48 protein-coding genes (1 of these 48 only partly in view) are annotated in these 56,775 nt (G+C 66.7%); 8 read left to right on the top strand and 40 right to left on the bottom strand.

All coding sequences use genetic code 11. The features are described 5' to 3' along the window. Positions 1-182: 182 nt before the first annotated feature. Together gabP and IB261_RS27515 are read right to left on the bottom strand one after the other, a co-directional pair. Positions 183-1,574 carry a GABA permease gene (gene gabP / locus IB261_RS27520; protein WP_081515427.1) on the bottom strand — a complete coding sequence of 464 codons (1,392 nt, stop codon included), beginning with the start codon at positions 1,572-1,574 and terminating at the stop codon, positions 183-185. A gap of 243 nt (positions 1,575-1,817) precedes the next feature. Next, complete coding sequence (locus IB261_RS27515) at positions 1,818-3,161, bottom strand: MFS transporter (RefSeq protein ID WP_225606209.1); 1,344 nt, start codon at positions 3,159-3,161, stop codon at positions 1,818-1,820. Between the two features lie 245 nt (positions 3,162-3,406). Between IB261_RS27515 and IB261_RS27510 the strand changes: the two genes are divergently transcribed. Continuing rightward, on the top strand, positions 3,407-4,300 hold the full coding sequence (locus IB261_RS27510; protein ID WP_081515428.1) for a LysR family transcriptional regulator: 894 nt from the start codon (positions 3,407-3,409) through the stop codon (positions 4,298-4,300). Between the two features lie 138 nt (positions 4,301-4,438). Here IB261_RS27510 and IB261_RS27505 read toward each other — a convergent pair whose 3' ends face one another. From IB261_RS27505 to IB261_RS27400, 22 genes are read right to left on the bottom strand one after another with little or no spacing between them, the layout of a single operon-like run. After that, entirely contained in the window at positions 4,439-4,879 is a 441-nt protein-coding gene (locus IB261_RS27505) for an excinuclease (RefSeq protein WP_081515429.1), read from the bottom strand. 27 nt (positions 4,880-4,906) lie between these two features. Then, the gene (locus IB261_RS27500; protein WP_081515430.1) at positions 4,907-5,305 is read right to left on the bottom strand and encodes a hypothetical protein; all 399 of its coding nucleotides are present in this window, start codon (positions 5,303-5,305) and stop codon (positions 4,907-4,909) included. 47 nt (positions 5,306-5,352) lie between these two features. After that, on the bottom strand, positions 5,353-6,579 hold the full coding sequence (locus IB261_RS27495; protein ID WP_192383694.1) for a beta-ketoacyl-ACP synthase: 1,227 nt from the start codon (positions 6,577-6,579) through the stop codon (positions 5,353-5,355). After that, positions 6,579-7,307 carry a 3-oxoacyl-ACP reductase FabG gene (fabG, locus tag IB261_RS27490; protein WP_081515432.1) on the bottom strand — a complete coding sequence of 243 codons (729 nt, stop codon included), beginning with the start codon at positions 7,305-7,307 and terminating at the stop codon, positions 6,579-6,581. Before fabG ends, IB261_RS27495 begins: the two co-directional genes overlap by 1 nt. Next, entirely contained in the window at positions 7,304-7,801 is a 498-nt protein-coding gene (locus IB261_RS27485; RefSeq protein WP_081515433.1) for a hotdog family protein, read from the bottom strand. Before IB261_RS27485 ends, fabG begins: the two co-directional genes overlap by 4 nt. Next, the gene (locus IB261_RS27480) at positions 7,798-9,021 is read right to left on the bottom strand and encodes a beta-ketoacyl-[acyl-carrier-protein] synthase family protein (protein WP_192383695.1); all 1,224 of its coding nucleotides are present in this window, start codon (positions 9,019-9,021) and stop codon (positions 7,798-7,800) included. The genes IB261_RS27485 and IB261_RS27480 overlap by 4 nt, the downstream gene beginning before the upstream one ends. Continuing rightward, positions 9,018-9,521 carry a hypothetical protein gene (locus IB261_RS27475; protein ID WP_081515435.1) on the bottom strand — a complete coding sequence of 168 codons (504 nt, stop codon included), beginning with the start codon at positions 9,519-9,521 and terminating at the stop codon, positions 9,018-9,020. Before IB261_RS27475 ends, IB261_RS27480 begins: the two co-directional genes overlap by 4 nt. A 2-nt stretch (positions 9,522-9,523) precedes the next feature. Beyond that, positions 9,524-10,246 carry a class I SAM-dependent methyltransferase gene (locus IB261_RS27470; protein WP_192210579.1) on the bottom strand — a complete coding sequence of 241 codons (723 nt, stop codon included), beginning with the start codon at positions 10,244-10,246 and terminating at the stop codon, positions 9,524-9,526. 16 nt (positions 10,247-10,262) lie between these two features. Then, entirely contained in the window at positions 10,263-11,501 is a 1,239-nt protein-coding gene (locus IB261_RS27465) for an NAD(P)/FAD-dependent oxidoreductase (protein ID WP_192383696.1), read from the bottom strand. After that, positions 11,488-12,681, bottom strand: a complete 1,194-nt coding sequence (locus tag IB261_RS27460) for a cation:proton antiporter (RefSeq protein ID WP_192383697.1) — start codon at positions 12,679-12,681, stop codon at positions 11,488-11,490. Before IB261_RS27460 ends, IB261_RS27465 begins: the two co-directional genes overlap by 14 nt. Next, positions 12,675-15,023 carry an MMPL family transporter gene (locus IB261_RS27455; RefSeq protein WP_192383698.1) on the bottom strand — a complete coding sequence of 783 codons (2,349 nt, stop codon included), beginning with the start codon at positions 15,021-15,023 and terminating at the stop codon, positions 12,675-12,677. The genes IB261_RS27460 and IB261_RS27455 overlap by 7 nt, the downstream gene beginning before the upstream one ends. Continuing rightward, a complete protein-coding gene (locus IB261_RS27450; protein WP_192383699.1) occupies positions 14,995-15,588 on the bottom strand; it encodes an outer membrane lipoprotein carrier protein LolA in 594 nt (197 codons plus the stop codon). Before IB261_RS27450 ends, IB261_RS27455 begins: the two co-directional genes overlap by 29 nt. Further along, on the bottom strand, positions 15,582-16,019 hold the full coding sequence (locus tag IB261_RS27445; RefSeq protein ID WP_151188542.1) for an acyl-CoA thioesterase: 438 nt from the start codon (positions 16,017-16,019) through the stop codon (positions 15,582-15,584). The genes IB261_RS27450 and IB261_RS27445 overlap by 7 nt, the downstream gene beginning before the upstream one ends. Next, positions 16,012-17,553 (bottom strand): HAL/PAL/TAL family ammonia-lyase, encoded by a 1,542-nt coding sequence (locus IB261_RS27440; RefSeq protein WP_192383700.1) that lies wholly within the window; start codon positions 17,551-17,553, stop codon positions 16,012-16,014. Before IB261_RS27440 ends, IB261_RS27445 begins: the two co-directional genes overlap by 8 nt. After that, a complete protein-coding gene (locus IB261_RS27435) occupies positions 17,537-18,415 on the bottom strand; it encodes a lysophospholipid acyltransferase family protein (RefSeq protein WP_225606210.1) in 879 nt (292 codons plus the stop codon). The genes IB261_RS27440 and IB261_RS27435 overlap by 17 nt, the downstream gene beginning before the upstream one ends. Before the next feature lie 47 nt (positions 18,416-18,462). Continuing rightward, positions 18,463-19,206 (bottom strand): glycosyltransferase family 2 protein, encoded by a 744-nt coding sequence (locus tag IB261_RS27430; RefSeq protein WP_192383701.1) that lies wholly within the window; start codon positions 19,204-19,206, stop codon positions 18,463-18,465. Next, positions 19,203-20,894, bottom strand: a complete 1,692-nt coding sequence (locus IB261_RS27425) for an ApeI family dehydratase (protein WP_192383702.1) — start codon at positions 20,892-20,894, stop codon at positions 19,203-19,205. Before IB261_RS27425 ends, IB261_RS27430 begins: the two co-directional genes overlap by 4 nt. After that, positions 20,891-21,436 carry a COG4648 family protein gene (locus IB261_RS27420; protein WP_192383703.1) on the bottom strand — a complete coding sequence of 182 codons (546 nt, stop codon included), beginning with the start codon at positions 21,434-21,436 and terminating at the stop codon, positions 20,891-20,893. Before IB261_RS27420 ends, IB261_RS27425 begins: the two co-directional genes overlap by 4 nt. Then, entirely contained in the window at positions 21,433-21,681 is a 249-nt protein-coding gene (locus IB261_RS27415; protein ID WP_081515447.1) for an acyl carrier protein, read from the bottom strand. The genes IB261_RS27420 and IB261_RS27415 overlap by 4 nt, the downstream gene beginning before the upstream one ends. An 11-nt stretch (positions 21,682-21,692) precedes the next feature. Then, positions 21,693-21,953: a phosphopantetheine-binding protein gene (locus tag IB261_RS27410; protein ID WP_045216036.1), complete on the bottom strand. Its 261-nt coding sequence runs from the start codon at positions 21,951-21,953 to the stop codon at positions 21,693-21,695. Beyond that, positions 21,928-22,740, bottom strand: a complete 813-nt coding sequence (locus IB261_RS27405; RefSeq protein ID WP_192383704.1) for a lysophospholipid acyltransferase family protein — start codon at positions 22,738-22,740, stop codon at positions 21,928-21,930. The genes IB261_RS27410 and IB261_RS27405 overlap by 26 nt, the downstream gene beginning before the upstream one ends. Beyond that, on the bottom strand, positions 22,716-23,432 hold the full coding sequence (locus IB261_RS27400) for a beta-ketoacyl synthase chain length factor (protein ID WP_192383705.1): 717 nt from the start codon (positions 23,430-23,432) through the stop codon (positions 22,716-22,718). Before IB261_RS27400 ends, IB261_RS27405 begins: the two co-directional genes overlap by 25 nt. 322 nt (positions 23,433-23,754) lie before the next feature. Here IB261_RS27400 and IB261_RS27395 point away from each other — a divergent pair, with 322 nt between their 5' ends. Further along, positions 23,755-24,522 carry a ParA family protein gene (locus tag IB261_RS27395; protein WP_138523465.1) on the top strand — a complete coding sequence of 256 codons (768 nt, stop codon included), beginning with the start codon at positions 23,755-23,757 and terminating at the stop codon, positions 24,520-24,522. A 4-nt stretch (positions 24,523-24,526) separates the two neighbouring features. On the opposite strand, the gene IB261_RS27390 is transcribed toward IB261_RS27395, so the two are convergent. The 12 genes from IB261_RS27390 to IB261_RS27335 form a co-directional block, all read right to left on the bottom strand. After that, positions 24,527-25,336 carry a universal stress protein gene (locus tag IB261_RS27390; protein WP_192383706.1) on the bottom strand — a complete coding sequence of 270 codons (810 nt, stop codon included), beginning with the start codon at positions 25,334-25,336 and terminating at the stop codon, positions 24,527-24,529. A gap of 77 nt (positions 25,337-25,413) precedes the next feature. Then, positions 25,414-25,857 carry a YiiD C-terminal domain-containing protein gene (locus tag IB261_RS27385; RefSeq protein WP_081515452.1) on the bottom strand — a complete coding sequence of 148 codons (444 nt, stop codon included), beginning with the start codon at positions 25,855-25,857 and terminating at the stop codon, positions 25,414-25,416. A gap of 95 nt (positions 25,858-25,952) precedes the next feature. Then, positions 25,953-26,387, bottom strand: a complete 435-nt coding sequence (trxC, locus tag IB261_RS27380; RefSeq protein ID WP_138213961.1) for a thioredoxin TrxC — start codon at positions 26,385-26,387, stop codon at positions 25,953-25,955. A 26-nt stretch (positions 26,388-26,413) separates the two neighbouring features. Beyond that, a complete protein-coding gene (locus tag IB261_RS27375) occupies positions 26,414-26,596 on the bottom strand; it encodes a hypothetical protein (RefSeq protein ID WP_081515454.1) in 183 nt (60 codons plus the stop codon). 93 nt (positions 26,597-26,689) lie between these two features. Next, entirely contained in the window at positions 26,690-27,010 is a 321-nt protein-coding gene (locus IB261_RS27370) for a hypothetical protein (RefSeq protein WP_081515455.1), read from the bottom strand. 576 nt (positions 27,011-27,586) lie between these two features. Beyond that, on the bottom strand, positions 27,587-29,371 hold the full coding sequence (locus IB261_RS27365; protein WP_427871393.1) for a methyl-accepting chemotaxis protein: 1,785 nt from the start codon (positions 29,369-29,371) through the stop codon (positions 27,587-27,589). A 533-nt stretch (positions 29,372-29,904) separates the two neighbouring features. Then, on the bottom strand, positions 29,905-31,182 hold the full coding sequence (locus IB261_RS27360) for a bifunctional O-acetylhomoserine aminocarboxypropyltransferase/cysteine synthase (RefSeq protein WP_151188533.1): 1,278 nt from the start codon (positions 31,180-31,182) through the stop codon (positions 29,905-29,907). 122 nt (positions 31,183-31,304) lie between these two features. Then, a complete protein-coding gene (gene selO, locus IB261_RS27355) occupies positions 31,305-32,765 on the bottom strand; it encodes a protein adenylyltransferase SelO (protein WP_192383708.1) in 1,461 nt (486 codons plus the stop codon). Positions 32,766-32,823: 58 nt separating this feature from the next. Next, a complete protein-coding gene (mscK, locus tag IB261_RS27350) occupies positions 32,824-36,189 on the bottom strand; it encodes a mechanosensitive channel MscK (protein WP_192383709.1) in 3,366 nt (1,121 codons plus the stop codon). 84 nt (positions 36,190-36,273) lie between these two features. After that, positions 36,274-38,016 carry a potassium/proton antiporter gene (locus IB261_RS27345; RefSeq protein ID WP_081515459.1) on the bottom strand — a complete coding sequence of 581 codons (1,743 nt, stop codon included), beginning with the start codon at positions 38,014-38,016 and terminating at the stop codon, positions 36,274-36,276. A gap of 100 nt (positions 38,017-38,116) precedes the next feature. Further along, the gene (locus IB261_RS27340) at positions 38,117-38,761 is read right to left on the bottom strand and encodes a hypothetical protein (RefSeq protein WP_192383710.1); all 645 of its coding nucleotides are present in this window, start codon (positions 38,759-38,761) and stop codon (positions 38,117-38,119) included. A 204-nt stretch (positions 38,762-38,965) separates the two neighbouring features. Next, positions 38,966-40,768, bottom strand: coding sequence for an acyl-CoA dehydrogenase (locus tag IB261_RS27335; RefSeq protein WP_192383711.1), 1,803 nt, complete (start codon positions 40,766-40,768; stop codon positions 38,966-38,968). A 178-nt stretch (positions 40,769-40,946) separates the two neighbouring features. Here IB261_RS27335 and IB261_RS27330 point away from each other — a divergent pair, with 178 nt between their 5' ends. After that, entirely contained in the window at positions 40,947-41,783 is an 837-nt protein-coding gene (locus IB261_RS27330; protein WP_151188530.1) for a 23S rRNA (adenine(2030)-N(6))-methyltransferase RlmJ, read from the top strand. A gap of 50 nt (positions 41,784-41,833) precedes the next feature. Here IB261_RS27330 and msrA read toward each other — a convergent pair whose 3' ends face one another. The 4 genes from msrA to aceE all read right to left on the bottom strand — a co-directional run bounded on the left by msrA (position 41,834) and on the right by aceE (position 49,874). After that, complete coding sequence (gene msrA, locus IB261_RS27325) at positions 41,834-42,481, bottom strand: peptide-methionine (S)-S-oxide reductase MsrA (RefSeq protein ID WP_081515464.1); 648 nt, start codon at positions 42,479-42,481, stop codon at positions 41,834-41,836. Positions 42,482-42,591: 110 nt separating this feature from the next. Beyond that, positions 42,592-45,291, bottom strand: a complete 2,700-nt coding sequence (locus IB261_RS27320; protein ID WP_081515465.1) for a putative bifunctional diguanylate cyclase/phosphodiesterase — start codon at positions 45,289-45,291, stop codon at positions 42,592-42,594. A gap of 279 nt (positions 45,292-45,570) precedes the next feature. Next, on the bottom strand, positions 45,571-47,214 hold the full coding sequence (aceF, locus tag IB261_RS27315; protein ID WP_192383712.1) for a dihydrolipoyllysine-residue acetyltransferase: 1,644 nt from the start codon (positions 47,212-47,214) through the stop codon (positions 45,571-45,573). Between the two features lie 11 nt (positions 47,215-47,225). Next, positions 47,226-49,874, bottom strand: a complete 2,649-nt coding sequence (gene aceE, locus IB261_RS27310; RefSeq protein ID WP_081515467.1) for a pyruvate dehydrogenase (acetyl-transferring), homodimeric type — start codon at positions 49,872-49,874, stop codon at positions 47,226-47,228. A gap of 244 nt (positions 49,875-50,118) precedes the next feature. On the opposite strand from aceE, the gene glnE reads away from it, so the two are divergent. The 5 genes from glnE to rfaP all read left to right on the top strand — a co-directional run. Continuing rightward, on the top strand, positions 50,119-53,064 hold the full coding sequence (gene glnE / locus IB261_RS27305) for a bifunctional [glutamate--ammonia ligase]-adenylyl-L-tyrosine phosphorylase/[glutamate--ammonia-ligase] adenylyltransferase (RefSeq protein WP_192383713.1): 2,946 nt from the start codon (positions 50,119-50,121) through the stop codon (positions 53,062-53,064). Positions 53,065-53,339: 275 nt separating this feature from the next. Next, a complete protein-coding gene (waaF, locus tag IB261_RS27300; protein WP_081515469.1) occupies positions 53,340-54,383 on the top strand; it encodes a lipopolysaccharide heptosyltransferase II in 1,044 nt (347 codons plus the stop codon). Further along, positions 54,380-55,453, top strand: coding sequence for a lipopolysaccharide heptosyltransferase I (waaC, locus tag IB261_RS27295; protein WP_081515470.1), 1,074 nt, complete (start codon positions 54,380-54,382; stop codon positions 55,451-55,453). The genes waaF and waaC overlap by 4 nt, the downstream gene beginning before the upstream one ends. Beyond that, the gene (locus IB261_RS27290) at positions 55,450-56,571 is read left to right on the top strand and encodes a glycosyltransferase family 4 protein (protein WP_192383714.1); all 1,122 of its coding nucleotides are present in this window, start codon (positions 55,450-55,452) and stop codon (positions 56,569-56,571) included. Before waaC ends, IB261_RS27290 begins: the two co-directional genes overlap by 4 nt. After that, on the top strand, positions 56,568-56,775 hold the beginning of the coding sequence (gene rfaP / locus IB261_RS27285; protein WP_192383715.1) for a lipopolysaccharide core heptose(I) kinase RfaP. The gene runs 599 nt beyond the window's last position; the window shows 208 of its 807 coding nt (coding positions 1-208); the start codon lies at positions 56,568-56,570; its stop codon lies off the right edge, out of view. The genes IB261_RS27290 and rfaP overlap by 4 nt, the downstream gene beginning before the upstream one ends.

Raw genomic sequence — 56,775 nt, 5'->3', positions numbered from 1 at the left:
CTGATGTTTCTCTGGAAGATCTTAAGAGCCGGAGCATTGGCTCTTCGTAGGAGCGAGGGGGACACCATCGTTATTGTTCGCGAACCGCAAGGCACGACGTTCCACGACGCAATGAAAAAAGCCCCGCTCTGCAGCGGGGCTTTTTCGTTCCCTCATGGAGCTTCAGGCCCCATCAGAGTGCATCACGCAGCGTCGCCCACCAGGCCGGCGGCGCGCTGGGACTTGCGGCGGTTGGACACCAGCAGGCCGGAGCAGACCACCACGACGGTCAGCAGGGTGGTGGCGACCACTTCCATGCGATGGTCCGGGCGGATCAGCATGATCACCAGGGCACCGACGATGAAGAGGATCACCGCCCAGGTCAGCCAGGGGAACAGCCACATCTTCAGCTTCAGCTGGTGGCCCTGGGCGAGCAGCTTCTTGCGCATGCGCAGCTGCGACATGGCGATCACCAGGTACACCAGCAGGGCGATGGCGCCGGAGCTGGCCAGCAGGAAGTTGAACACTTCGGCCGGGGCCAGGTAGTTGGCGAAGGTGCACAGGAAGGCCATGGCGGTGGACAGCAGCACGGCGTAGACCGGGGTGCGGCTGGCGCTGGTTACCTGGGCGATCTTCGGTGCGTCACCGCGCTTGCTCAGCGAGTACATCATGCGCGAAGCGGTGTAGAGCGCCGAGTTCAGGCAGCTGGTGACCGAGACCAGCACGATAATGTCGACGATCAGCTTGGCGTAGGGGATGTGCAGGTGTTCCAGCACGGTCTGGTAGGAGCCCATGCTCACCAGGCGCGGGTCGTTCCACGGCACCAGGCAGACCACGATCAGGATCGACAGCAGGTAGAACAGCGCGATACGCCAGATCACCGAGTTGGTGGCGCGGGTGATCTGCTGCTCCGGGTCCTTGGACTCGGTGGCGGCGATGGTGACGATTTCCGAACCCATGAAGGAGAACATGGTGGTCAGCAGCGCGGCGAGCACGGCGCCCCAGCCCTTGGGCAGGAAGCCTTCGCTGGTCAGGTGGCCGATGCCGGAGACTTCGCTGTTGGGCGAGAAGCCGAAGATGGCCGCGCAGCCCAGCACCAGGAAGGCAATGATCGAGACGACCTTGATCAGCGCCAGCCAGAACTCGAACTCACCGTAGTTCTTCACGCTGAACAGGTTGGTCACGGTCAGCGCGGAGGTGATCAGGAAGGCCAGTACCCAGATCGGCGCGCCGGGGAACCAGGCGTGGATGATCGCGGCGGCGGCGTTGGCTTCCAGCGGGATCACCAGGACCCAGAACCACCAGTACAGCCAGCCGATGGTGAAACCGGCCCAGTGACCGATGGCGCGGTCGGCGTAGGTGGAGAAGGAGCCGCTGTCGGGCTGCGCGACGGCCATTTCGGCCAGCATGCGCATCACCAGGACCACCAGCAGGCCGGCGACCAGATAGGAGACCATGACGGCCGGGCCAGCTTCGGCGATGGCGTGGCCGGAGCCTACGAACAGGCCCGCGCCAATGGCACCGGCGATCGAAAGCATCGTGACGTGACGATTTTGCAGGCCCTGGGAGAGCCCGGAAGAGGGGGTGCTGCTCATGCTTTACCTACAACTACGGAGGGAATTGCGTACTGCGGGAGTCGAGGTCCGTTTCAGGATTCCAACAAGTCGTTCAAGAAATTGAACGCAAGTATCGCGCCACATTCTGTTACGACTTAAGTTGTAGGTTGGGGCGTTTCGCTACGAGCCCCGTGGCAAAGGCATTGCTGAAAACGACATCCATGTCTTTGTACGACCGTTCCATGTCGTTTTCAGGCATGCAGATTGTTTTGTGTGTAGAAACTACCCAGCTTTGTTGAGTGCGGGCAGGTCGCGCGGTAACACCGGCAGGCGCGCCAGGTGCAGGGCCACCAGCAGGCCGATGCCCAGCAGACTGGCGATGAACAGGCCCACGCCGTTCCAGCCGTACTGGTGCCAGAAGAGGCCGCCAGCGGTGCCGGCGACGCTGGAGCCGGTGTAGTAGCAGAACAGGTACAGCGACGAGGCCTGGCCCTTGGCCTTCAGGGCGCGGCGGCCGATCCAGCTGCTGGCCACCGAGTGCGCGCCGAAGAAGCCGAAGGTGAACACCAGCAGGCCGACCAGCACCAGGGCCAGCGGTTGCAGCAGGGTGATCAGTACGCCACCGAGCATCAGCGCGATCATCGCCCAGAGCACCTTGCGCCGGCCCAGCTTGTCGGCCAGCGAGCCGACCCACGCCGAGCTGTAGATGCCCGACAGGTAGACCAGCGAGAGCACGCCGACGATGGCCTGGCTCAGGTGATAGGGCTCGGCCAGCAGGCGATAGCCGATGTAGTTGAACAGGGTGACGAAGGCACCCATCAGCAGGAACGCCTCGAGGAACAGCCAGGGCAGGCCGGCATCGCGGAAGTGCCCGGTGAAGCCCTCGATGAGCCGGCGCGGCTTGAGCGGCGCCGGGCGGAAGTTCTTCGATTCGGGCAGGATGCGCCAGAACAGCAGCGCCGCCGCCAGGGCGAGCACGCCCAGGGTGGCCAGCGCCACGTGCCAGTTCACGTAGTCCACCAGCACGCCGCTGATCAGCCGCCCGCTCATGCCGCCAATGGCGTTGCCGCCGATGTACAGCCCCATGGACAGCCCGATGTGCTGCGGGTGGATTTCCTCGGAGAGGTAGGTCATGCCCACCGCCGCCAGACCGCTGAGCGACAGGCCGAGCAGCGCGCGCATGGCCAGCACGCCGTGCCAGGTCGGCATCAGCGAGCTGCCGATGGTGAACAGGGCGGCGAGGACCAGCGAGGCGACCATGATCGACTTGCGCCCGATGGCGTCGGAGATCGGCCCGGTGACCAGCAGGCCGAAGGCCATGGTGATGGTGGAGATCGACAGTACCAGGCTGCTCTGCGCGGCGGTCAGGCTGAAGGCCCTGGACAGCACCGGCATCATCGGCTGCACGCAGTACAGCAGGGCGAAGGTGGCGAAGCCGCCGGAGAACAGCGCCAGCGATGTGCGCATGAATTCCGGGGTGCCTTTCTCGATGTAGGTTTCGATCTCTTCGACGGCGCGCACCACGTCGTCGTTGGCTTCACGCGCGCTCTCGCGCAGATCGGGCAGCACCTCCGCCGGATCGTTGGCGGCGGACGGTTCTTGTACGACAGACGGCTCGGCCGCCATGGAATGTTCTTCCCGCAAAGCCCGCAGGGCAGGTTGACTCACGACACACCTCTGGATGGAAAAGCTGGGGTAGATGACAGCAGAGGACCTGGAGTGGCGGAAAAGGGCCCGCGCGGCCAGGCAAGGAGCAGGTTGGTAGTCGTTATTGGGCTTGTGTGGAAAGGATAAGGAGCGGGCTTTATTATTTCCAATATATTAATCGACACATTTGAGTCGTTTTACGAATCGTTGATGGCGGAGGCTGGATGGAACTGCGACACCTGCGTTATTTCATCGCCGTGGCGGAAGAGCTGCACTTCGGCCGCGCCGCCGAGCAGCTGGGGATTTCCCAGCCGCCGCTGAGCCAGCAGATCCAGGCGCTGGAGGAGGAAATCGGCGCGCGGCTGCTGGAGCGTACCAACCGCCGCGTGGCGCTGACCGAGGCCGGCAAGCTGTTTCTCGACGAAGCGCGGCAGGTGTTGCAGCAGGTGGACCGTGCCGTCTTGCTGGCGCGGCGTGCGCACCAGGGCGAGATCGGCGAGCTGAAGGTTGGCTTCACCGCCTCGGCGCCGTTCACCTCCAGCATCCCGCGCGCCATCCTGGCATTCCGTCAGGCCTACCCGGACGTGCACCTGGACCTGCAGGAACTGAGCAGCGGGCAGGCGGTGCAGGCGCTGCTGGAAGAGCGCGTGCAAGTCGGCCTGATTCGTCCGATCCCGCTGCCGGAAACCCTGGAAGCCGTGGAGCTGTTCAGCGAGCCGCTGGTGGCCGTGTTGCGCGCCGATCATCCGCTGGCGCAGGCCAGCCAGGAGGGGCTGGAGTTCGCCTTGCTGGCGGACGAGCCGTTCGTGTTTTTCCCGCGCAGCTACGGCACGGGCCTCTACAGCCAGCTGATGGCGCTGTCGCGGCAGGCCGGCTTCAGCCCGCGCATCGCCCAGGAAGCGGGCGAGGCGATGACCATCATCGGCCTGGTGGCAGCGGGGCTCGGTGTGTCGATGCTGCCGGCGTCGTTCCGCCGGACGCGGGTGGATGGCGTGGTCTATCGCACCCTCAGCGATCCGGGCGCGACCAGTTCGGTGTGGCTGGTGCGGCGCCGCAACGAGACGTCCCGCCTGGCGCAGTCGTTTTTCGACCTGGTTACCCAGCAAATCCAGGCCTGACTCAGGCACATAGGCGGATAACGCCTGGGGCGTCATGCGCCCTACGGGGGGCCGGATAACGTAGGGCGCATAAAGCGGAACGCTTTATCCGCCGATACCCAAAGCCGGGCACGGCGGACAGCGCTGCGGGACAGCGGCTTATTTGGCGTAGTCGGCCTTCAGCGCCACGCCGGCGATGACTGCGCCGGCGTGGCACTCGAACTGCTTGGCGTCCTTGTACTCGTTGCGCTTGTAGTAGCTGACGATGTTGGTCACGGCGGTGGCGCCGGCCTTCTTCGCCGAGTCCTGCAGGGTGATCAGTGCTGATTGCAGTGCCCAGCGGCAGGCTTCCTCGTCGCTCTTGTTGAAGGCGTTGGTCTTCTTGTTGGTGATGGCGCCGGACTGGACCACGTTCAGCTTGTCACCCGCCGGGTTGCCCGCCAGGTAGAACTTCACGCTGCCGTCCAGACGACCGGCCTTCACCGCCTCGGCGACGACTTCGTCGAAGGGCAGGTGCAGGGTGGTGTCGCGAGCCTGGCTGATGCCGGGGATGGACGCGCAGAGCGCGAGGGCGAACAGCCCGAGGGTCTTGCGTTGCATGGATCGACTCCTTGTCGATGAGGGGGATCAGTTGCTCGGCGGGGCGAGGTGCAGGTTCTGCAGGATCTTGTTGTTGAGGATGGCGACCCACTTGTTGTAGTTGCGGTGGATCTGCCCGTCCTTCTCGTCCAGGCCGCGGCTGCTGCGCAGCTTGATGGAGTACTGCTGGCTGCTGTAGGGAATGCTGACCTCGGCGTGGTGCCGCTCGCGCACGGTTATCTCGGCGTAGATCACGTTGCCGGAGTCCTGCTGCACGGTCCATTTCTGCTCTTCCAGCGCATCGTGGATCGCCGCCTGCACCTGCACCGAGGTGCGGTTGCTGTCCGGCGGCAGGCTCTGGTCGATGTTTTCCACGGGCTTGGTGGTGCAACCGACGGCCATCGCGGTGGCCACGCAGAGCAGCAGGCTGCGGATCAGTCGGGACATGGTTTGCTCTCCTTGCAGTGTCGTTGGGCGGTAACGGTGAGAAAGGCTCAGCGCCAGCGGCGGAAGATCAGCGAGGTGTTGATCCCGCCGAAGGCGAAGTTGTTGTTCATCACGTACTCGTGGCTCATCGCGCGCGGCTCGCCCCGCAGGTAGTCGAGGTCGCCGCAGCGCGGGTCGATCTCGTCCAGGTTGAGGGTGTGCACGTAGCGGTCGCTGTTCATCATCTCGATGCTGAACCAGGACTCCAGCGCGCCGCACGCTCCCAGAGTGTGGCCCAGGAAACTCTTCTGCGAGCTGATCGGCATGCGATTTCCGAAGAGTTCGCTGGTCGCCAGGGTTTCGGCGATATCGCCCTGCTCGGTGGCGGTGCCGTGGCCGTTCACGTAACCGATGGCCTCGCTCGGCAGGCCGGCATCTTCCAGCGCCAACTCCATCGCGCGGCGCATGGTCGACTGTTCCGGGCGGGTGGTGTGCTGGCCGTCGGCGTTGCTGCCGAAGCCGACGATCTCGGCGTGGATGCACGCACCGCGGGCGAGGGCGTGGTCCAGGTCTTCCAGTACCAGCATGCCGGCGCCTTCGCCGATCACCAGGCCATCGCGGCCGCTGTCGTAGGGGCGCGGCGTCTGCTGCGGGGTGTCGTTCTTCAGGCTGGTGGCGTAGAGCGCATCGAACACCATGGCCTCGGTCGGGCACAGCTCCTCGGCGCCGCCGGCGAGCATCAGCGGCAGGCGGCCGAAGCGGATCGCCTCGTAGGCGTAGCCGATGCCCTGGCTGCCGCTGGTGCAGGCGCTGGAGGTGGGGATTACCCGGCCGGTGAGGCCGAAGAAGATGCTGATATTCGCCGCCGTGGTGTGCGGCATCATGCGTACGTAGGAGTTGGCGTTGAGGCCGTCGGCCACCGAGTTCAGCAGCATGTTGCCGAACGCCTTGATCTCGTCGGTGCTGCCGGTGGACGAGCCGCAGGCGACGCCCATGCGGCCGTCGCGGATGGATTCGTCGCCCAGCAGCCCGGCGTCGGCCAGCGCGCGCTCGGCGGCGCCCACCGACAGGCGCGAGACGCGGCCCATGCTGCGCAGCTGCTTGCGGGTCCAGTGCCTGGGCACCACGAAATCCAGTACCGGGCCGGCCAGGCGGGTGTTCAGTTCGGTGAAGCGGTCCCACTCATCCATGCGGCGGATGCCGCTCTGGTTGGCGCTGAAGTGCGCCTCGATGCTCGCCCAGTCCGAACCCAGGGAGGTGATGCCGGACATGCCGGTGATGACGACGCGCTTCATCAGCACAGCCCTCCGTTGACCGCCAGCACCTGGCGGGTGATGTAGCCGGCCTCGGCCGACATCAGGAAATTCACTGCGCCGGCGACTTCTTCCGGGGTGCCCATGCGCTGGGCGGGGATCATCTTGAGGATTTCCTCCACCGGCACCTGCTCGTCGAGCATCGCGGTATCGATCAGCCCCGGTGCCACGCAGTTCACGGTGATTTTCCGCTTGCCCAGCTCGATGGCCAGAGCCTTGGCGGCGCCGATCACGCCGGCCTTGGAGGCGCTGTAGTTGACCTGGCCGCGGTTGCCGATCAGCCCGGACACCGAGGTGATGCAGACGATGCGCCCCGGTTGGCGGCGGCGGATCATCGGCATGATCACCGGGTGCAGGACGTTGTAGAAACCGTCGAGGTTGGTCCGCAGCACCTGGTCCCAGTCTTCCTCGGTGAGCGCCGGGAAGGCGCCGTCGCGGGTCAGGCCGGCGTTGCACACCACGCCGTAATAGGCGCCGTGGGTTTCCACGTCGGCCTCGAGGATGTTGCGCGCGGCTTCGCGGTCGGCCACGTCGAACTGCAGCACGCGGGCGCTGCGCCCCAGTGCCTGGACTTCGGCCTGCACGGCGTCGGCTTCGGCGCGGCCGCTGCGGCAGTGCAGCACCAGATCGAAGCCGGCCCGCGCCAGGCGCAGGGCGATGGCGCGGCCGATGCCACGGCTGGAGCCGGTTACGAGGATGGAATCAGTCATACGCTTGGCTCTTTCGGCTCTCGGTTCTCGGTTTTTTGATCAGCGAGAGCGGGTTCTTGTAGATAGCTGGCAACCTCTGGCGGGCGGAACACGGTGAGGCGCGCCAGCGCCTTGATCCCCGGTCCTTCCAGATGGCATTCGAAGACGCCCATGCCATTGTCGTCCTGCAGGGTGCGGATGGCATGGATAGTGAGCTGCGCGCCGGCCGGAAAGCTCGCCACGTCGCACTGGTACTGGCGGGTGCCGAGCAGGAAGCCCAGCTCCACCGGCTCGCCGCGCGAGCGTGCCTGGCAACCGGCGTAGGCGGCGACGCTCTGCGCCATCAGCTCCACGCCGACCCAGGCCGGCAGGCTGCCGTCGGCTTCGTTGAACAGGCCGCCCGGGCGCACTGTCAGGCGCGTGCGGATATCCTCGTCGCCGAAGTCGAGCACTTCGTCGATGAGGATCATGTCGCCCGCGTGGGGCAGCAGGGAGGCGATCGGCCAGTCGATCATCGGGTCACTCCAGAATCCTTGCTCATCTCGCCCAGGATCAGGCTGATGTTGTTGCCGCCGAAGGCGAACGAGTTGCTCATCAGGTAGCGCGGACCTTCGGTCGGCAGTCGCGGCGCGTCGTCCCCCACCAGTTGCAGCGCCGGCAACTGCGGGTCGGCGATGCCGTCCCAGCATTGCGGTGGCAGACGCCGCTCGGGGTTGTGCTCGCCCAGCAGCAACCAGCAGAACGCCGCTTCCAGCGCGCCGGCGGCGCCGAGGGTATGCCCGGACAGCGGCTTGGTCGAGGAGCAGGGCACGCCGGCGGGGAATTCCGCGCTGACGGCAAGGCTCTCCATGGCGTCGTTGTGCGTAGTCGCGGTGCCGTGCAGGTTCAGGTAGGCGATCTGCCCGGCCTCCAGCCGCGCCTCGGCCAGCGCCTTGCGCATCGCTGCGCGGGCGCCACGCCCTTCGGGTTCGGGGGCGGAGATGTGGTACGCATCGGAGCTGGCACCGGTGCCGAGCAGGGCGACTGTACCGGGCTCGCGGGTCATCAGGAACAGCGCGGCACCTTCGCCGATATTGATGCCCTTGCGGTTCGCCGAGAAGGGTTTGCACAGCTCATCCGACACCGCTTCCAGCGCGCTGAAGCCGTTGAGCGTCAGCTCGCACAGGCTGTCCACGCCGCCGCACAGCACGGCATCGCACAGCCCCAGGTTCAGCAGCCGGCGCGCGCTCTGCAGGGCGCGGCCGCTGGAGGTGCAGGCGGTGGAAATCACGTAGGTCGGGCCGGCCAGTTGGTAGTGATCCGCGAGGTACACGGCCGGGTCCGACAGCTCCTGGTGGGAGTAGTGGAAGCCTTCGGGCAACTGCCCGTGCAGCCTGTGGTGGCGCACGCCCTGGGTGGTTTCCTGGATGCCCGACGTGCTGGTGCCCAGCACCACTGCCACGCGTGCGGCGCCGTAGCGCTGGATGGCGGCGTGGATGGCCGGGTCGATCTGCGTGGCGGCGGCCAGCAAAAGGCGGTTGTTGCGGGTGTCGTGGCGCTTGTCCGGGATGGCTGCCAGGCGCGCCTTCACCGTGCCGACGGGAATGCTCCTGCCTGGCACCCAGCCAGCCTGCACCTGCATGCCGGCGGACTCGCCCGCCAGCAGCGCGGCGGCCACTTCGCGGCGGTCGTTGCCCAGCGCGCAGATCAGGCCCAGCTCGTTGAGGTAGCTCACGTTGAGGTGCGTGGCGGTCATGGTGCGGCGCTCTCGGCGTTCAGGGGCGTCACCCGGTAGCGAAGGTCGGCGGATTCGAGGGTGAACTCCTGCGCCGACCGGTAGGTGATCTTCCAGCGTTGCTGCAGGTGGCGACCGTGCTCGTCCGCCCGGTAGTCCGTGGTCTGGTAGCGCGAGGCGAGATCACCCTCGGGCGTCAGCGCGAACAGCAGCACGGCGAAGAGTTCGCGCGCCTCGGGGTTGGGCGGCAGCAGGCCGTCGTTGCTCCATTCTCCCTCACGCAGCAGCTGGCGCGACAGCGGTATGCCCAGCGGATCGATCAGCGACCAGCGCAGCGCTGTGCCTTCCTGCTGGATCACCAGCAGCCAGTCCTGTGTCGAGGGTTGGCTGGCCTGGCCTTGTTCGCGCTGGATGTGCAGCTGCAACGGCGTCGCCAGCGGCGGCAAAGCGGACGGCAGCGGCGCATGCTGGGCACAGCCGGCCAGCAGCAGGACAAAGGCGAGACTCAGCCAGCGGATCATGCTCAGCGGCTCTCCAGGGGTTTGCGCACCACGGCGTTGACCAGGGTCTCCTCGCGCTGGCCGAACGGTTTCGGCTTGCGCAGGCCCCAGCGTTCCAGCAGGCCGAAGTCCTTGGCGCGGCTCCACCACAGGTAGGGGTAGGAAACGTTCTTCTCGCTGAATTCGAAGCCCTGCTCGCGGAGCATCTGCAGGTACTGCGCGGCGCTCTTCTGCACATGCATCGGGTGGCGGAAGAACCAGCGGATCACCCAGGTATCGATGTACGCCTCGGTGGACTCGGCGAACAGCAGCAGGCCGCCCGGCTTGAGCACCCGCCAGAACTCCTGCAGCGCCTGCTCCTGCTCCACCAGGTGGTGGAAGGTCTGGTGGCAGAACAGGATATCGACGCTGGCCGAAGGCAGCATCAGGTCGGCGCAGTCGGCGCAGTTCAGTTCCACCTCGATGTTCTCCCGCGCCGCTTCCACGGCCGAGCAGTCGAGACTGTGCGGGTCGGCGTCGAGACCGATCATGCGGCCGGGTTTGAAGGCCTCGCTCAGCAGGCGGAACGAGCGGCCCTGGCCGCAGCCGGCGTCCAGCAGCACCGGGTTTGCCGGGATGTCCCAGCTGACCAGGCGCTTGAGGTCGTTGATCGCCACGCGCAGCACGTGGTGCTGCCAGGTGTGGCTCTGCAGGAACCAGAAACCGAAACGGGTTTCTTCGACGTAGGTGGAGGCGGGGCGGGTCATGACAGTCCTTGTCCTTTCAGCTTGCACAGATTTCGGAGAGTACCCGCAGGCGACGCTGCGGTTCGGCGACGAAGGGATTGCGCGTATCCCAGGCGTAGCCGGCGAGGATGGAGCAGATCATCCGGCGGATTTCCGGGGTGGCCTTTTCGTAGAAGATCACGTCCTGGAAGCTGCCGTCGTACCAGCCCTCGACGTAGGCGCGGAAGGTGTCCACGCCGCGCTTGAGTGGCTGGGCGAAATCGCCTTCCCAGTCCACGGTCTCGCCCTTGAGCTGACAGTCGAGCAGGTTGGCCGCCATGCTGGAGGAGCGCATGGCGATGGTGACGCCGGAGGAGAATACCGGGTCGAGGAATTCCGCTGCGTTGCCGAGCAGGGCGAAGCCCGGCCCGGCCAGGCGCTTGACGTTCGCCGAGTAGCCGCCGAGGGTGCGCGCGGGGGTGTCCCACACGGCATTCTCCAGCAGCGGGCGCAGGTTCGGCGCAGCGTCGAAGAAGCCCTTCAGGCAGGCGTCCAGGTCATCCAGCTTGCCTTCGAAGTGACGGTCCTCGGCAACCACGCCGACCGAGGTGCGGCCATCGCTGAAGGGGATGGTCCAGTACCAGATGCCGCGCTCTTGCGGGTGGATGCTGATGAGGATCTTCTCGCGGTCGAATTCAGGCGCGTCGATCCGGTCCTCGATATGCGTGAACACGGCGCGGCGCACCGGGAAGCCGGACGGCGCCTCAAGGTCCAGCAGGCGCGGCAGCACACGGCCGTAGCCACTGGCGTCGAGGACGAAGGCGCACTCCACTTCGTACTCGCTGCCGTCCAGGCGACGCACCCGCAGGCGCGGGCAGTCGCCGGCGAAATCGGCAGCGATGATTTCTTCTTCGTAGCGAATTTCCACGCCCTGCAGCTCGGCCTGGTCGGCCAGCAACTGGTCGAAGCGCGCGCGCTGGACCTGGAAGGTCGACCCCTTGCCTTGCGTGAACTTGTCGCGGAAGTCGAACGCGGTGTAGCGCTCGCCCCAGCCGAAGGCGGCGCCGTGCTTCACCTGGAAGCCGGCGGCGAGCACGGCGTCGAGCATCCCCGCTTCCTCGACGAAGTCCAGGCAGTGCGACAGCAGGCTCTCGCCGATGGAGAAGCGCGGGAAGCGCTGGCGCTCCAGCACCAGCACGTCGTGGCCCTTGCGCTTGAGCAGGGCGGCGGCGATGGCGCCGGACGGGCCGGCGCCGATGACGACGACGGTGCGTTGTTGCAGTTCAGGGGCGGACATCTGAGGGGCTCCTTGCCGGTGCCTGATCCTGGGACAAAGACAGGGAATCAGGCGGGGTAGCGGTGGCGGCGCGCGGGCGGCGCACGCCGCAGAGGGCGGGCAGCAGGGTGGCGAACAGGCTCATCAGCAGCAGGCTGAAATACAGCAGCGAGTCGATGTGGCCCTGCTGGAACAACAGGTTGAGGAAAACGATTTCGGTCAGCCCGCGGATGTTCAGCAGCAGGCTTTCCTTCCACAACTCACCCAGGCTCGCGCCCGGCAGCGCCCAGCGCAGGCCGAGCCAGCTGCCGGCCAGCTTGCTGAGCACCGGCAGCGCCAGCAGCGCGCCGAGGTAGAGCCAGGAGTAGCCGGCGAGGGCGTGGTGGAAATCGATCTGGAGGATGCCGAAGGCCAGCACCAGCGGTACCAGCAGATAGTTCTGCAGCGCCTGCGCCGCCCGCGGCGACACCGGCAGGCGGAACGATTGGCGCACCGCGGCCTGGGCCATCAGCCAGGTGATGGCGAACACCAGGGTGTTCAGGTGCCAGTGCTGGCAGGCGATCATCAGGCCGAAGAAGGGCAGGCTGTAGGCCAGGTGCTGGCGCACGCCGATCAGCCTCAGCAACAGCGGCCCCGCGCCGGCCAGCAGTGGCCACACCAGTTGGGACGGATCGCTGCTGCCCTGGGCCAGGCCGAACAGGCTCCAGCACCACAGGTCCATCAGCACCGCCGCGTGCATTAGGCGGCGGGTGGCGTCCTCGGGGTAATCGATGTTGCGCAGGAACAGGTAGAGCACCGGGATCGCGGTGATCGAGAACAGCAGGCCGATGCCCAGCACGCTCATGCCTTCGCGCACGCCCAGCAGCCACCAGGCGCTGGCCATGCCGCAGGCCAGTGGCACGGCGAAGCTGGGCAGGGCGATCTTCAGGCTCTGGCGGCTGACGTCGAGGTCGATCACGTCACTGAGGATGTGCCCCAGCAGCAGCGCGAAGCCGATGTCGTAAAGCGGCTTGAGCCAGGGCGCGGTAACCAGCGAGCGCACCTCGAAGCCCTGACCCTGGAGGACGATGAACAGCAGCGGCAGCAGCAGGCCGGCCACCAGCAACTGGCTGACGATGGGCAGCAGGCGCAGGCGCCGCCCGCCGATCACGGCCAGGGCGAACAGCGGCGGCATGGCCAGCCAGAAGAGGATCGTCAGCATGCCGGAGCTCCTTCTCGGGTGCTGGCTTGTGCCCAGGGGCAGAACAGGAAGCAGAACCCCAGGCCCAGGCCCACGGCCAGGCCAAAATTGCTGATCACCGGCGTGGCCGACAGCGCCAGCAGGCCGAACGACAGCCAGGTGGTGATGGCCGCCAGCAGCACGCCGACCAGGCTCACTGCCGCGCCGCCGACGCGCTCACGCATGAGGATGGTGTAATCCACGCCGATGGCGGTGACCAGCAGCAGGCCGAACAGGCTGAACAGCGTCAGCGGCTGGCCCAGCCAGCCGAGGCTGGCGAGGCTGCACAGCGCTGCCAGCAGCGGCAGCAGGACGATGCGCAGGGCGCCGCGCGGACCGAAGGGTTTGAGCAGCAGGGCGAAGATCAGCACGCAGGAGAGCAGCTTGAGTTCGGTGGCGCTGACCTGGGTGGCGGCGAACAGGCGGTTCAGCTCGCCGAGGCGATCCACCAGCTGCACGCCCTCCAGCCCCTTGGCCCGTTCGGCCAGCACGTCGGCGTCGGACAGCCCCTGCAGGCTCACCAGCCCGGCCACGCCGCCGTCCACCGTGCCCAGCCATAGCGGCCGCCACGGCTCGCCGAGCGGACCCTTCAGGGCCTGGTCCAGGGACTGTGGCGGAAGCTGTTCCAGCTGATCCAGCTCGGCTTGCAGCGCGGCCTGCGCAATGCCCAGGTCGATCAGTGCCTGCCAGTGTTGCGGCAACTGGCGCAGCGCTTCGCGGGCCTGCTGTTGTTGCTGCGCGGTGGCAAGCAACTGGTTGAGCGCGAGGTAGCCCTTGAGCTGGCCGGAGGCGACCAGCTTGTCCAGTCGCGCAGCCAGTTCGGCCTGGCGTTGCAGCAGCTGGGTTTCATCGCTGGCGCGGACCAGGAAGAACTGGCTGGTGGGCTGGTAGCCGGTGATGCGCGCGGCGGCCTGGGCCTCGCTGAGCAATTGCGGCTTGGCGCCCAGCCACTGGCGCAGGTCGTTCTTCACCTGCAGTTGCCACAGCCCGCCGGCGCAGAACAGCGCGACCACCGCGAGCAGCGGCCAACTGCCGGTGCGCTGGAGCAGGGCCTGGCGCAGGCCGATCAGGCGCTCGCCCAGCGAGAGCAGCAGAGGTTGTGGAGCGATGGCGTTGCCGCGCAACAGCAGCGGCAGCAGGCCGATCACGCACAGGTAGGCGGCGAGCAGGCCGGCCACCGAGAAGGTCGCCACCTGGGTCAGTGCCGGGAAGGGCGTGCAGGCCAGGGCGAGGTAGCCGATCAGGTTGGTGGCGAGGCTGAGAAACAGCCCGCGCTGGCTCAGCTTCAAAGCATGCCAGGGCTGCCAAGGAGCGACAGTCCAGGCTTTCGACAGATAGTGCAGCGGGTAATCCGAGGCCACGCCGATCAAGCTGGCACCCAGCATCAGGGTGAGCAGGTTGATCTTGCCGAACAGCGCGATGCACGCGGTGGCGCCCGCCAGCACGCCGACCAGCACCGGCAGGAAGGCCAGCAATGCGCGCCCGCGACGGAAGGCGAGCAGCAACAGGAGCAGGGTGCCCAGCGCGGCGCCGCCGCCAACCCAGGTCATTTCGCGGCTGGCCTGGCGCTGGCCGTCGGCCGCATACAGCAGGCCGCTGGCGGCGACGATCTGCCCGCCGTCGGCCGCCAGTTGCTGGCGCGCCTCGGCGATCTGCGCGGCCACGGCGCGCGGCAGGTTCATGTCGAAGGCATCGGCGCGGGTGCGTGCGCGCAGCAGCACCCAGTTGCGCCCGTCGTCTTCGGCGAGCAGCGCGCCGCTGCCGATGTCCAGCTGCACCTTCGCCGTCAACGGCTGGTGGTGCTGGATGCGCAAGGCCAGGCCGAACCAGTCCTGGTCATTGGGCAGCAGGCCGAAGCCGGAGAAGGGATCGAAGAGTTGTTCGACGCGCTGCTGGATGAAGGCGGCGGGGTCATCGGAGAGCTGGCGGCGGTCATCGGCATTGAGCAGCGCGAGGCGGCCGGCGCGCAGTTGTTCGCGCAGTGCCGGCAGGTCGGCCTGTACGCCCCACTGCACCTTCTCGTAGAGGCCGCTGGCTTGCCAGCGCTCGGCCAGCTCGCGGGCGTGGGCGATGGCGGTGTCGCGCTCGGGGTAGCCGACCAGCACCAGCAGTTCGCGGTTGAGCGGCTCCTGCATGCGCTGCTCGGCCTGCTTCTGCAGGGCATCACGGCTGCTGCCGGGCACCAGTTCCAGCAGGTCGGTGCTCAGCGGCGCGGCACCGCGCCATTGCCAGGCGGCGAGGGCGAGCAGCGCCAACAGCCCGGCGATCACCAGGCGTGGCAGCCACTGCGGCCGCTCAGCGGGCAAAGTCACTGCGCTCCGCATCGGTCAGGCTGTCGCCGGGCTGGCTGCTGGTCATGCGCAGCACGGTGCGGTCGCCCTGGGCTTCGTGCAGCTCGATGCGCTGCACCAGTTCGCCGCCGGCAATCTCGATGCTGTCGAAGATCTGCTTGAGCAGCACGGCGCGCGGCGTCAGGGTGAGTGTCCAGTCGTTCGCCTCGCCGCTCAGGGCGAGGTCGAAGTCGCGCTGCAGGCCGCTGCTGTCGCCTTCCAGTACGGCGAGGAACAGGCGGTTCTGCTGTGCGCTGGCGCTGCGTTGCGGCAGTTGCTGCCAGCCACTGGCGTCGCGCCGGGCGATGCCCTGGTCGTCGATGCGGTAGTCCTGCTTCAGCGGCGTCTGCAGCAGCCAGAGGAGGCCGTGCTGCTTGGCGAGGATGAAGTGGCCCTTGCTCACCAGCGGCTGCGGCAGCGAACGCAGGTGTTTCTCCTGGACGAACTCGCCGCGTACCACCGTCGGTTTGCCGAGCTGCGCGGCCAGTTGCGGCAGGTCGAAGGCGTGGGCCAGCGGAGCGAGCAGAAGGCCGCAGACGAGCAGGGCGCGCTTCAGCATGCTTCGGCCTCCAGTGCGCGCTGCACGGCGTCGATGAACACGGCGGGCGAAACCATCTGCATCTCGCGGCTGGCGATCTCCACCGCCACCTGGGTGCTGCTGGCGCGGGTCAGGCGCTCGCCGGTCTCGGCGTCGCTGATCAGGTAGTTGATCTTCAGGCGGTTCTCCCACTCCACCAGGTCGGCGCGCACGCTGATGCGCTGGCCGAAACGCGCGCCGCGTACGTAGCGCAGCTGCAGGTCGATCACCGGCCAGGCGTAGCCCGCCTCGCGCATCTGCGAGTAGTTGTGGTCGAGCCTGTCGAGCAGGGCGCAGCGCGCGACTTCCAGGTACTTGACGTAGTGGCCGTGCCAGACCACTTCCATCATGTCGACGTCGAAGAACGGCACGAGGATTTCCACCTCGGCCTGCAGCACGCCGGCCTTACGCATAGAGCCCCCAGTGGCGCGCGCGGATGCGCTCCAGGCACAGGCGCAGTTCGCCTTCCAGGGCGCGGTCCTCGATCAGCGGCGGGAAGTCCTGGCCGAGTTGTTCGTGCATGCCGCCCAGCGGTGCCGGCAGCGGGCGCGCACCGGCTTCGCCGCAGCGCAGCCAGACGCCCTGTTGCGCGGCCAGCAGGGTGGCGGCGGCGACCTGTTCGGTCAGCTCCAGGGTGCGCAGGGCATCGCGCGCGGCGATGGTGCCCATGCTCACCTTGTCCTGGTTGTGGCACTCGGTGGAGCGCGAGAACACGCTGGCCGGCAGGGTGTTCTTCAGCGCCTCGGCGGTCCAGGCGCTGGCGCCGATCTGCACGGCCTTGAAGCCGTGGTTGATCATCGCGCGGTCCGCCGGAGCACCCGAGAGGTTGCTCGGCAGGCCATGGTTGTAGCGGGTGTCCACCAGCAGTGCGAGCTGCCGGTCGAGCAGGTCGGCGACGTTGGCCACGAGGTTCTTCAGGCTGTCCATGGCGAAGGCGATGTGCCCGCCGTAGAAGTGCCCGCCGTGGAGCACGCGCTCGTCCTCGGCGTCGATGATCGGGTTGTCGTTGGCGCTGTTCAGTTCGATCTCGATGAACTGCCGCAGCAGGCCCAGGCTGTCGGCCAGCACGCCCAGCACGTGAGGTGCGCAGCGCAGCGAGTAGCGGTCCTGCAGGCGGTGCAGCGGCGGCGTCGGTGCGTCGATGGCGAGGTCCTGGCGAATCCACGCGGCGACCTGCATCTGCCCCGGATGCGGCTTGGCGGCGAACAGGCGCTCGTCGAAGTGCTCCGGGTTGCCTTGCAGGGCGATGACGTTCAGCGCGGTAATGCGCGTGGCCAGCTTGAGCAGGTAGTCCGCGCGCGAATAGGCGAGGCAGGCCAGGCCGGTCATCACCGCCGTGCCGTTCATCAGCGCCAGCGCTTCCTTGGGCCGCAGCACCAGCGGCTGCCAGCCCAGCTCGGCATGGACGTCGGCGGCGCTGCGGTGCTCGCCGCGCCACAGCACTTCACGCTCGCCGGCGAGGGTGGCGGCGACATAGGACAGTGGCGTGAGATCACCGCTGGCGCCCACCGAACCCTCTTCCGGGATCAGCGGCAGGATGTCCAGGGCGAGGAAAGCATGCAGGCGCTCCAGCAGTTCCAGGCGTACGCCGGAAACCCCGTGGCTCAGCGAGCGCAGGCGCGCGGCGAGCACGGCGCGCACGGCGGCCGGTTCCAGCAGCTTGCCCAGGCCGCAGCCGTGGAAGGTGAACAGGTGCTGCGGCAGTGCCTCGACGTGCTCCAGCGGCACAGCCACCACGCAGGAATCGCCATAGCCGGTGGTGACGCCGTAGATCACGCCTTCCTTGTCCAGCAGGGTGTCGAGGAACTGCGCGCCGCGGGCGATCCGGGCGCGGAAGTCGGCGTCGTCGTCCAGGCGGCTTTCGACGCGGCGCTCGGCGAGGGCGACGATCTGTTCGATGCTCAGGTGGCCTTGGCCGAAAACCGGCGTTTCAGTGGCTGTCGTCATGGGCTTTCCAGAACGGGTAGAAGTTGAACCACTGCTGCGGTGCGCGCAGACAGTAGTGTTCCAGGCGCTGGGCGTAGCGCTGGGTCCAGTGTTTCAGGACCTCCGCGCGGTCGCTGCGGCGCCACTGGATGCGTTCGGCGAAGGGCTCCAGGTGCACGCGGTAGCGGCCCTCTTCCTTCAGGCAGAACATCAGGTTGGCCGGGCACTGCAGCAGCCCGGCGAGCAGCCAGGGGCCCTGCGGGAGTGCGGCCGGGGCGCCGAGGAAATCGACCTCGACGTTGCGCCCGCCGTGCAGCGGAATGCGGTCGCCGGCAATCGCCAGCCATTCGCCGGCGTCCAGGCGCTGGGACAACTGCAGCATGATCGCCGGGTCCAGTTCGCTCACCTGGATCAGCCGCAGGTGGCTGGCGCCGGACTCGCCCAGCAGCTTGTTGAACTGCTCGGCGTGGCGGGTGTGCACCAGCACGTTCATGCGCACCTTCTCGCCCAGTTCCGCCAGCGCGCGGCAGACTTCGAGGTTGCCCAGGTGCGCGCCCACCAGCAGCTGGCCACGGCCGCTGCGCAACTGCGCGCGCAGGTTGTGCGGGTCATTGAGTTCGATGCTGGCGAGGTCCAGGCGGCCGGCCCAGACATCGAGCTTGTCGAGGATGGCGTCGGCGAAGGCCATGAACTGGCCGAACACGCGGCCGGTGGTCGGGCTCAGCGAGGCGTTGCCGCTGTGCTGCGCCAGGCGCTGCTGGTACTCGCGGATGGCGCCGCGCGCACGGGCGCCGAAGAGGAAGAAGTACAGCACGATCAGGTGCAGCAGCGGCGACAGCAGGCGCCGGCCGAGGGTGCGCGCCGCCCAGGCGGTGAAGCGCATCAGCAGCAGGCTGCCGCGCTCGCGCTGTTGCGCCCAGTGCTGCGCGCTCACGCGGCGCTCCGCAGGCGGCGCCAGAGAATGGCTGGCGAGCGCCAGAGCATGCCGAAGAACAGCCGCGCGTGCATGGAGGAGATCAGTGCGTTGTCGTGGAACAGGCGGAAGTGCGAGAGGCCGTCCAGCGGGTAATGCACCTTCGTCGGCAGCCACTGCATCGGTTGGTTGCGCCAGGCCAGACGGACGAGGATTTCCGGGTCGAAATCCATGCGCTTGCCCAGCGTGGTGCTGTCGATCAGCTTGAGTGTGGATGCCAGCGGGTAGACCCGGAAGCCGCACATGCCGTCGCGGATCGACAGCGACAGGCTGTTGATCCATACCCAGATGTGGGTCAGGTAGCGCGCGTAGAGACGACCCTTGGGCACGCTTTCGTCGTACTGCGGATAGCCGCAGACCAGCGCCTCGGGGTGCTCGCGTGAGATGCCGAGGAAGCGCTGCACGTCGCCCAGGTCGTGCTGGCCGTCGGCGTCCACCTGCAGCGCGTGGGTGAAGCCCAGGCGCGCGGCTTCGCGCAGGCCGGCCATCACCGCGCCGCCCTTGCCCTGGTTCACCGGCAGGCGCACCAGGTACGTGTCGCGGCCTGCGGCGAGCTGGTCCATCACCGCCGCGCACTCGCGGCTGGAGGCGTCGTCGACCAGCACGCAGGGCAGGCCGGCGGCGAGCAGTTCGGCGACCACCTGGGGCAGCGCGTGCTCGTGGTTGTACACCGGAATCACGGCACACGGTTTGGTGCTCATTCGTCTGCCCCCAGCAGGATGCGCCCGGAGGAGCAGGCGGCCTCGCCACGGGTGAAGGCGAAGTACAGCTTGCCGCGCTCGGCGTCCCAGCGCAGGGCCAACTGGCAGAGATCGCCCGGCCGCAGCAGTTGCTGGAACTTCAGCACTTCCATGCCGCCGAAGCGTGGCGGCAGGTCGAAGACCTGGCGGCCCAGTTGCTGCGCCCATTGCACCTGCACCACGCCCGGCAGCACGGGAGCCTTGGGGAAGTGGCCGGGGAAGTAGGCGAGGTCCAGGGGGATTTCCAGCTGGAAGTGCTGTTCGCCGTCCACCGCGTTGTGCGTCAGTACGTCGGGATCGCGGCTGCGCGGCGCGTGCAGCAGTTCGTCCACCAGGCTTTGCGGCAGCTTGCCCTGGGCATTGCCCGGCAGGCGTCGCAGCAGGCGCCAGCGGCGCGGCAGGGCGAGGGCTTCGCAGTGGTCGGCGAGGTGTTCGCGCAGGCGCTGGGTCAGCGCGCGGCGGCCGCCATTGCGCAGCTCATGCAGGCCGGCGTCGCTCAGGGCGACCAGTGCGCCGAGGCTGGCGCGGTTCTCCTGCACCACGCCCAGGCGCGCTTCGCTGACGAAGGGATGCTTCATCAGCGCCGCTTCCAGTTGCGGCAGGGAGATGCGTTTTTCTTCCAGCTTGACGATGCGGTCGAGCCGGCCGAGCAACTCGAAGCGGCCGTCGGCGCAAATTCGTGCGGCGTCGGCGGTCTGTTCGGTTTCGCCGGGCGGCAGGTAGGTCGATTCGATGCGCAGCGCGCCGTGCTCGTCCTGGCTCAGCGCCACGCCTTCGAACGGCTGCCACAGCTGGCCGCCCTGGCGCCAGGCGATGCCGCCGGTCTCGGAGCTGCCGTAGATTTCCGTGGGAGCCTGGCCGAGGCGTTCGTGCAACTGCTCGCCGGCTTCGGCCGGCAGCGGGCCGCCGGAGGAGAACACCCGCACCACCGGGCGTAGCGCCGGCCAGTCGAGGTTGTCGCCCATGCGCTTGAGCAGCGCCGGGCTGCCGACCCAGGCGAAGCGCGGTTGGTCGAGGCTCAGGCGTTGCAGGTCTTCGGGGAAGGCGATCTGCCGACGCAGGAAGGCGCGGCCGGCGGACAGCGGCCAGAGCACGCGGAACAGCAGGCCGTAGATGTGCTGCGCGGCGACGCTGCCGAGGATGCACGCATCGCCCAGTTGTTCGCCCCAGAGGGCTTCCAGCACCTGCACTTCGTTGCTCAGCTGGCGCAGGGACTTGCCGATCAGCTTGGGCTCGCCGGTGGAGCCGGAGGTGCTGAGCACCAGGCGGCAGGCGTCGAGGTCCAGTTCTTCAGGTGCAAGAGGGGCCGGAGGCAGTGCCGGGCCGTTCAGCTCGGCCAGCAGCAGGTCACCGGGCTGATCGCCGATCCAGGCGTCGATCCGCGAGGCCAGTCGCTCGCGGCTGTGGGCGAGGTTGTCGGCCGGCAGCACCGCTTCGGCACCGGCCAGCCACGCCGCGTAGAGGGCTATTGCCAGTTCGGCGGCGTCTTCCAGGTGGATCGCCACGCGCTGGGCATTGCGCTGGCGCAGGGCGCCGGCCGCTGCGCAGACGCGCTGCAGGAAGTCGCTGGCGAGCAGCGTCGGCTCCAGCGCCAATGGGCGCCCCGCGGGCAGCTCCAGCAGCAGCCGGGCGAGGGAAATCGATTTCATCCTTGACCTCTGACCCGCTGCCGTACCAGCCACTCGACGGCGAACAGCACGCCCATCAGCAGGTAGGAAATCAGGCCGTTGTACAGCGTCCACCAGGCCAGCGGCGCCCACAGTGTGAGGGCCGCGGCAATCAGACCGTTGCCCAGGAAGAACAGCACCCAGGCCTGGGTCACCCGGCGGGTGTAGCGCACCGCGTGGGGCGGCAGCTCCGGCTCGCGCAGGCGCGCCAGGCGCTCGACCAGCGGCGGACCGAATTTCAGGCTGAGGGCGAACAGGCTCAGCAGGCCTGCGCTGATCAGCACCGGGTACCAGCGCAGCAGGTGCGGCTCGTTGAGGAACCACAGCAGCATGCAGAAGGCCACGGCCGCCAGCGCCATCCAGCGTTGCCCGGGGCGTTGCCCGCTGCCCAGGCTGCGGGCGAACCACAACCCGCCCAGCAGCAGCGCGAAGAATTTCGGCGACAGGTGATCGATGCCGAAGTAGATCGCGAACGGGTAGAGCAGCCCGGCCAGCAGCAGGCTGAGCCCGACCAGGCGTGTCATGGGTTGGCCAGGCGATAGACCGCTTCGACCACGTCGCCGACGGTACGCACCGACTTGAATTCCTCGGCGGCGATCTTCTTGCCGGTCTGGCGCTTGAGGTGGTCGATCAGGTCGACGGCGTCGATGCTGTCGATCTCCAGGTCCTGGTACAGGTTGGCGTCGAGGCTGATCTGCTCCGGCTCCAGTTCGAACAGCTCGACCAGGGCGTCGCGCAGGGTGTTGAAAATGTCCTCACGGGTTTGCATGGTCAGCGGTCTCAGGCGGCTTTCTGGGCGGTCACGAAGGCCGCCAGGCTCGCCACATTGGCGAAATGCTGGCGGGTGTCCTTGGCATCGGCGTCGATCTTGATGCCGTAGCGTTTCTGGATGGCCAGGCCCAGTTCCAGGGCGTCGACCGAATCCAGGCCGAGGCCGTCGCCGAACAGCGCGTCTTCGGCGCCGATGTCGTCAGGGCCGATATCTTCGAGGCCGAGGGCGTCGATGATCAGCTGTTTAATCTCCAGTTGCAGATCGCTCATCTCTTGCGAGCTCCTTGATGAAATGCTGGTGCAGGAAGGCATTGAGCCGGCGCGAGGCTGCCGGGGCGGGGCCCTGGCTGGCAAAGACCTGCGGGTCCAGGTCGTCGCCGACGCGCAGCCGGAAATGCACGCGGCGGGCGGGAATGCTGTACCAGGGCTCGGCCTTGGTCAGGGTGGTCGGGGACACGGTGATGGTCACCGGGGTGATGACGCTGGCGCCGCGCAAGGCGATGGACGCCGCGCCGCGATGGAATTGCGGAGCCGCGCCCGGCGTGGTGCGGGTGCCCTCGGGGAAGACGATCAGGGTCTGGCCCTGCTGCAGCGCGTCCACGGCCTCATCGAACATGTCCATGCTGCCGTTGTTGCTGATGTACTGCGCCGCCGTCACCGGGCCGCGGGTGAAGGGGTTGGCGAACAGGCTCTGCTTGACCACGCAGTTGGCGTCGCGGATCAGGCCGATGAGGAAGACCACGTCGATCAGCGACGGGTGGTTGGCGATGACCATCTGCCCCGGACGGCCGAGGCGCTCGATGCCTTCCACTTCGTACGTCAGCACGCCGCTGCGCTGCATGATCTGCACGAACAGCCAGAACAGCCGGCTGACCGTGTGGCGTGCGCGGCTGCGACGGCGCAGGGCATCGCCCGGCAGCAGGCTCAGCAGCGGAAACACCAGCACCCGTAGCAGCAATCCACCAATACCGAAGATGGCGAAGCACAGGCCGGTGGCGAACAGGCGCCACAGCCAAGCGTCGGCGCGCTTGCTCAGTGGTTGCGTTGCCAGGTCCATAGACGCTTCTTCCAGGGGTGATGGATCAGGCCGGTGCGCTCGATCAGCGCGCGCACCAGGTTCAGGGCATTGGGGTGGGACGGCGGAGCAAGGGCTGTGCCGTTTTCCGCGAGTTCCAGTGACCATTCGCTGCCGGGCTTCAGGCGCAGGGCCACGGCATAGGGGAAGGGCACGTCGTCGACCCAGGGCGAATACAGCTCCGGTACCGGCTCCTCGGTCACCACCAGCAGCACTTCCGGGGCACCTTCGGCCAGCAGTGCAGCGGCTTCCAGCAGGCCATGCTCGAAACCGTCACGTTCGCCGGCGATGGCTGTCATTTCGCTGGTGTCCTGCCGCAGGATCGACCACAGGCCAATGACCGCGTTGTGCACGGAAAGGCTGAACTGCGTCGGGGACAGTGGTTGTTCGACGGCCAGCTCGCGCAGCAGTTCCAGGCTGCGGCCGGTTTCGCCGTGGCGGGAAACGAAGATCAGCGGCATCGGCGGCCGCCCGTCGGCCAGCGGCCAGGCGACACTGAACACCATACGCGCCAGGGGGCTCAGGCGGCGGCGTTGCATGGCGGGGAGAAAGGCGACATCCGGTTGGGCGGCGCTGTCGGGAAGACGTTCTTCCCGTACCCAGCTCTGCCAGTCGGCAATCGTGGACAGGCCCGGGGCCCAGGCACTCCACTGGTCGATATTGAATTGAATCACGCTGCGAGCTCTTGTGGGCCCTTCGGGGCATTCCGGTCGGCTAATGGGTCTTCCTTGATCCACCAAGAGCTTCGTCGACACGTGCCATGGCGCAGGGCCGGTATTATCCCGGTCATGCTGCTGTCAAGCAAACCTTTGCTTACAAAAGGGCTGACGCAGGAAATAGGGCAATTCTCGATTAAACGCCGACTTTATGACGAACCACTGTATGAAATCCCGTCAGCCGCCGAGCGGTAGCGGAGCCTCGGTGCGAGGATGCTCGCCCTTGTCATGGGCTTTGCATAGAATCCCGGGGTCTTGAATGGTTCTGGAGGGATGGCTCATGCGGCGCGTGGTGTTCAATCAGAAGGGCGGGGTCGGCAAGTCCAGCATCGCCTGCAACCTGGCGGCAGTGAGCGCAGCGGAGGGTTATCGCACCTTGCTGGTGGACCTGGATGCCCAGGCCAATTCCACGCATTACCTCACCGGCCTGACCGGCGAGGACCTGCCGGTGGGCATCGCCGACTTCTTCAAGCAGACGTTGTCGTCCGGGCCTTTCAGCCGCAAGGGCAAGGTCGACATCTACGAGACGCCCTTCGACAACCTGCACATCGTCACAGCCAGCCCGGAGCTGGCGGACCTGCAGCCCAAGCTCGAGCAGAAGCACAAGATCAACAAGCTGCGCAAACTGCTGGACGAGCTGTCCGAAGACTACGACCGTATTTACCTGGATACGCCGCCGGCACTGAACTTCTACACGGTATCCGCTCTGATCGCGGCAGATCGCTGCTTGATCCCCTTCGATTGCGACAGTTTCTCCCGCCAGGCACTGTACGGACTGCTGCAGGAGATCGAAGAGCTGAAGGAAGACCACAACGAGGAGCTGGAAGTCGAAGGCATCGTGGTCAACCAGTTCCAGCCGCGCGCGACCCTGCCGCAGCAACTGCTGGATGAGCTGGTGGAAGAAGAACTGCCGGTGCTGCCGGTGTACCTGATGAGCTCGGTGAAGATGCGCGAGTCGCACCAGGCCTGCACCCCGCTGATCTTCCTCGAGCCGCGGCACAAGCTGACCCAGCAGTTCGTCGAACTGCACAACCTGCTGGAAGCCTGAACGCTTACTGGCTGATCAGCACATCGCAGGGCGGCCGGCGCAGGAAATAGCGCGTCGAGCTGCCCAACATGGCCTGCTCGATGGCGCCGCGGCTGCGGCTGCCGAGCACCAGCAGGTCCGGTGTCCATTCGCGTAATGCCGTTTCCAGCGCCTGCTGGGGTGTGCCCTGCTGCACTGCGCAAAGCAATTGCGGCCCGGCGGCCGGCACCTGCGTGCGCTCATCCTGCAGCGCCTGGCGCAGCAGTTCGCGCTGGGTGTCCAGGTGGCTGTCGGCGCGACCGGCCTTTTTGCCCGGCTGGTAGGCGTTGAGCGCGAGCAATTCGGCGTCGGCCGCGAGCAGCCGGTAACCGGCGCGCCAGGCCTGGCAGGAGCAGTGCGACAGGTCCAGACCGGCAAGGGCCTTCGCGTAAGGTCTGGCGGACTCGTCCACGGCCAGCAGGATCGGCGTGCGGCAATGCCGGGCGATGCGCTCCAGGGTGGTGCCGTCGAAGCGCTCCAGCAACTGCTGGTGGTGCGCGCCGATCACCAGCAGGTCGGCGTTCAGTTCCTGCACGGCCTGGGTGACCGTATTCGCCGCGCGGCCCTGGCGGATCACCAGCTGGTAGTCGGTGATGTCACTGGCGCGGGCCGCATCACGCAGCGCCACCTCGGCGGCTTCGCGCACCGTGGCCATCATGCGGTCGGGGAAGAATTCCTCGATGACGTGCAGCAGCGTGACGCTGGCGCCGTGCTGGCGGGCCAGCTGGGCGGCGCGGCGTACGGCGATATCCGCCTCGACGCTGAGGTCGTGGGCGACGAGCAGGTTCCTGTACATGGTGGGCTCCCTCTGTGGCGCTTCCACTGTCGCGCCACGTAGGAAATTTCATCTTGATGCAGGGCAATGGCCCGGATTCAGCGGCTACGCAGCTGATAGATGGCGTGGCTTTCGGCGACGACGTTGCCTTCTTCGTCCTTCAGCTGCAGGTCGAGGACGAATTCGGCCTTGCCGAGGTTCGTGGCTTCTTCGCCGATACGCTGGATGTCCTCTTCACTGAGCCGTGCCTCGACCGTCACGTCGCTGGCGGCGGGGCGCAGGAAGCGCAGGCCGGCTTCCTTGACGATGGGATAGAAGCGCCGGGCGTCGAAACTGGTCAGCATCAGCACGCCCCCGGGCAGCTCGGCCACGGTGAACAATGCGCCGGCGTACATGTTGCGCAGGTGGTTCTCGTTGTCCTTGAGCGGCATGCGCAGGCGCACGAGGCCCGGTTCCAGCACCTCGGCCTTGAGGCCGGTGCGCTTGACGAAGGCGATGTGCTCTTCGGTGAGTTGGCGGATGAATTCCAGGTTATGACGCATGGGCGCGCTCCGATTCGCCGGCGGGGTTTGTCCCCAAGCCTAGCCGCACCACGCGGCCTGGCAATGACCGCGTGGATTGACCGAAACGCTCGCCCTCAGATGCCCTGGCGCGACAGCCAGTCGAGCAACTGCGGCAGCGGCATTGCGCCGCTCTGGCGCGCCACTTCCTGGCCGTTGCGCAGCAGGATCAGGCTCGGGATCGAACGAATCCCCAGGCGCGTGGATAGGTTCGGGTTGGCATCGCTGTCGAGCTTGGCCAGGCGCACCTTGCCCGACAGCCGCGCGGCGGCCTGCTCGAACACCGGCGCAAAGCCCTTGCACGGCCCGCACCAGTCGGCCCACACGTCTACCAGCAACGGCAGGTCGCCCTTGGCCTGGGCGGCGAAGCCGGCCTCGTCGAGGTCGAACGGCGTATCCAGCACGATCGGCGACTGGCAGCGCCCGCAACTGGGCGAATCGTTCACCCGCGTGGCGGGAACGCGGTTCAGGCCGTTGCAGTGGGGGCAGGGGATGATCAGGGAATCGGACATGGAAGTGCTCCTCAGGCTATGGGGAGCTAGGTGGTGGCGGGGACTGTGTTTATCAACTGCTCGGGACTCTCCGGGGTGCGCTCTAACGGTATTCGCCGTTCTGCGTTGCTGAAAAAGTCTTCGTGCAGTTGGGGTATGTCGCTGGTGTCGATGGCTTCGTCCGGTAGTTCTTCCAGGTGCTTCCAGTTGGTTCGGGAGATTCCTTTCATGGGGTTTGGCTTCCTCGGTGGTTTGCGTCGGCTGCCGCCGACGGATCGCGGGCATGGCCCGCTCCCACAGGGGCGGGCCGTGCGCGTCAGGGGCTAGCTGTGGCTGACGCGCTGTGCGTGGTCTGCCTCGTACAGCGAGTGGGCGTCGGAGGCCAGCAGCAGGAGGGCGCGGTTGATTTGCAGGACGTTGCGCAGCGGCTGGGCGTCGAGGGTGGCGAGGGAGAGGATGCCGAGCAGGTCGATGACGGCGCTCAGGCGGTCTTCGGCGGCGTTGTACAGTTCTTCGGCGGGGGCGTCGGCGCGCAGGTAGAGCGTGGCGTTGCGGGGATTGGCGTGGTGTTGTGAGTCGGTTCCCAGGGGGAGGAAACGGTCTTTTTCGGGGTGTGCGGGTGCATTACCATCGGTTTTAGCCATGATGAGTTGCCTGTTAACTGATTGTGGTTAGCGGGCCTTCGGTGTTGTCGCACCGGGGGCTCGCGTCTTTTGATCCGTGCCGTTCGGCACTTCCGGGTCGCAATCTCCCGCCGCGTGGAACATGCAGGAAAATTCCTGCATCGTGCCGCTTATGCTCGGGAAGATGTCGTCATTCTAGGGAGTCAAAGCAAGCGAAAACCCGGCGGGAAGGGGAATCCACCGTGTCTGGCAGGAGCTTGCGAAAAGACGGGTTTGGGCGGGGTAGGACAGCGGGAATTCGATGTAGTCCCGCCTGAAGTGACGTCAGGCGGGTTCGCGAGCAAGGACTGGGCGTCCCCCTCGCTCCTACAATGCGCTGTAGGAGCAACTGTCTTTTCTCGGTGATTGACCGCTGGCACCTGTAGGGCGAATAACCCGGGACGGGTTATCCGCCAGGACGGCGGATAACGCCTTAGGCGTTATGCGCCCTACATGGGATAGCGAGGCATGGAGCTGTTGCAGGAGCGGGCCATGCCCGCGATCCGGCCGGCAGGCCGGATGATTCGCCGGTGGGGCAGCGCGTCCTGCCCCTGCGCATCACACGCGGAAGTGGCTGACCAGCGTCTGCAACTGCCCACCCAGGCGGGCGAGTTCGACGCTGGAGGCGGCGACTTCTTCGTTGGCCGAGGCGGTCTGTTCGGAAACGTCGCGCACATTCACCACGCTGCGGCTGATTTCTTCGGCCACGGCGCTCTGCTCCTCGGCGGCGGTGGCGATCTGCTGGTTCATCGCCTGGATATTGGAGACGGTGCGGGTGATCTCGCCGAGGGATTCGCCGGCCTGGCGGCTCAGGGCGACGCTGCTGGCGGTGAGTTCGCGGCTGCCGAGCATGACGCTGGAAACCTGGCGGGTGCCGCTCTGCAGGCCGGCAACCAGGGCTTCGATTTCTTCGGTGGACTGCTGGGTGCGCTGGGCCAGGCCGCGCACTTCGTCGGCGACTACGGCGAAACCACGGCCCGCTTCACCGGCGCGGGCGGCTTCGATGGCGGCGTTGAGGGCCAGCAGGTTGGTCTGCTCGGCCACCGACTTGATCACGTCCATGACCTTGCCGATCTTCTCGCTCTCCTGCTCCAGGCGCTGCATGGCCTCGGCGGAGCGTTCCACTTCCTCGGCCAGGCGCTCGATCTGCTCGACCGCCTTGTTCACCACACGGTCGCCGTCCTGGGCCTGGTGGTCGGCGGCGGAGGCGGCCTGGGAGGCCTGCTCGGCGTTGCGCGCGACTTCCTGCACGGTGGCGGACATCTCGTGCATGGCGGTGGCGACCTGGTCGGTCTCGACCTTCTGGGTGTTGGCGCCGGCGCTGGTCTGCTCGGTGACGGCGGAGAGTTCCTCGGCGGCGCTGGCGATCTGGGTGACGCCATCGCGGATGCCACCGATCAGCTCGCGCAGGCTCTGGCTCATGCGCTGCATGCTCTGCTGCAGGCGGCCGAGTTCGTCGCGGCGGCTGACCTGGATGGTCTGCGACAGGTCGCCGGCGGCTATGCGGTCGACCACCGCCATGGTGTCGTGCAGCGGGCGGGTGATCTGGCGGGTGATGATCAGCGCGGCGATGCTGCCCAGCACCAGCGCGAGCAGGGTGACCAGGGTTTGCAGGCTGCGGGCCTTGGTGCTTTCGACGTCGCGGCGATCGAGCTGCAGTTGGTAGAGATTTTCGCTGATCTTGACGATGTCCTGGCCCTGGGCGGTCATTTCCTTGCGCGCCTGGACGATCGCGGCCATGTTCTGGCGCAGCGTGACAACGGCGTCGCGGTAGGTGCGCAGGGCGGTGCCGAGTTGCTGGACGTACTGCGCTTCGGCGACGCCGAGCACGCTTTCCAGGGCTGGCAGGCCGGCGATGCTTTCGTCGAGGCCGCGGGTCACCCCGTCACCGTTGCTGGTGAGGGCGGTGGCGAGGTAGTCGCGCACGTCGTAGCGGGCCTGCAGCAGGTCTTCGCGGGTGCCGGTGATGGCCTGGAAGCGGGTGGCGCGCTCTTCGTCGGCCGGGGCCTTGAGGATGTCCTGCTGGATCTGCGCGGTCAGCTCGTTGGCGCGGGCAGCGTTGTCCTGCAGGGTGCGGCGGGTGAGGCCGGCGCTCTGGTAGCCGGCGCGCATGGCGGCCAGGGATTTCTCATAGTCACCGATGATGCCGCCGAGCTGGTTGAGCATGCGCACGTTCTCCGGGCTGACGAAGGACGCGCGCAGTTTCTGCTGCTGCGCCTTGAAGTCGGCCAGGGTGCTCATGACGTTGGCGGCTTCCTGCTCGGCGCCGTCGGCGATCATGTACTGCAGGCGAGTGATGCGCAGCTTGGTGAGGCGCGAGTTCAGCTCGGTGATGTCGCTCATCCAGTTGCTGCGGTCGATCAGCGAGCCCAGGCCGACCCAGCTGACGATGGCGAGGATGGCGGTGAAGGCGAGGACCAGGCCGAAGCCCAGGGCCAACTTGAGATTCACGCTCAGGTTGGAAATCCAGCTGTTCATTGACGATCTCCAGGAAAGGTTGTGTGAAGTCAGGCCGTTCGGAGATTGTTGTTATTGGGGGCCAGGGTGGCGAACCACGTCCCTGCACTATCGGCAGGCCGGGACGGAACCCGATGGTGGCGAGCGAAAAAAGTTATCCGCCGGCCGGCGCCGGGAGGCGGGTCGGGGTGCGGATGACGGGGGAAGGGAGACGGTGGACGGCCGCGCAATTCCCTTTTCGCTGGCGTATCAGATGGCGCGGTCGCGCGGTTGCCTGGGGTGCAGGCAGCGACGGCATTGTACGGAATGGTGAGGCCATCGTCTGCCCGATGATGGCATCTGGATATGACGGTGATGCGTCAGCTTATTCATGAGGCCCCGCACGAGGCACCGCCCGGCGCCTCGTGCGGGGCTGGTCGTCAGGCCCTGGCGGCGTCCAGCGCCTGGGCCAGGTCGGCGAGGATGTCGTCGATGTGCTCAATGCCGATGGACAGGCGCACCATGTCGCGCGGCACGCCGGCCTTCTCCAGTTCCTCGTCGTTGAGCTGACGGTGGGTGGTGGAGGCCGGGTGGCAGGCCAGGGACTTGGCGTCGCCGATGTTCACCAGGCGCACCACCAGCTTGAGTGCGTCGATGAAGCGCGCGCCCGCTTCCTGCCCGCCCTTGATGCCGAACGAGAGGATCGACGCGGGCTTGCCGCCCATGTAGCGCAGCGCCAGTTCCTGCTCGGGGTGGTCGGCGAGGCCGGCGTATTTCACCCAGCTGACTTGCGGGTGGTCCTGCAGGTATTGCGCGACTTTCACCGCGTTCTCGCAGTGGCGCTCCATGCGCAGGGCGAGGGTTTCCAGGCCCTGCAGGATGAGGAAGGCGTTGAACGGCGAGAGCGCGGCGCCGGTGTTGCGCAGTGGCACGACGCGGCAGCGGCCGATGAAGGCGGCGGGGCCGAAGGCTTCGGTGTAGGTGACGCCGTGGTAGGACGCATCCGGCGTGTTGAGCAGCGGGAAGCGCGCCTTGTTCTCGGCCCAGGGGAATTTTCCGGAGTCGACGACGATGCCGCCGATGCTGGTGCCGTGGCCGCCGATGTACTTGGTCAGCGAGTGCACGACGATGTCCGCGCCGTGCTCGAACGGGCGGCAGAGGATCGGCGTGGCGACGGTGTTGTCGACGATCAGCGGCACGCCATGGCGGTGCGCGGCATCGGCCAGGGCCTGGAGATCGACGATGTTGCCCGCCGGGTTGCCGATGGATTCGCAGAACACCGCCTTGGTGCGTTCGTCGATCAGTGCTTCGAGGGCGGCGATGTCATCGTGCGGCGCAAAGCGGGTCTGGATGCCGAAGCGTGGCAGGGTGTGGGCGAACAGGTTGTAGGTGCCGCCATAGAGCTTGGCCACCGAGACGATGTTGTCGCCGGCTTCGGCGACGGTCTGGATGGCGTAGGTGATGGCGGCCATGCCGGAAGCCACGGCCAGAGCGGCGACGCCGCCTTCCAGTGCGGCCACGCGCTCCTCCAGCACCGCGTTGGTGGGGTTCATGATGCGCGTGTAGATGTTGCCGGCGACCTTCAGGTCGAACAGGTCGGCACCGTGCTGGGTGTCGTCGAACGCGTAGGAGCTGGTCTGGTAGATCGGTACGGCCACGGCCTTGGTGGTCGGGTCGGGGCTGTAGCCGGCGTGGATGGCCAGGGTTTCCGGTTTCATTGTTCGAGCGTCCTTGTGGCAGAAAGCCCCGAGGATGCGAGCGGTGCCCGGCCCCGGTCAATGACCGGGAGCAATGCGGGGCGGGCGCCGCTAGATCGCTTTTCGCTGAGCTTATAACCGCCTCAGGACGAGCAACTGATCTCCAGGTGACGGCCCCAGTCCGGCGGGCGCCGGGTGAAGACTTCGGCGTCGGGCTGTTCTTCGAAGGGCTTGCTGAGCACTTCGTGCAGGCGGCGCACCACGCTGAAATCACCTTGCTCGGCGGCGCTGATGGCTTCCTGGGCGAGGTAGTTGCGCAGCACGTAGAGCGGGTTGACTGCGTGCATGCGGGCGCGGCGCTCGTCCTGGCTGCCGCCTTCGCGCTCGGTGCGGGCCTGATAGTCGGCGGCCCAGGCGTCGAAACCGGCGAGGTCGACGAAGTCTTCCCGCACCTCGGCCAGCGCCTGCTCCGGTGCCTGATCGCCGAGGCGGCGGAAGAACAGCGAGTAGTCCACGGCGCCCTTCTGCAGGGTCTGCAGCAGGCGCTGCACCAGCTCCAGGTCGCCCTCTTCGGCCGTGGTCAGGCCGAGGCGGCGGCGCATCAGGTCCAGGTAGCTGGCCTGGTAGAGCGGCAGGAACAGGTCCAGCGTGGCGCGCAGGTCGTCCACCTCGACGAAGGGCGTCAGCGCCTGGCCGAGGGCCGCGAGGTTCCAGTGGGCGATGGGCACCTGGTTGCTGAAGGAGTAGCGGCCGGTGTCGTCGGAGTGGTTGCAGATGTGGTTGGCGTCGAAGTCGTCGAGGAAGGCGTAGGGGCCGTAGTCGAAGGTGATGCCGAGGATCGACATGTTGTCGGTGTTCATCACCCCGTGGCAGAAGCCGTACGCCTGCCAGTAGGCAATCATCTCGGCGTTGCGCTCGACCACTTCGCGGAAGAATGCGAGGTAGGGCTTTTCGTCATCCAGGCACTGTGGGTAGTACGACTGCAGGACGAACTCGCCGAGGGTGCGCAGCTGGTCTTCCTGCTTGGTGTAGTAGAAGTATTCGAAGTGGCCGAAGCGCACGTGGCTGGGCGCCAGGCGCAGCAGCATGGCACCGGTTTCCTTCGACTCGCGCCACACCGTGGTGCTGGAGCCGATCACGCACAGTGCGCGGCTGCTGGGGATGCCCAGGGCGGCGAGGTATTCGCTGGCGAGGAATTCGCGGATCGACGAGCGCAGTACGGCGCGGCCATCGCCCATGCGCGAGTAGGGCGTCTGCCCGGCGCCCTTGAGGTGCAAGTCCCAGTGCTCGCCGGCCTCGTTCACCACTTCGCCCAGCAACAGGCCGCGGCCGTCGCCCAGCCGCGGGTTGTAGGAGCCGAACTGGTGCCCGGAGTAGACCATCGCGCGCGGATCGGCTTCTTCCCAGAGCTTGTGGCCGGCGAAGATTTCCGCGAACAGCGGGCTTGCCGCCTCGCTCGGGTCGAGGTCGAGCAGGGCCATGGCGGCGGGGCTGGCGACGACCAGGCGCGGGTCGGCGATGGGATCGGGCAGGACCTGGGTGGAAAACACATCGCCCAGGCGGGCGAAGCGGTTATCGAAGGTCAGTTCGTCGAGCTTTTTCACAATCTAACTCCGGACAAGTCCGAGCATTGTGCTCGGACTTGTCCGGAGGCGTCCACCCTCAGGCCTTGTCGCCGTCAGGCTTGTCGGTGCCCTGGGAGCCGCCGATCTTCACGGGTGCGGCAGCGGGTTGCTGCTGGCCGACGATGACCTGGGCTTCCTGGCCCTGGAAGTTCTTCAGGAACACGTCGACCTGGTTGAAGGCCATGTCGATGCCGGCTTCGCGGAACGCCAGGGCGATGCGCGTGAGGGTTTCGTCCACCGCCGGGTTGCGGTCGCCCAGCTCGCGGACGTGGAAGCGCAGCTCATAGTCGAAGGTGCTGGCGCTGATCAGGGTGAAGTACACCACCGGCTCCGGGTCGCGCAGGATGCGGGTGTTGGCGTGGGCGGCGTCGAGCATGATCTTGCGCGCCAGCGGCAGGTCGCTCTCGTAGGCCAGGCCGATCTTGATGGTGACGCGCGTGACGGTATCGCTCAGCGACCAGTTCACCAGCTGACCGGTGATGAAGGTCTGGTTGGGGACGATGATTTCCTTGCGGTCGAAGTCGGTGATGGTGGTGGCGCGGATGCGGATGCGGCTGACGGTGCCGGACAGCGTGCCGATGGTCACCACGTCGCCGATCCGCACCGGGCGCTCGAAGAGGATGATCAGGCCGGAGACGAAGTTGGAGAAGATCGCCTGCAGGCCGAAGCCGAGGCCGACCGACAGCGCGGCCACCAGCCATTGCAGCTTGTCCCAGCTCACCCCGAGGGTGGACAGCGCGCTGACGAAGCCGATGCCGCTGATGGTGTAGGACAGCAGGGTGGTGATGGCGTAGGCGCTGCCCTGGGCCAGGGTCAGGCGTTGCAGCACCAGCACTTCGAGCAGGCCGGGCAGGTTGCGCGCCAGGGCGACGGTCACGGCGGCGATGACCAGCGCCATGAGGAAGTCGCTCAGGCTGATCGGCGTGGTGGACGCCGCATCTCCGGTGCCGCTGGTGTACTGGTAGAGGGTCACGTTGTCGAGGTAGGAGACGACGCTGATCAGGTCGGCCCAGACCCAGTACAGGGTGACCACGAAACCGATCAGCAGGCCCAGGCGGATCAGGCGCATGGACTGTTCGTTGATCTGCTCGATGCCCAGGGTCGGCTCTTCGACCACCTCGGTGCCCTCGATGCCTTCCTTGGGCGCGTTCTGGCGGTTCTTCAGGGCGCGCTGGTAGGCCAGGCGGCGGGCGGCAACGCCCATGCCGCGGACGAAGGTGGCTTCCACCACCATCCAGAACATCAGCAGGAACAGGGTATCGATCAGCCGGTCGGTGAGTTTGAGCGCGGTGTAGTAGTAGCCGAAGCCCACGGCCAGGAACAGCGCTACCGGCAGGGCGGTGAAGCCCAGGCCGACAATCATCTTGATCATCGACGGGCGTTCGCTGGACGGGCTGTTGAACAGCAGCTGGGCGAGCAGCCAGGTCATTGCGCCGTAGCCGAACAGCACCACGGCAATGCCGATCACGTCATCGGCCAGCGAGGCCGGCGAGTGCTCGGCGACGGTGACCACGGCGACCAGCGACATCACCACCAGGCCCAGTCGGCGCATCAGCTTGCCGAGGAACTGCACCTGCGGCTGGCTCCAGTGGAAGTGCCGCTCGGCGATGCCGCCCGGGCGCAGGATGCGGTGCGCGGTGTAGAACACCAGCCAGACCTGCGCCATCTCCAGCAGCGCGCTGCCCAGGGTGGCGTTCTGTCCGCGGGCGTCGAGCAGCAGGGCGAGGCCGGCGATGGCCAGGGCCAGGGTGCCGGGCAGTGCCAGCAGCACGGCGAGCAGCAGGGCCAGCGGGGTGTGGGCCTGGCTGTCGCGCTTGAAGTGGCCGATATCGTCGTTCAGCGATTCCAGCTTGTCGTAGAGGAACTTGCGCTTCCACAGCAGGGCGGCAACCAGCAGGAGCAGCGGCAGGAACAGGAAGGGCCGGTCGATCAGGCCCTCGCCCAGCTCCTTGACGCCCGAGCCCCAGGGCACTTCGGCCAGTTGGTGGTGCAGCAGGGCCGGGGTCATCTTGAACCACGACAGGTCCAGCGGGCGGTTGCTGGGGATCCAGAACATCTGCTCGTCGAGGGTGGCGCGCAGGCTGCTGCTGGTTTCCTTGAGCTGCTTCTGGTTCAGCTGCAGGGTGATGGCTTCGTTGAGCAGCGCGTTCAGCTCGTGGTTGAGGCGCTCCATCAGTTCCAGGCGGGTGTCGACCAGCTCGGACAGGTCGTGGCGCAGCTGCGCGGTGACGCTTTCCTGGGATTGCTGGGCCAGCAGGTTGTCGATGTAGACCTGGGTGTTGTTGATCTCGTCGCGCTTCTGGTTCAGCTCGAACTGGTATAGGCGCAGGTCAGCGATCTCGTCGGCGAGGTCCTGGTCGGTCTTGATCACCGGCAGCGACTGCTTCTGCTGGTAGAGGATCTTCGACAGCAGCAGGCTGCCGCGCAGCACGTTGATCTGCTCGTCGAGGGCCTGCTCGCCCTGGGTCAGGTTGTCCAGCTGCTGCTTGGCTTCCAGGTTGCGCCGGGTCAGGGTGTTGAGGCGGTCGGTGGTGCGCAGCAGGTAGTCGGAGAGCTTGAGGTTGGCGGCGTTCTCGTGGCTGAGCAGGCTGTCGGTACCGGCGGCCTGGTCGGCGTCCTTGGACAGCTCGGCGACGGTCTTCTCCGACTGCTCGCGGCGCTTGTCGCTGATCATCGCCTGCAGTTCGAGGGTTTCGCGCTCTTCGCGACCGATGCGTTCGGCCAGCAGGTCGCGCTGGCTGGAGGCGAGGTCGAGCAGCAGGTTGTTGCCGGCCAGTTGCTTGCGCAGCAGCAGGTTCTGCGCGGTCAGCGCGGCCTGTTCGGCGAGCAGCTCGTTGCGGCGTTCGTCGGTCAGGGGCTTGGCGCCTTCCTTGCCGGCCTTGAGGGCGGTGTTGATGTCCAGCAGGCGCGTCTGGTTCTTGCTCAGGTCGGCCTGGGCGCGCTCGGGGCGGGTCTGCGCGGTGAGGATCTCGCTCTTGGCGTCGATCATCTCCTTCTGCCAGGCGGCCAACTGGGTGGATTGCTCGTTGAGGAGCATTTCCAGCTGGGTGGCGTTATAGCCGCCGTAGCGCTGGGCGGCGGGCTTGTCGGCACTGCCCTTGAGGCGACTGAGGGCCTTCTGGTTCTCGCTGATCAGCTTGGGCGCATCGGCCAGGCGGCCGTTGAGCTCGCTGAGCTGCTTCTCGCTGTATTCCTTGGCTGCCAGCAGCCTGAGGGTGTTCTCCAGGCTGGCCTTGACCGGCTTGGCTTCGGCATCGCTGAGCTTGCGGTCGGCCAGGCCGTCGAGGCTCTGCTGCACCTTCTCGGCGCTGGGGACGGTGGTATCGGCGGCCAGCGCGGGCAGGCCGGTGAGCGAGCTGCCCAGGAGGACAGCAGTCAGGAGAGTACGCAGCAGGAATGACATGGTCGCGTTCAGCGGCTCGTGCGAAAAAGTGGAGTGAGGGTAGTGCTGGCTGGCCGGCACCCGCAAGCGGGCGCCGGTGGGCGGTCAGAGGAAGAGTCCCGGACCGGGACGACCTTCGGGGAATTTGACCCCGACCTTGCGGATCTTGTTCCCGTCCAGGGCGGCCACGGTCCAGGTCAGGCCGTTCCACTCCACCTGGTCGCCGATGATCGCCTGGCCGCCGATTTCGTGGGCGATGAAGCGGCCCAGGTTCTGCTCGCCGTCGACGCCTTCGAGCTTCAGGCCGTAGAGCGAGGCCACGGCGGACAACTGGGCGTCGCCCTCGAGGACGAAGTCGCCGAAGAAGCGTGCGCTGAGGCCGCGATCCGGCGCCTGGCTGAACAGCTTGCCCAGTGGCGAGAGGTCATGCTCGTGGCCGATCACGCAGAGAATGTCGTCGGCTTCGAGGATGGTACTGCCGGACGGGTGCAGCAGTTGGGTGCCACGGAACAGCGCAGCGATACGCGTTCCCTCGGGCATCTTCAGTTCGCGCAGGGCGGCGCCGATGCACCACTTTTCCTTGCTCAGGTGGTAGACGAACAGCTCCCACTCGCTGGTCGGGTGGACTTCCAGGCCGGCGCGGGAGATCGGCGCCGGGTCCGGCGGCACCACCACGCGCAGCAGCTTGGCGGCCCAGGGCAGGCTGGTGCCCTGCACCAGCAGCGAAACCAGCACGATGAAGAAGGCCACGTTGAAGAACAGCTGGGCGTTGGGCAGGCCCGCCATCAGCGGGAACACCGCGAGGATGATCGGCACCGCGCCGCGCAGGCCGACCCAGGCGATGAAGGCCTTCTCGCGGCCATGGAAGGCGCGGAACGGAAACAGGCCGACCAGCACCGACAACGGGCGGGCGAAGAGGATCATCCACAGTGCCAGGCCCAGGGCGGGCAGGGCGATGGGCCAGAGGTCGTGGGGCGTGACCAGCAGGCCCAGCACCAGGAACATGCCGATCTGCGCCAGCCATGCCATGCCGTCGAGCATGTGCATGATGCCGTGGCGCGATCGGATCGGCTGGTTGCCCAGCACCAGGCCGCACAGGTAGATGGCGAGGATGCCGCTGCCGTGCACCGCGTTGGCCAGGGCGAAGATCAGCAGGCCGCCGCTGATCGCCAGCAACGGGTAGAGGCCGTTGGCCAGGTGGATGCGGTTGATCACCTGCAGCAGCAGCCAGCCGCCGGCGAGGCCCAGCACCGAGCCGATGCCGAACTCGCGCAGGAAGTGCCAGAGGAAGCTCCAGGACAGGCCGCTTTCGCCGTGGGCGAGCATGTCGATCAGGGTGACGGTGAGGAACACCGCCATGGGGTCGTTGCTGCCCGATTCGATTTCCAGGGTAGCGGTGACCCGCTCGTTCAGGCCCTTGCCGCCGAGCAGCGAGAACACCGCTGCGGCGTCGGTGGAGCCGACGATGGCGCCGATCAGCAGCCCTTCCATCCAGCTCAGCTTGAACAGCCAGGCGGCAGCGATGCCGGTCAACCCGGCGGTGATAAGCACCCCGGCGGTGGCCAGTGACAGGGCTGGCCAGAGGGCTACGCGGAAACTCGACACCCGTGTGCGCAAACCGCCGTCCAGCAGGATCACCGCCAGCGCCAGGTTGCCCACCAGGTAGGCCATGGGGTAGTTGGAGAAGCCGATGCCGCCGGGGCCGTCGGTGCCCGCGATCATGCCCACGGCGAGGAAGATGACCAGGATCGGGATGCCCAGGCGCGAGGACAGCGAGCTGACCAGGATACTCATGCCGATCAGCACAGCAGCGATCAGGAAATAGCTGTTGATGGCCACGGCATCCAAGGTGTCGACCTCCTGGGGAGTAGGGGAGTGGCGACGCTACTTGGGGATCAGGATGCAGGCCGCATGCCAATCGATTCTAACCTGCGGATTTACAAGGCTGTCAAAGGTTTGTTGAGGACCGTTCGGCGGCGCTTTCCGGCCACGCCCCGGCGGTGGCCCAGGTGGGTACCAGACTTGGCGAGGTCACTTGGGTGGGCGCCCAGGCGACGGCCTCGTCCAGGGGCAGCCGGACGGCATCGAGGCAGGCCTGGCGGTCGCGCTGCAAGGTGGTGCGAGCCCTGCGCATTTCGCCGGCGATGTTCGCCTCGCCGCCGATGGTGCGGACCTGCGTATGCCACAGATGGCGGGCCGAGCTGCCGGCGACGCCGCAACTGCCCAGCGGATCGTAGTAGGACGAGCCGAACTGGGCGTAGCCGGCGTTGACCAGGGCATTGAAGTAGCGGCTCTGCGCGGCGATCGACTTGCCGTCGCCGCCGCGCAGGACTTCGAGGCCATTGGAGATGGCCTTGTCGATGCTCAGCAGATAGTCGTCGGCATGCTGCAAGGCTTCCGTGCTGGGCTCGGTGAAGATCGGCGCAGAATTCAGTGGGGACGCCAGGCTGCTTTGCGGGTCGCTCTGGGGCAGCGCATCGGCAGGGCCGGTATTGAACAGCGCGAGCACGCAGCCCAGCGCGGCAATGACGGCGATTAGCGGGAAAAGCTGCAGGCAGCGGCGTGAGGTGGTAGCGAGTAAGGAGGGATGCATGGCCAGGGTCGTGAAGGCGAAAAGTTGCGCGGGCGCCATTCAACGGCAATTGCCCCTGGCTTCGCTGTCGGCCTGGTCAGCTGTTGTTGTCGGAATCTTCGTTCAGTTCATTCGGCTTACTTCCGCATCCCTGTCGAAACGGCACTTTTCCACAGGCATAAAAAAGCCCCGGACGTGACCGGGGCGAAAGGGACATGCGGGGGCCTAGAACCAGGCGTCCTGCATGGTGGAACAGGTATCGTCGCGGCCTTCGAGCAGCGCCAGGTCGTGGTGGCAGGACGGCACTTCCCAGGTCAGGAAGTAGCGCGCGGCCTGCAGCTTGCCGCGGTAGAAGTCAGTGTCCGACGCATCGCCACGCGCCAGCCCTTCCTCGGAGCGAATGGCCTGCTCCAGCCAGCGCCAGCCGATCACGGCGTGGCCGAAGACCTTCAGGTACAGCGCGGAGTTGGCCAGGCCCTGGGCCACGCGGCCCTGCATCAGGTCACCGAGCAGGCTCAGGGTGGTCGCGGACAGGCGGGCCATCAGTTGCTCCAGCGGCTCGCGCAGCTTGTCCAGCGACTGATACGCGCTGGCACGCTCGCAGCACTGGCTGATCAGGCGGGTCAGTTGCTTGAGGCCGGCGCCGTTGTTCTGCGCCAGCTTGCGGCCGAGCAGATCCAGCGACTGGATGCCGTGGGTGCCTTCGTGGATCGGGTTCAGGCGGTTGTCGCGGTAGTACTGCTCCACCGGGTATTCACGGGTGTAGCCGTGGCCGCCGAGGATCTGGATCGCCAGCTCGTTGGCCTTCAGGCAGAACTCCGAGGGCCAGGATTTGACGATCGGGGTGAGCAGGTCGAGCAGCTCGTGGGCCTGCTTGCGTTCTTCTTCGGTGGCCAGCGTCTCGCAGTCATCCACCAGGCGCGCGGCGTACAGGCCAAGATCGAAGGCGCCTTCGACGTAGGCTTTCTGGGTCAGCAGCATGCGCCGCACGTCGGTGTGCTCGATGATCGACACCGGCGCGGAGGTCGGGTCCTTGGCGTCCACCGGGCGGCCCTGCGGGCGTTCGCGGGCGTACTCCAGGGAGTACAGGTAGCCGGCGTAGCCGAGCATGATGGCGCCCATGCCGACGCCGATGCGCGCCTCGTTCATCATCTGGAACATGTAGGCCAGGCCGTGGTGCGGCTTGCCGACCAGATAGCCGACGCACTCGCCCTTGTCACCGAAGTTCAGCGCGGTGGAGGTGGTCCCGCGCCAGCCCATCTTGTGGAACAGGCCAGCCAGGGTCACGTCGTTGCGCGCGCCGAGCGAGCCGTCTTCGTTGACCAGGAACTTGGGCACGATGAACAGGCTGATGCCCTTCACGCCGGGCGGCGCGTCGGGCAGCTTGGCCAGCACCATGTGCACGATGTTGTCCGACAGCGGGTGGTCGCCGCCGGAGATGAAGATCTTGTTGCCCTTGATCCGGTAGCTGCCGTCGGCGGCCGGTTCCGCGCGGGTGCGGATGTCGGCCAGGGACGAGCCGGCATGGGGCTCGGTCAGGGCCATGGTGCCGAACCAGCGGCCTTCGATCATCGGCTGCAGGAACAGGCGTTTCTGTTCTTCGCTGCCGAAGGTTTCGATCAGGTGGCTGGAGCCCATGCTCAGCATCGGGTAGGACGAGGTGGCGATGTTGGCCGACTGGAAGTGCGCGAAGCAGGCGCGCGCCAGCAGGTGCGGCAGCTGCATGCCACCCTGTTCGAAGCTGCGCGAGGCGTTCTGGAAGCCGGCCTCGTTGAAGGCGTCCACCGCCGGCTTCACTTCCGGGATGAGCACCGCGCCGCCGTCGACGTACTGCGGTTCGTTCTCGTCGTTCTTGCGGTTGTGCGGAGCGAACAGCTCCTCGGCGATGCCGCGGGCGGTGCCCAGGGCGGCGTCGAAGGTCTCGCGGTTGTGCTCGGCGAAGCGTTCGCGTTGGGTCAGAGCCTCGGCGTCGAGCACTTCGTAGAGTTCGAAAGCGAGGTTGCGGGAGCTGAGCAGGGTCTCGGACATGGATCGACCTCCGTGGGAATCGGCGCAGTCTAGTCTGGTGAATGAAGCGCGCACAGAATCATCCATGAGCGTGATAAAGGGCTAAAACGCCCGGCCTCCCGGCGGGCCCCGGCGACGGCGGGCTCGCACCGCACCCGCCCCAGGACCTAAACTGCGCGCCTTGAGGAGTCCGCTATCCATGAACTACCGCCACGCCTACCACGCCGGTAACCACGCCGACGTGCTGAAACACATCGTCCTCGCCCGCATCTTCGCGCTGATGGCGCGCAAGGACACGCCGTTTGCCTACCTCGACAGCCATTCCGGCATCGGCCTCTACGACCTGCTGGGCGATGAAGCCAGCCGCACCGGCGAGTGGGAATCGGGCATCGGTCGCCTGGTCGAGCGCGATGACCTGCCGGAGCTGCTGGAGGATTACCTGGGCGTCGTGAGTGCGCTGAATCCCGACGGTGGCCTGGAGTTCTACCCCGGCTCGCCGGAGCTGGCGCGTCGCCTGACCCGCCCGCAGGACCGGGTGATGCTCAACGAATTGCACCCCGAAGACGGTCGCCTGCTCAAGGCCAACATGGCCGGCGAGCGCCGCATCTCGGTACACCAGGGCGACGGCTGGCTGCTGCCCCGTGCCTTCCTGCCCGTTTCCGAGAAGCGCGGCGTGCTGCTGATCGACCCGCCCTTCGAGCAGCCGGACGACCTGGAGCGCTGCGTGACCGCTCTGGACGAGGCCATCGGCCGCATGCGCCAGACCGTGGTCGCCATCTGGTACCCGATCAAGGACCGCCGCCAGCTCAAGCGTTTCTACCAGCGCCTGGAGAAAAGCTCGGCGCCGAAGATGCTGCGCGTGGAGCTGTGCGTGCATCCGGCCGAGACGGCTGATCGTTTGAACGGCTCCGGATTGGTGATCGTGAACCCGCCGTGGCCGCTGGACGAGGAGCTGCGCGGCCTGCTGCCGTGGTTGGCCGAGACACTGGCGCAGAGCGAAGGCAGCAGCCAGGTGGACTGGCTGATCGCCGAATGAAAAAAGCCCCGGCAGTGCCGGGGCTTTTTCGCGGTGTGGCCGGCGAAGCTTCACGCCGGCAGGCAGACGCCCGTGCCACCCAGGCCGCAGTAGCCGTTGGGGTTCTTCGCCAGGTACTGCTGGTGGTAGGCCTCGGCGTAGTAGAACGGCGGCACTTCGCGGATTTCCGTGGTGATCGCGCCGTAGCCCTTGGCGTCGAGTTCCTTCTGGAAGGCCGTGCGGCTGGCGTCGATGGCGGCTTTCTGCGCCTGGTCGAACCAGTAGATCACCGAGCGGTACTGGGTGCCGGTGTCGTTGCCCTGGCGCATGCCCTGGGTCGGATCGTGGGATTCCCAGAACACCTTCAGCAGCGCCTCGATGCTGGTTTCACGCGGGTCATACGCCACCAGCACCACTTCGCTGTGGCCGGTCAGGCCGGAGCAGACTTCGTCGTAGGTCGGGTTCGGCGTGAAGCCGCCGGCATAGCCCACCGCGGTGACCCAAACGCCTGGCTGCTGCCAGAAGCGCCGCTCGGCGCCCCAGAAGCAACCCAGGCCAACCACGATCTGCTGCACGCCGGCCGGGTAGGGCGCGGACAGCGGGCGGCCATTGACGTAATGCGCTTCGGGCACCGGCATCGGGCTTTCACGCCCCGGCAGGGCCTGGGCGGAGCTGGGCAGTTCCAGCTTGTGGGCAAGTATTTGCGAGCGCAGGGTCATGGCATTCGTCTCCTCTGAATAGGGGCGGCAATAGACTCGGGTACTCGCCGAAGATTACAGCGTTTTTTCCGGGAGCGGGGATGGCTGCGGGCACGCTGTGCCAGCGCGGCTCAGTGCGGGCGGCAGGGGTAGCGCTGCAGGCTGGAGGAGAGGTCGTGGCTGGGGATGGGCTTGTCGAACAGGTAGCCCTGGCCGATGTCGCAGCGGTTGCGTCGCAGGAAGGCCAGCTGGGCGGCGGTCTCGACGCCTTCGGCGACCACCTGCAGCTTGAGGTTGTGGGCCATGGCGATCACCGCCGAGGTGATTTCCATGTCGTCCTGGTTGTCGGGGATGTCCTTGATGAAGCTGCGATCGATCTTGATCACGTCGATGGGGAATTTCTTCAGGTAGCTAAGCGACGAGTAGCCGGTGCCGAAGTCGTCCATGGCCAGGGTCAGGCCGAGGCTCTTCAGGCGCTCCAACTGCTGGCGGGTGTCGTCGGTGGCATCCAGCAGCAGGCTTTCAGTGAGTTCAAGCTCGAGCTGGCAGGCCGGGATGCTTTCCTCGTGGAGGATCGCGGCGATGGAGCCGACCAGGTCCGGGTCGCTGAACTGCTTGGGCGACAGGTTGATCGCCATGTGCAGCTCGCCCAGGCCCTTGGCGGCCAGCTCGCGCACCTGGCGGCAGGCCTGGCGGATCACCCACTTGCCGATGGGGATGATCAGACCGGTTTCTTCGGCGACGCTGATGAACTGGTCCGGGCGGATCATGCCCTTCTCCGGGTGCTGCCAGCGCAGCAGCGCTTCCAGGCCGAGCAGCGCGCCACTGCGCAGGCACAGCTTGGGCTGGTAGTGCACGGCCAGTTCGTCCTGCACCAGCGCGCGGCGCAGGTTGCTCTCGACGAACAGCTTGTAGCTGGCCTCGGCGGTCATCGCTTCGGTGAAGGTCTGCACCTGGTGCTTGCCGTTGGCCTTGGCCTTGTGCAGCGCCAGGCCGGCATGTTTCATCAGGGTCTGCGGGTCCTGCCCGTGCTGCGGCGCGTAGGCGATGCCCACGGAGCCGGTGATGCTGATCAGCTGGTTGTCGACGAACAGCGGCTTGTCGAGCACGTCGAGGATCTGCGCAGCGACCTTCTCGCCACGGCCGGCCACGGACTCCTCCAGCAGCACGGCGAATTCGTTGCTGGCGAAGCGCGCCAGGGTGGCGCTGTCGCTCAGGCTGCTGCGCAGGCGGCGGGCGAGGTTGGCCAGCAGCTTGTCGCCGGTCTGGTGGCCGAGGCTGTCGTTGATCCGCTTGAAGTTGTCGATGTCCACCAGCAGCAGGCTCAGCGAATGTTCGCTGCCCACCTGCAGGCGTTCTTCTAGGGCGTTGATGAAGAAGTGCCGGTTGGCCAGGCCCGTGAGGTTGTCGCGGTAGGCGAGCTTCTCGATGTGCTGCTGGGCCAGCTTGCTCTGGGTGATGTCTTCGTAGATGCCGATGTAGTGCGTCAGCTCGCCCTTGTCGTCGTAGACCTTGGACAGCGACAACTGGCCCCAGTACGGCTCGAGGTTCTTGCGCCGGCTGCGGAACTCGCCCTGCCAGCTGTTCTGCGTGACCAGCGTGGAGCGCGCGTCGAACAGCAGCTCGCTGAGGTTCGCCAGTGCCGGCAGCTCAGGCAGGCGGCGGCCGCGCACTTCGTCGGCGCCGTACTGGGTGATCGCGGTGAAGCTCGGGTTGACGTATTCCACCAGGCCGTCGCGGTCGATCAGCAGGAAGGCGCTGGCGCTCTGCTCGACGGCGCGCTGGAACAGGTGCAGGGCGCTGGAGACGTTGCGCCGCTCGTGATTCATCAGCACCTGGGCGTACTGGTCGGCCAGTTCGCCGGCAAAGGCGATCTCGTCGCTCTGCCACATGCGCACTTCGCCGACGTGTTCCAGGCAGAGCACGCCGACCACTTCGCCGCCGACGCGAATGGTGGCGTCGAGCATGGCGCTGATGCCCTGCGGGCGCAGGTAGCGCTGGGCCAGTTCCTGGGTGCGCGGGTCCTGCTGGGCGTTGTGGGCGTCGATGGCGCGGCCGCTGTGGACCGCGTCGAGGTAATTGGGGAAGTTGCTGGCGTCGATGTCCTGCGGCTTTTCGTACTGGTCGGTGTCGCGGCGGTAGATGGTCACCGCTTCCAGGCGATGGTCGGTGTGCAGGCGCCAGATGCCCGCGCGGGCCACGTCGTAGGCCTCGCAGGCGGCCTGGGCGATCAGCTGGGCAGCCTCGAGCAGCGGGTCGCTGGACAGGTAGCGGTGGCGCGCCAGGCGCACGATCAGGTTCTGCTGGGTGCGCGAGCGCACCAGGTGCTGCAGGTGTTCGTCCTGGGAGCGCTGGTACATCTCCAGGGACATCTTCAGGCGGATGTTCTGCGCTTCCAGGTCCAGCAGGCGCGGGTCCAGTTCGGTTTCGTGCTCGTCCGCCTCGGTCTGCAGCAGATAGCCGTGGAGCAGCTGGCGGCCGTGTTGCTGGAAGCTTTCGCCGACCTCCAGCACGTTCAGCGTGCCGCGCGGCGAGTGGAGCAGGTAGCGCACCCGGTAACGGCCGTCCTTGAGCAGTTGCTGCTGCACCTGCTCATGCAGGCGATGGCGCGCTTCGGGCTCCATCAGGCTGGCGTAGGGGGCGTCGAGGATGCCGCAGAGGTCCTGGGCCGGCACGCCGATCTGGCGCTCACAGCCGGGGTCGAGGAACAGCAGGGTCCAGCTGGGTTCATTCAGGCGCTCGAAGCGCAGCATCCCGAGCCTCGAAGGGACGGGAAGCTGCGTGACAACCTCGGCCGCCTGACGGCTGGCGGCATCGGGATGACTCTTCATGCGCGGTGGATTTCCAGGGTGCTGGACGAGGTACATGGCCTCGCCCGACTTCTATGGGCGTTGGCAAGATTTGCATGAGGCACGGGGCCATGACAAGCCAAGACTGTATCGGCCGTCACAGAGCGAAGTTGAGGCAGTGCCGGGCGCCAGGCGTGACCGCCGGTCCGGACAAAAAGAAGCCCCGCCATCCGGCAGGGCTGGAGAGTACGAGCGTGGCGTGCTCGTCGAGAGGAAGGCCGGCACAGGGCCGGCCTTTTACAACACTTACAACCGCGACACTTACAGCAGCAGGGTGCGGATATCACCCAGCAGGTCGGACAGGCGCTTGGTGTAGCGCGCGGCGGCCGCCCCGTTGATCACGCGGTGATCGTAGGACAGCGACAGCGGCAGCATCAGGCGCGGCTGGAAGGCCTTGCCGTCCCACACCGGCTGCATGGTCGCCTTGCTGACACCCAGAATCGCCACTTCCGGCGCGTTGACGATCGGCGTGAAGCCGGTGCCGCCAATGTGGCCGAGGCTGGAGATGGTGAAGCAGGCGCCCTGCATGGCGTCGGCGGAGAGCTTCTTGGTGCGCGCTTTCTCGGCCAGTTCGGCGGCTTCGGCGGCGAGCTGCAGGAGGCTCTTCTGGTCGACGTTCTTGATCACCGGGACCAGCAGACCGTCCGGCGTGTCCACGGCGAAGCCGATGTTCACGTACTTCTTGCGGATCAGCGCCTTGCCACTGGGGGCCAGCGAGCTGTTGAAGTCCGGCATTTCCTTGAGCAGGTGAGCGCAGGCCTTGAGCAGGATCGGCAGCACGGTCAGCTTGACGCCGGCCTTCTCCGCGACGGCTTTCTGGGCCACGCGGAAGGCTTCCATCTCGGTGATGTCGGCCGAGTCGAACTGGGTCACGTGCGGCACGTTCAGCCAGCTGCGGTGCAGGTTGGCGGCGCCGACCTGCATCAGGCGGGTCATGGCCACTTCTTCCACTTCGCCGAACTTGCTGAAGTCGACTTCCGGGATCGGCGGGATGCCCGCGCCGCCGGTAGCGCCAGCCGGTGCGCCGGATTTGGCGCGTTGCAGCTGTTCCTTGACGAACGCCTGCACGTCTTCCTTGAGGATACGGCCCTTGGGACCGGTGCCTTTGACTTCACCCAGCTCGACGCCGAACTCGCGGGCGACCATGCGCACCGCGGGGCCTGCGTGAACCTTGGTGCCGTCACGGCTGGGCGCACCCACCGGAGCAGCTTCCGGAGCCTTGGCCTGAGCCGCGGCAGCCGGTGCGGGAGCTGCGGCCGGAGCGGCAGCGGCCGGAGCCGGTGCAGCAGCCGGAGCTTCTACAGCGGCCGGAGCAGCAGCGCCCGCGACCTTGAGCTTGAGGATCAGGTCGCCGGTGCCGACTTCGTCACCGATCTTGATCGACACGCTCTCCACCACGCCGGAGGCCGGCGAGGGGATTTCCATGCTGGCCTTGTCCGACTCCAGGGTGATCAGCGACTGGTCGGCTTCGACCGTGTCGCCGGCTTTCACCATGACTTCGATGACGTTGGCCTTGCCGGCCGAGCCGATGTCCGGGACGTGGATGTCCTGGACGCTGGCAGCGGCGGGCGCGGCAGCCGGCGCCGGGGCAGCGGCCGGAGCCTCTGCCTTCGGTGCTTCCGGGGCCTGCGCCGGAGCTTCGGCCTTGGGCGCTTCGGCGGTAGCCGAACCACCCTCGACTTCCAGCTCGAGGATCTCGTCGCCTTCCTTCAGGGTGTCGCCCACCTTGACCTTCAGGCTCTTCACCACGCCGGCTTTCGGCGAGGGGATTTCCATGCTGGCCTTGTCGGATTCCAGGGTCAGCAGGCTCTGGTCGGCCTCGACGGTGTCGCCGACCTTGACCAGCAGTTCAATGACTTCACCCTGACCATTGCCGATGTCGGGTACACGAATCAGTTCGCTCATCGTGCCTCTCCTCAGCAGTCCAGCGGGTTGCGTTTTTCGGGGTTGATGCCGAACTTGGCGATGGCTTCCGCCACGACCTTGGGTTCGATATCACCGCGATCGGCCAGGGCTTCCAGCGCGGCCAGCACGACCCAGTGGCGGTCGACTTCGAAGAAGTCGCGCAGCTTGCGGCGGCTGTCGCTGCGGCCGAAGCCGTCGGTGCCCAGGACCTTGAACTCCTTGCTCGGCACCCACTGACGGATCTGCTCGGCGTAGAGCTTCATGTAGTCGGTGGAGGCGATCACCGGGCCCTTGCGGCCGGCGAGGCACTCTTCGACGTAGCTCTGCTTGGGCTTCTGACCCGGGTGCAGGCGGTTCCAGCGCTCGACAGCCAGGCCGTCGCGGCGCAGTTCGTTGAAGCTCGGTACCGACCAGACATCGGCGCCGATGCCGAAGTCTTCGCGCAGGATCTTCGCGGCGGCTTCGACTTCGCGCAGGATGGTGCCCGAGCCCAGCAGCTGCACGTGATGCGCGGCGTCCTTCTTGTCCTCATCGAGCAGGTACATGCCCTTGATGATGCCTTCCTCTGCGCCCTTGGGCATGGCCGGCTGGACGTAGTTCTCGTTCATCACGGTGATGTAATAGAAGATGTCCTGCTGCTCTTCGATCATCTGGCGCGAGCCTTCGCGGATGATCACCGCCAGCTCGTACGCATAGGTCGGATCGTAGGTGCGGCAGTTCGGGATGGTCGCCGCCAGCAGGTGGCTGTGACCGTCTTCGTGCTGCAGGCCTTCACCGTTGAGGGTGGTACGCCCGGCGGTGCCGCCGATCAGGAAGCCGTGTGCGCGGCTGTCGCCAGCGGCCCAGGCCAGGTCGCCGATACGCTGGAAACCGAACATCGAATAGAAGATGTAGAACGGCAGCATCGGCTGGTTGTGCGTGGAGTACGAGGTACCCGCGGCGATCCAGCTGGACATGGCGCCGGCTTCGTTGATGCCTTCCTCGAGGATCTGACCTTTCTTGTCCTCGCGGTAGAACATCACCTGGTCCTTATCCACCGGCTCGTACAGCTGGCCGACGGAGGAGTAGATACCCAGCTGACGGAACATGCCTTCCATACCGAAGGTACGGGCTTCGTCCGGTACGATCGGGACGATGCGCGGGCCGAGTTCCTTGTCCTTGACCAGCTGCGAGATGATCCGCACGAAGGCCATGGTGGTGGAGATTTCGCGGTCGCCCGAGCCGTCGAGCATGGCCTTGAGGGTTTCCAGCGGGGGGACCGGGACCTGGAAGCTCTTCTCGCGGCGAACCGGCATCACGCCGCCCAGCGCGGCACGGCGGGAGGCCAGGTACTTGGCCTCGGCGCTGCCTTCCTCGGGGCGGTAGAACGGCAGGTTTTCCAGGTCGGCATCCTTGATCGGGATGTCGAACTTGTCGCGGAAAGACTTCAGGGACTCGACGTCGACCTTCTTGACGTTGTGCGCGATGTTCTTCGCTTCGCCCGAACCGGTACCGTAGCCCTTGATGGTCTTGGCCAGGATGACGGTCGGCTGGCCCTTGTGGTTGACCGCCTGGTGGTAGGCCGCATAGACCTTGTAGGGGTCGTGGCCGCCACGGTTGAGTTTCCAGACTTCCTCGTCGGAGAGGTCCTTGACCATCTCCAGCAGCTCCGGACGCGCACCGAAGAAGTGCTCACGCACGTAGGCGCCGTCTTTGGCCTTGTAGTTCTGGTACTCGCCGTCGATGACCTCGTCCATGCGCTGCTGCAGCAGGCCGGCGGTGTCCTTGGCGAACAGCGGGTCCCAGAAGCGACCCCAGACCACCTTGTTGACGTTCCACTCGGCGCCACGGAACACGCCTTCGAGTTCCTGGATGATCTTGCCGTTGCCGCGAACCGGGCCGTCGAGGCGCTGCAGGTTGCAGTTGATGACGAAGATCAGGTTGTCCAGCTTCTCGCGGCCAGCCAGGGAGATCGCGCCCAGGGATTCGGGCTCGTCGCACTCGCCGTCGCCCATGAAGCACCAGACCTTCTGCTTGCCGGCGGGGATGAAGCCGCGGCTTTCCAGGTACTTCATGAAGCGCGCCTGGTAGATCGCCTGGATCGGGCCCAGACCCATGGAAACGGTCGGGAACTGCCAGAAGTCCGGCATCAGCCAGGGGTGCGGGTAGGAAGACAGGCCGTTGCCGTCCACTTCCTGCCGGAAGTTGTTCAGCTGGTCTTCGCTGATGCGGCCTTCGAGGAAGGCGCGGGCGTAGACGCCGGGGGAGGCGTGGCCCTGGAAGAACACCAGGTCGCCGCCGTGTTCGTCGGTCGGGGCCTGGAAGAAGTAGTTGAAGCCAACGTCATACAGGGTCGCCGAGGAGGCGAAGGAGGAGATGTGACCACCCAGATCCGGGTCGGCCTTGTTGGCCTTCATCACCATCGCCAGGGCGTTCCAGCGCACCAGGGAGCGGATGCGGCGTTCCATGAACAGGTCGCCGGGCATGCGGGCTTCGTGGGTGACCGGGATGCTGTTGCGGTACGGCGTGGTGATCGCGTAGGGCAGTTGGGTGCCGGACCGGCTGGCCAGCTCGCCCATACGGGTCATCAGGTAATGGGCGCGGTCTTCACCTTCACGGTCCAGGACCGATTCCAGGGCGTCCAGCCATTCCTGGGTTTCGACGGGATCGAGGTCTTGCATGGCTTGCTCCAGGGCGGAAAGGCTTCCAGAATCGGAAGCCAGTAGATCGTTGCCGACAGCTGCGCCAACCTCGTGGGCGACGCGGCGAATTCTTGGAAGTGCTCCGGGGGTACGCCCGGCGGGTTGTAGTTTTACTACAAATCGCCAGCGGATACATCCCTCCCCCTGAAAAAGTTAGTAGTAAAACTACAGGGGCGCGAAAAGACAGGAATGCCGGCGCCTCGCCGACCACTCAGGATAGACCATGAGCCTGCCGTCCCTGGCCGCTTTGCCGGCTACTCTCAAGCCTCTCGCCGAGCGCGCTGAGCAGAATTTCCGCACCGCCATCGCCGCGCTTTCCGCCGAGCAGATCGCCAGTTTCGACAGCTGGTCCGACGAGCGGCATGCCGATTTCGCCCGCGTCACCGCCGGCAGCGATTTCGTCGCCGAGCAGGTCCAGCGCGATCCTGCCTTTCTATTGGCGCTGGCCGCGACGGGCGAGCTGGAGCGTGCCCTGCAGCCCGGCGAGATGGGCGCGCAGCTGGAAGCGCTGCTGGCCGACTGTGCCGATGAGGACGAGCTGGGCCGCCGCCTGCGCCGCTTCCGTCGGCGCCAGCAGATGCGCATCATCTGGCGCGACCTGACCCGCCGCAGCGACCTGGCCGGCACCTGTCGCGACCTGTCGGACCTCGCTGACGCCAGCATCGACCAGTCCCTGGCGTGGCTCTACCAGCGCCACTGCCAGCAGTTCGGCGTGCCCATCGGCAACCGTTCGGGCCTGCCGCAGAAGATGATCGTGCTGGGCATGGGCAAGCTGGGCGCGGGCGAGCTGAACCTGTCCTCCGACATCGACCTGATCTTCGGCTACCCCGAGGGCGGCGAGACCCAGGGCGCCAAGCGCGCGCTGGACAATCAGGAGTTCTTCACCCGCCTGGGGCAGAAGCTGATCAAGTCACTGGACGCTATTACCGTCGAAGGCTTCGCCTTCCGCGTCGACATGCGCCTGCGCCCCTATGGCTCCAGCGGTCCGCTGGTGCACAGCTTCGCCGCGCTGGAGCAGTACTACCAAGACCAGGGGCGCGACTGGGAACGCTACGCGATGATCAAGGCCCGCGTGGTCGGCGGCGACCAGGAGGCCGGCCAGCGCCTGCTGGAATTGCTGCGTCCGTTCGTCTACCGGCGTTACCTGGACTTCTCCGCCATCGAGGCGCTGCGCACCATGAAGCAGTTGATCCAGCAGGAAGTCCGGCGCAAGGGCATGAGCGAGAACATCAAGCTGGGCGCCGGCGGCATCCGCGAAGTGGAGTTCATCGCCCAGGCCTTCCAGCTGATCCATGGCGGCCGTGACCTCAGTCTGCAGCAGCGACCGCTGCTGCGCGTGCTGGCGATCCTTGAAGGGCAGGGCTACCTGCCGCCGCAGGTGGTCAGCGAGCTGCGCGAGGGCTACGAGTTCCTGCGCTACGCCGAGCACGCCCTGCAAGCCATCGCCGACCGCCAGACGCAGATGCTGCCGGAAGACGAATTCGAGCGTATCCGCGTTGCCTTCATCATGGGCTTCGCCAACTGGTCGGCGTTCCACCAGGCCACCAACCAGTGGCGCGATCGCATCGACTGGCATTTCCGCCAGGTCATCGCCGACCCGGATGAAGATGAAGAAGGCCAGGTGGATACCACCATTGGCGGCGAGTGGATTCCGCTGTGGGAAGAGGCGGTGGATGAAGAGTCCGCCTGCCGGCAGTTCGCCGACGCCGGGTTCGCCCAGCCGGCGGCGGCCTGGAAGCGCCTGACCGACCTGCGCAATGGTCCGCAGGTGCGCGCCATGCAGCGCCTGGGCCGTGAGCGGCTGGATGCCTTCATGCCGCGCCTGCTGAACATGATCGCCGAGCGCGGCCCGGCGGACGTGTTGCTGGAGCGCGTATTACCGTTGATCGAGGCGGTGGCGCGGCGCTCGGCTTACCTGGTGCTGCTCACCGAGAACCCCGGTGCACTGGAGCGTCTGCTGACGCTCTGCGCGGCCAGCCCGATGGTGGCCGAGCAGATCGCCCGCTTCCCGATCCTGCTCGACGAGCTATTGAATGAAGGGCGGCTGTTCCGTCCGCCGCAGGCTGCCGAGCTGGGCGCGGAGCTGCGCGAGCGGCTGATGCGCATCCCCGAGGATGACCTCGAGCAGCAGATGGAAACCCTGCGCCACTTCAAGCTGGCCCACGCCCTGCGCGTGGTGGCCTCGGAAATCGCCGGGACCCTGCCGCTGATGAAGGTCAGCGACTACCTGACCTGGCTGGCCGAAGCCATCCTCGAGCAGGTGCTGAGCCTGACCTGGGACCAACTGGTGCAGCGCCACGGCCGGCCCACCCGCGTGGACGGCACGCCCTGCGACCCGGACTTCATCATCATCGGCTACGGCAAGTCCGGCGGCCTGGAGCTGGGCCACGGCTCGGACCTGGACCTGGTGTTCATCCACGACGGCGACCCGCAGAGCGAGACCGACGGCGCCAAGCCCATCGACGGGGCGCAGTTCTATACGCGCCTGGGGCAGAAGATCATCCACTTCCTCACCGCGCAGACGCCCTCAGGCATGCTCTACGAGGTGGACATGCGCCTGCGCCCGAGCGGCGCTTCCGGCCTGCTGGTCAGCTCGCTGCGCGCCTTCGAGGCCTACCAGTTGGGCGAGGCCTGGACCTGGGAACACCAGGCGCTGGTGCGCGCCCGTGTGCTGGCCGGCTGCAAGCGGGTAGCCGTGGCGTTCGAAGCGATCCGCGCGAAAGTGCTGGGCCAGCAGCGCGACCTGGCCGAGCTGCGCAAGGAAGTCAGCGAGATGCGCGCGAAGATGCGCGACAACCTCGGCACCCCGAGCACGGCCGCCGGCACCGCGACGAATGCCTTCGAGGCCGCGGCCCCGTTCGATCTCAAGCAGGATGCCGGTGGTATCGTCGATATCGAATTTATGGTGCAATACGCGGCCCTGGCCTGGTCGTGGCAACACCCGGAGCTGGTGGAGTTCACCGACAATATCCGCATTCTGGAAGCCCTGGAGCGGGTCGGGTTGATGTCCGGCGAGGATGTCCTGAAGCTGCAGGATGCCTACAAGGCCTACCGGGCGGCGGCGCACCGATTGTCCCTGCAGAAGCAGCCGGGCGTGGTGAGCGGCGATCACTTCCATGCGGAACGTCGCATGGTGATGCAGATGTGGAAGGCCTTCGAGCTGACCTGATTCGCTGCGATTTTCCATGAAAAAGATAGCATCCGGCGAGATGATGCTCGCCGGAACGGATCGCGCTGTCAGTGCTGGGCTGGCAGCAGGAACAAGGCGCGTAATGCCATTGCGCCAGGTCACAGGGAGTGACGAAAACCGCCCGGCTCGAAGAGTGGCTGGGCTAGACTGCCGGCATTCGCTGCTCGGCACCCGACCGTAGAGGCCCGCGCCTTGCGGCCGGATGAATGGAGTACGGGGAGGCGAGAGCCTCCCCGCTTGTTTTCGGAAAAGGCATGAGAATTCTGATCGTAGGCCCCTCCTGGGTGGGCGACATGGTGATGGCGCAGACGCTCTTCCAGTGTCTGAAGCGGCAGCATCCGGACTGCGTGATCGACGTGCTGGCGCCCGACTGGAGCCGGCCGATCCTCGAGCGCATGCCCGAAGTGCGCCAGGCCCTGAGCTTCCCGCTTGGCCACGGCGTGCTGGATATCGCCTCGCGCCGGCGCATCGGCAAGACCCTCAAGGGTCAGTACGACCAGGCGATCCTCCTGCCCAACTCGCTCAAGTCGGCGCTGGTGCCGTATTTCGCCGGCATCCCCAAGCGCACTGGCTGGAAGGGCGAGATGCGCTACGGCCTGCTCAACGACATCCGCGCGCTGGATAAAGAGCGCTACCCGCTGATGATCGAGCGCTTCATGGCCCTGGCCTATGAGCCGGGCGCCGAGCTGCCGCAACCTTATCCGCAGCCGCGCCTGTCCATCGACCCGCAGAGCCGCGAGGCCGCGCTGGCCAAGTTCGGCCTGAGCCTGGATCGCCCGGTGCTGGCGCTGTGCCCCGGTGCCGAGTTCGGCGAGGCCAAGCGCTGGCCGGCCGAGTACTACGCCAAGGTCGCCGAGGTGAAGATTCGCGCCGGCTGGCAGGTGTGGATATTCGGCTCGAAGAACGACCATCCCGGCGGCGAAGACATCCGCATGCGCCTGATTCCCGGCTTGCGCGAAGAGTCGGTGAACCTGGCCGGCGAGACCGCCCTGGCCGAGGCCATCGACCTGATGTCCTGCGCTGGCGCCGTGGTCACCAACGATTCCGGCCTGATGCACGTGGCGGCCGCGCTGAACCGCCCGCTGGTGGCGGTCTACGGCTCCACGTCGCCGCAGTTCACCCCGCCGCTGGCCGATGCCGTGGAGATCGTCCGCCTCGGCCTGGAATGCAGCCCCTGCTTCGATCGCGTGTGCCGTTTCGGCCACTACAACTGCCTGCGCGAGCTGAAGCCGCGCCCGGTGATCGAAGCGCTGGACCGACTGGTCGCCGACCCGGTGGATGTGGAAAGCGCTGAATGAGGGTCCTGTTGATCAAGACCTCGTCCCTGGGCGACGTCATCCACACCCTGCCGGCGTTGACCGACGCTGCCCGCGCCATTCCCGGCATCCAGTTCGACTGGGTGGTGGAGGAGGGCTTCGCCGAGATTCCCGCCTGGCATCCCGCCGTGGCCCAGGTGATCCCGGTGGCGATCCGCCGCTGGCGCAAGAACCTCTGGCAGACGCTCAGGAGTGGCGAATGGGGTCGCTTCAAGCGCCGCCTGAAGGAAGTCGACTACGACCTGGTGATCGACGCCCAGGGCCTGCTGAAAAGCGCCTGGCTGACCCGCTACGCGCGCCGCCGCACGCCGGTCGCGGGGTTGGACAAGGAGTCGGCCCGCGAGCCGGCAGCCAGCCGCTTCTATAACCGTACCTACCCCGTTGCCTGGGGCCAGCACGCCGTCGAACGCGTGCGCCAGTTGTTCGCCCAGGCGCTGGACTACCCGCTGCCCACTGGCACCGGCGACTACGGCCTGGACCGCAATCGCCTGCTGGATTCGGTGGAGACCGAGCCCTACCTGGTATTCCTCCACGGCACCACCTGGGTGACCAAGCACTGGCCCGAGGTCTACTGGCGCGAACTGGCCCAGCGCATGGGCGAGCGCGGCTGGCAAGTCCGCCTGCCGTGGGGCAACGACGCCGAGCGGCAACGCGCCGAACGGCTCGCCGAAGGCTTGGAAAACGCCTCGGTACTCCCCAAGTTAAGCCTCGCGGGCATGGCCAAGGTCCTGGCCGGCGCTTCCGCCTGCGTGGCGGTCGACACCGGGCTCGGACACCTGGCCGCTGCCCTGGACGTGCCGACGCTGTCGCTGTTCGGCCCGACCAACCCCGGTCTGACCGGCGCCTACGGGCGCTCGCAGGTGCACCTGGCCGCCGACTGGCCGTCGTGCGCGCCCTGCCTGCAGAAGACCTGCACCTACCAGCCGACGGCCGAAGACAAGCGCCAGTTCGACCTGCGGCATGAACAGCCTCTGTGCTTCACGCGCCTGAATCCCCAGCGCGTGGCGAACCAGCTGGAGGCACTGCTGCTGGCCCCGGAGACGCTTCGATGACCCTGGCTTTCGTTCTCTACAAATACTTCCCGTTCGGCGGGCTGCAGCGCGATTTCATGCGCATCGCCCTGGAGTGCCAGCAGCGCGGCCATTCGATCCGCGTCTACACGCCGATCTGGGAAGGCGAAGTGCCGCCAGGCTTCGACGTGCGCGTGGCGCCGGTGAAGTCGCTGTTCAACCATCGCCGCAACGAGAAATTCAGCGCCTGGCTGGCCGCGGACCTCGCGCGTTCGCCGGTGGACCGGGTGATCGGCTTCAACAAGATGCCGGGCCTGGATGTCTACTACGCCGCCGACGGCTGCTTCGAAGACAAGGCGCAGACCCTGCGCAACTCCTTCTACCGTCGCTGGGGTCGCTACAAGCACTTTGCCGACTACGAGCGCGCGGTGTTCGCGCCGGAGTCGAAGACCGAGATCCTGATGATCTCCGAAGTCCAGCAGCCGCTGTTCATCAAGCATTACCGCACCCCCGAAGCGCGCTTCCACTTGCTGCCGCCGGGCATTGCCCAGGACCGTCGCGCACCGGCCAACGCCGGCGAAATCCGTGCGGAGTTCCGCCACGAGTTCAAGCTGGGCGACGACGACCTGCTGCTGGTGCAGATCGGCTCCGGCTTCAAGACCAAGGGCCTGGACCGCAGCCTCAAGGCGCTGGCCGCGCTGCCGCGTTCGCTGCGCAAGCGCACCCGCCTGATCGCCATCGGCCAGGACGATCCCAAGCCGTTCCTGCTGCAGGTGAAGGCGCTGGGCCTGTCGGACAATGTGCAGATTCTCAAGGGGCGCAGCGACATTCCGCGCTTCCTGCTCGGCGCCGACCTGCTGATCCACCCAGCCTACAACGAGAACACCGGCACCGTGCTGCTGGAGGCGCTGGTCGCGGGACTGCCGGTGCTGGTCACCGACGTCTGCGGCTATGCGCACTACATCGACGAGGCGAAAGCCGGCCGTGTGGTGCCGTCGCCGTTCGAGCAGGACCGTTTGAACACGATGCTTCAGCAGATGCTGGAGGACGATGCAGCGCGGGCGGAGTGGGGGCGCAACGGCCTGGCCTTCGCCGACAGCGCCGATCTCTACAGCATGCCGCAGCACGCCGCCGACCTGATCCTGCGGGAGCGCGCATGAAGCTCGAACTGCACGAGCCATTCAAGCGCCTGTGGGCCGGCAAGGACCCGTTCGCCGAAGTCGAGCGCCTGCAAGGCAAGGTCTACCGCGAGCTGGAAGGCCGCCGCACGCTGCGCACCGAAGTCGAAGGTCGCGGCTATTTCGTGAAGATCCACCGCGGCATCGGCTGGGGCGAGATCGTCAAGAACCTGTTCAGCGCCAAAC

Origin of the sequence: Pseudomonas sp. PDM20 (genome assembly GCF_014852575.3) — a bacterium.
Lineage (GTDB): Bacteria > Pseudomonadota > Gammaproteobacteria > Pseudomonadales > Pseudomonadaceae > Pseudomonas.
This window is presented reverse-complemented; position numbering and strand designations above follow the sequence as displayed.

Excerpts from the sequence above, each read along its gene's own strand:
- gabP (WP_081515427.1), bottom strand. The coding sequence starts at position 1,574 with ATGAGCAGCACCCCCTCTTCCGGGCTCTCCCAGGGCCTGCAAAATCGT.
- IB261_RS27515 (WP_225606209.1), bottom strand. The coding sequence starts at position 3,161 with ATGGCGGCCGAGCCGTCTGTCGTACAAGAACCGTCCGCCGCCAACGAT.
- IB261_RS27510 (WP_081515428.1), top strand. The coding sequence starts at position 3,407 with ATGGAACTGCGACACCTGCGTTATTTCATCGCCGTGGCGGAAGAGCTG.
- IB261_RS27505 (WP_081515429.1), bottom strand. The coding sequence starts at position 4,879 with ATGCAACGCAAGACCCTCGGGCTGTTCGCCCTCGCGCTCTGCGCGTCC.
- IB261_RS27500 (WP_081515430.1), bottom strand. The coding sequence starts at position 5,305 with ATGTCCCGACTGATCCGCAGCCTGCTGCTCTGCGTGGCCACCGCGATG.
- IB261_RS27495 (WP_192383694.1), bottom strand. The coding sequence starts at position 6,579 with ATGAAGCGCGTCGTCATCACCGGCATGTCCGGCATCACCTCCCTGGGT.
- fabG (WP_081515432.1), bottom strand. The coding sequence starts at position 7,307 with ATGACTGATTCCATCCTCGTAACCGGCTCCAGCCGTGGCATCGGCCGC.
- IB261_RS27485 (WP_081515433.1), bottom strand. The coding sequence starts at position 7,801 with ATGATCGACTGGCCGATCGCCTCCCTGCTGCCCCACGCGGGCGACATG.
- IB261_RS27480 (WP_192383695.1), bottom strand. The coding sequence starts at position 9,021 with ATGACCGCCACGCACCTCAACGTGAGCTACCTCAACGAGCTGGGCCTG.
- IB261_RS27475 (WP_081515435.1), bottom strand. The coding sequence starts at position 9,521 with ATGATCCGCTGGCTGAGTCTCGCCTTTGTCCTGCTGCTGGCCGGCTGT.
- IB261_RS27470 (WP_192210579.1), bottom strand. The coding sequence starts at position 10,246 with ATGACCCGCCCCGCCTCCACCTACGTCGAAGAAACCCGTTTCGGTTTC.
- IB261_RS27465 (WP_192383696.1), bottom strand. The coding sequence starts at position 11,501 with ATGTCCGCCCCTGAACTGCAACAACGCACCGTCGTCGTCATCGGCGCC.
- IB261_RS27460 (WP_192383697.1), bottom strand. The coding sequence starts at position 12,681 with ATGCTGACGATCCTCTTCTGGCTGGCCATGCCGCCGCTGTTCGCCCTG.
- IB261_RS27455 (WP_192383698.1), bottom strand. The coding sequence starts at position 15,023 with ATGCGGAGCGCAGTGACTTTGCCCGCTGAGCGGCCGCAGTGGCTGCCA.
- IB261_RS27450 (WP_192383699.1), bottom strand. The coding sequence starts at position 15,588 with ATGCTGAAGCGCGCCCTGCTCGTCTGCGGCCTTCTGCTCGCTCCGCTG.
- IB261_RS27445 (WP_151188542.1), bottom strand. The coding sequence starts at position 16,019 with ATGCGTAAGGCCGGCGTGCTGCAGGCCGAGGTGGAAATCCTCGTGCCG.
- IB261_RS27440 (WP_192383700.1), bottom strand. The coding sequence starts at position 17,553 with ATGACGACAGCCACTGAAACGCCGGTTTTCGGCCAAGGCCACCTGAGC.
- IB261_RS27435 (WP_225606210.1), bottom strand. The coding sequence starts at position 18,415 with ATGCGCTTCACCGCCTGGGCGGCGCGCACCCTCGGCCGGCGCCTGCTG.
- IB261_RS27430 (WP_192383701.1), bottom strand. The coding sequence starts at position 19,206 with ATGAGCACCAAACCGTGTGCCGTGATTCCGGTGTACAACCACGAGCAC.
- IB261_RS27425 (WP_192383702.1), bottom strand. The coding sequence starts at position 20,894 with ATGAAATCGATTTCCCTCGCCCGGCTGCTGCTGGAGCTGCCCGCGGGG.
- IB261_RS27420 (WP_192383703.1), bottom strand. The coding sequence starts at position 21,436 with ATGACACGCCTGGTCGGGCTCAGCCTGCTGCTGGCCGGGCTGCTCTAC.
- IB261_RS27415 (WP_081515447.1), bottom strand. The coding sequence starts at position 21,681 with ATGCAAACCCGTGAGGACATTTTCAACACCCTGCGCGACGCCCTGGTC.
- IB261_RS27410 (WP_045216036.1), bottom strand. The coding sequence starts at position 21,953 with ATGAGCGATCTGCAACTGGAGATTAAACAGCTGATCATCGACGCCCTC.
- IB261_RS27405 (WP_192383704.1), bottom strand. The coding sequence starts at position 22,740 with ATGGACCTGGCAACGCAACCACTGAGCAAGCGCGCCGACGCTTGGCTG.
- IB261_RS27395 (WP_138523465.1), top strand. The coding sequence starts at position 23,755 with ATGCGGCGCGTGGTGTTCAATCAGAAGGGCGGGGTCGGCAAGTCCAGC.
- IB261_RS27390 (WP_192383706.1), bottom strand. The coding sequence starts at position 25,336 with ATGTACAGGAACCTGCTCGTCGCCCACGACCTCAGCGTCGAGGCGGAT.
- IB261_RS27385 (WP_081515452.1), bottom strand. The coding sequence starts at position 25,857 with ATGCGTCATAACCTGGAATTCATCCGCCAACTCACCGAAGAGCACATC.
- trxC (WP_138213961.1), bottom strand. The coding sequence starts at position 26,387 with ATGTCCGATTCCCTGATCATCCCCTGCCCCCACTGCAACGGCCTGAAC.
- IB261_RS27375 (WP_081515454.1), bottom strand. The coding sequence starts at position 26,596 with ATGAAAGGAATCTCCCGAACCAACTGGAAGCACCTGGAAGAACTACCG.
- IB261_RS27370 (WP_081515455.1), bottom strand. The coding sequence starts at position 27,010 with ATGGCTAAAACCGATGGTAATGCACCCGCACACCCCGAAAAAGACCGT.
- IB261_RS27365 (WP_427871393.1), bottom strand. The coding sequence starts at position 29,371 with ATGAGCGACATCACCGAGCTGAACTCGCGCCTCACCAAGCTGCGCATC.
- IB261_RS27360 (WP_151188533.1), bottom strand. The coding sequence starts at position 31,182 with ATGAAACCGGAAACCCTGGCCATCCACGCCGGCTACAGCCCCGACCCG.
- mscK (WP_192383709.1), bottom strand. The coding sequence starts at position 36,189 with ATGTCATTCCTGCTGCGTACTCTCCTGACTGCTGTCCTCCTGGGCAGC.
- IB261_RS27340 (WP_192383710.1), bottom strand. The coding sequence starts at position 38,761 with ATGCATCCCTCCTTACTCGCTACCACCTCACGCCGCTGCCTGCAGCTT.
- IB261_RS27335 (WP_192383711.1), bottom strand. The coding sequence starts at position 40,768 with ATGTCCGAGACCCTGCTCAGCTCCCGCAACCTCGCTTTCGAACTCTAC.
- IB261_RS27330 (WP_151188530.1), top strand. The coding sequence starts at position 40,947 with ATGAACTACCGCCACGCCTACCACGCCGGTAACCACGCCGACGTGCTG.
- msrA (WP_081515464.1), bottom strand. The coding sequence starts at position 42,481 with ATGACCCTGCGCTCGCAAATACTTGCCCACAAGCTGGAACTGCCCAGC.
- IB261_RS27320 (WP_081515465.1), bottom strand. The coding sequence starts at position 45,291 with ATGAAGAGTCATCCCGATGCCGCCAGCCGTCAGGCGGCCGAGGTTGTC.
- aceF (WP_192383712.1), bottom strand. The coding sequence starts at position 47,214 with ATGAGCGAACTGATTCGTGTACCCGACATCGGCAATGGTCAGGGTGAA.
- aceE (WP_081515467.1), bottom strand. The coding sequence starts at position 49,874 with ATGCAAGACCTCGATCCCGTCGAAACCCAGGAATGGCTGGACGCCCTG.
- glnE (WP_192383713.1), top strand. The coding sequence starts at position 50,119 with ATGAGCCTGCCGTCCCTGGCCGCTTTGCCGGCTACTCTCAAGCCTCTC.
- waaF (WP_081515469.1), top strand. The coding sequence starts at position 53,340 with ATGAGAATTCTGATCGTAGGCCCCTCCTGGGTGGGCGACATGGTGATG.
- waaC (WP_081515470.1), top strand. The coding sequence starts at position 54,380 with ATGAGGGTCCTGTTGATCAAGACCTCGTCCCTGGGCGACGTCATCCAC.
- IB261_RS27290 (WP_192383714.1), top strand. The coding sequence starts at position 55,450 with ATGACCCTGGCTTTCGTTCTCTACAAATACTTCCCGTTCGGCGGGCTG.